This is a genomic window from Photorhabdus cinerea (genome assembly GCF_011189575.1).
In the GTDB taxonomy this organism is placed as follows: Bacteria; Pseudomonadota; Gammaproteobacteria; order Enterobacterales; family Enterobacteriaceae; genus Photorhabdus; species Photorhabdus cinerea.
On the sequence record NZ_PUJW01000009.1, the window covers coordinates 115,343 to 173,013 of the forward strand.

Annotated in this window: 53 protein-coding genes, 1 other RNA gene and 1 pseudogene; 26 read left to right on the forward strand and 29 right to left on the reverse strand. The window is 42.0% G+C overall.

Annotated elements, in window-relative coordinates:
- The first annotated feature begins 9 nt into the window (after positions 1-9).
- The 4 genes from C5469_RS10615 to C5469_RS10625 all read left to right on the forward strand — a co-directional run bounded on the left by C5469_RS10615 (position 10) and on the right by C5469_RS10625 (position 5,615).
- Positions 10-1,203 (forward strand): efflux RND transporter periplasmic adaptor subunit, encoded by a 1,194-nt coding sequence (locus tag C5469_RS10615; protein ID WP_166305908.1) that lies wholly within the window; start codon positions 10-12, stop codon positions 1,201-1,203.
- Between the two features lie 18 nt (positions 1,204-1,221).
- Positions 1,222-4,371, forward strand: a complete 3,150-nt coding sequence (locus C5469_RS10620) for an efflux RND transporter permease subunit (RefSeq protein ID WP_166305911.1) — start codon at positions 1,222-1,224, stop codon at positions 4,369-4,371.
- A gap of 840 nt (positions 4,372-5,211) precedes the next feature.
- Complete coding sequence (locus C5469_RS24230) at positions 5,212-5,376, forward strand: hypothetical protein (protein ID WP_422615857.1); 165 nt, start codon at positions 5,212-5,214, stop codon at positions 5,374-5,376.
- 35 nt (positions 5,377-5,411) lie between these two features.
- Positions 5,412-5,615: an HHA domain-containing protein gene (locus C5469_RS10625; protein WP_011147992.1), complete on the forward strand. Its 204-nt coding sequence runs from the start codon at positions 5,412-5,414 to the stop codon at positions 5,613-5,615.
- Positions 5,616-5,700: 85 nt separating this feature from the next.
- Here the strand turns inward: C5469_RS10625 and ffs are convergent.
- Positions 5,701-5,797: signal recognition particle sRNA small type (gene ffs / locus C5469_RS10630), an RNA gene on the reverse strand.
- A 130-nt stretch (positions 5,798-5,927) separates the two neighbouring features.
- On the reverse strand, positions 5,928-6,374 hold the full coding sequence (locus C5469_RS10635; protein WP_166305914.1) for a YbaY family lipoprotein: 447 nt from the start codon (positions 6,372-6,374) through the stop codon (positions 5,928-5,930).
- 263 nt (positions 6,375-6,637) lie between these two features.
- On the opposite strand from C5469_RS10635, the gene tesB reads away from it, so the two are divergent.
- Positions 6,638-7,501, forward strand: coding sequence for an acyl-CoA thioesterase II (tesB, locus tag C5469_RS10640; protein WP_166305917.1), 864 nt, complete (start codon positions 6,638-6,640; stop codon positions 7,499-7,501).
- Between the two features lie 79 nt (positions 7,502-7,580).
- Here tesB and amtB read toward each other — a convergent pair whose 3' ends face one another.
- From amtB to C5469_RS10665, 5 genes are all read right to left on the reverse strand, one after another.
- On the reverse strand, positions 7,581-8,864 hold the full coding sequence (gene amtB, locus C5469_RS10645; protein WP_166305920.1) for an ammonium transporter AmtB: 1,284 nt from the start codon (positions 8,862-8,864) through the stop codon (positions 7,581-7,583).
- Positions 8,865-8,886: 22 nt separating this feature from the next.
- Positions 8,887-9,225 (reverse strand): P-II family nitrogen regulator, encoded by a 339-nt coding sequence (glnK, locus tag C5469_RS10650; RefSeq protein ID WP_149616008.1) that lies wholly within the window; start codon positions 9,223-9,225, stop codon positions 8,887-8,889.
- A 180-nt stretch (positions 9,226-9,405) separates the two neighbouring features.
- Positions 9,406-11,190, reverse strand: a complete 1,785-nt coding sequence (locus C5469_RS10655; protein ID WP_166305923.1) for a SmdB family multidrug efflux ABC transporter permease/ATP-binding protein — start codon at positions 11,188-11,190, stop codon at positions 9,406-9,408.
- Positions 11,183-12,955 carry a SmdA family multidrug ABC transporter permease/ATP-binding protein gene (locus C5469_RS10660; RefSeq protein WP_166305926.1) on the reverse strand — a complete coding sequence of 591 codons (1,773 nt, stop codon included), beginning with the start codon at positions 12,953-12,955 and terminating at the stop codon, positions 11,183-11,185. Before C5469_RS10660 ends, C5469_RS10655 begins: the two co-directional genes overlap by 8 nt.
- Positions 12,956-13,041: 86 nt before the next feature.
- Positions 13,042-13,503, reverse strand: coding sequence for an Lrp/AsnC family transcriptional regulator (locus tag C5469_RS10665; RefSeq protein WP_054476931.1), 462 nt, complete (start codon positions 13,501-13,503; stop codon positions 13,042-13,044).
- A gap of 126 nt (positions 13,504-13,629) precedes the next feature.
- On the opposite strand from C5469_RS10665, the gene C5469_RS10670 reads away from it, so the two are divergent.
- Both C5469_RS10670 and queC read left to right on the forward strand, forming a co-directional pair.
- Positions 13,630-14,682 (forward strand): PLP-dependent cysteine synthase family protein, encoded by a 1,053-nt coding sequence (locus C5469_RS10670; RefSeq protein ID WP_166305929.1) that lies wholly within the window; start codon positions 13,630-13,632, stop codon positions 14,680-14,682.
- A 32-nt stretch (positions 14,683-14,714) separates the two neighbouring features.
- A complete protein-coding gene (gene queC / locus C5469_RS10675) occupies positions 14,715-15,413 on the forward strand; it encodes a 7-cyano-7-deazaguanine synthase QueC (protein WP_166305932.1) in 699 nt (232 codons plus the stop codon).
- A 28-nt stretch (positions 15,414-15,441) separates the two neighbouring features.
- Here queC and C5469_RS10680 read toward each other — a convergent pair whose 3' ends face one another.
- The 7 genes from C5469_RS10680 to clpP all read right to left on the reverse strand — a co-directional run bounded on the left by C5469_RS10680 (position 15,442) and on the right by clpP (position 23,674).
- Entirely contained in the window at positions 15,442-15,849 is a 408-nt protein-coding gene (locus C5469_RS10680) for an acyl-CoA thioesterase (protein WP_166305935.1), read from the reverse strand.
- A gap of 156 nt (positions 15,850-16,005) precedes the next feature.
- Positions 16,006-16,380: a ComEA family DNA-binding protein gene (locus C5469_RS10685; RefSeq protein ID WP_166305938.1), complete on the reverse strand. Its 375-nt coding sequence runs from the start codon at positions 16,378-16,380 to the stop codon at positions 16,006-16,008.
- A 150-nt stretch (positions 16,381-16,530) separates the two neighbouring features.
- Positions 16,531-18,402: a peptidylprolyl isomerase gene (gene ppiD / locus C5469_RS10690; RefSeq protein WP_166305941.1), complete on the reverse strand. Its 1,872-nt coding sequence runs from the start codon at positions 18,400-18,402 to the stop codon at positions 16,531-16,533.
- 166 nt (positions 18,403-18,568) lie between these two features.
- On the reverse strand, positions 18,569-18,853 hold the full coding sequence (gene hupB, locus C5469_RS10695) for a nucleoid-associated protein HU-beta (protein ID WP_166306093.1): 285 nt from the start codon (positions 18,851-18,853) through the stop codon (positions 18,569-18,571).
- A 219-nt stretch (positions 18,854-19,072) separates the two neighbouring features.
- Complete coding sequence (lon, locus tag C5469_RS10700; protein ID WP_166305944.1) at positions 19,073-21,427, reverse strand: endopeptidase La; 2,355 nt, start codon at positions 21,425-21,427, stop codon at positions 19,073-19,075.
- A 208-nt stretch (positions 21,428-21,635) separates the two neighbouring features.
- Complete coding sequence (clpX, locus tag C5469_RS10705) at positions 21,636-22,907, reverse strand: ATP-dependent protease ATP-binding subunit ClpX (RefSeq protein ID WP_166305947.1); 1,272 nt, start codon at positions 22,905-22,907, stop codon at positions 21,636-21,638.
- 143 nt (positions 22,908-23,050) lie between these two features.
- The gene (clpP, locus tag C5469_RS10710; protein ID WP_166305950.1) at positions 23,051-23,674 is read right to left on the reverse strand and encodes an ATP-dependent Clp endopeptidase proteolytic subunit ClpP; all 624 of its coding nucleotides are present in this window, start codon (positions 23,672-23,674) and stop codon (positions 23,051-23,053) included.
- 309 nt (positions 23,675-23,983) lie between these two features.
- Between clpP and C5469_RS24695 the strand changes: the two genes are divergently transcribed.
- From C5469_RS24695 to C5469_RS24235, 3 genes and pseudogenes are all read left to right on the forward strand, one after another.
- Positions 23,984-24,397 (forward strand): transposase, encoded by a 414-nt coding sequence (locus C5469_RS24695; RefSeq protein WP_479724678.1) that lies wholly within the window; start codon positions 23,984-23,986, stop codon positions 24,395-24,397.
- 329 nt (positions 24,398-24,726) lie between these two features.
- Positions 24,727-25,380: pseudogene (locus tag C5469_RS10720) on the forward strand (integrase core domain-containing protein); the annotation flags it as partial.
- A 107-nt stretch (positions 25,381-25,487) separates the two neighbouring features.
- On the forward strand, positions 25,488-26,438 hold the full coding sequence (locus C5469_RS24235; RefSeq protein ID WP_166305953.1) for a glycosyltransferase family 9 protein: 951 nt from the start codon (positions 25,488-25,490) through the stop codon (positions 26,436-26,438).
- A 133-nt stretch (positions 26,439-26,571) separates the two neighbouring features.
- Here the strand turns inward: C5469_RS24235 and tig are convergent, their stop codons facing one another.
- Positions 26,572-27,876, reverse strand: coding sequence for a trigger factor (gene tig / locus C5469_RS10730; protein ID WP_166305956.1), 1,305 nt, complete (start codon positions 27,874-27,876; stop codon positions 26,572-26,574).
- A gap of 230 nt (positions 27,877-28,106) precedes the next feature.
- Entirely contained in the window at positions 28,107-28,418 is a 312-nt protein-coding gene (gene bolA / locus C5469_RS10735; protein ID WP_166305959.1) for a transcriptional regulator BolA, read from the reverse strand.
- 241 nt (positions 28,419-28,659) lie between these two features.
- Here bolA and C5469_RS10740 point away from each other — a divergent pair, with 241 nt between their 5' ends.
- From C5469_RS10740 to C5469_RS10780, 9 genes are all read left to right on the forward strand, one after another.
- Positions 28,660-29,238 (forward strand): lipoprotein, encoded by a 579-nt coding sequence (locus C5469_RS10740; RefSeq protein WP_166305962.1) that lies wholly within the window; start codon positions 28,660-28,662, stop codon positions 29,236-29,238.
- A gap of 51 nt (positions 29,239-29,289) precedes the next feature.
- Complete coding sequence (gene ampG, locus C5469_RS10745; RefSeq protein WP_166305965.1) at positions 29,290-30,768, forward strand: muropeptide MFS transporter AmpG; 1,479 nt, start codon at positions 29,290-29,292, stop codon at positions 30,766-30,768.
- A gap of 241 nt (positions 30,769-31,009) precedes the next feature.
- Entirely contained in the window at positions 31,010-31,771 is a 762-nt protein-coding gene (locus C5469_RS10750; RefSeq protein ID WP_054476874.1) for a nucleoside-specific channel-forming Tsx family protein, read from the forward strand.
- A 347-nt stretch (positions 31,772-32,118) separates the two neighbouring features.
- Positions 32,119-33,054: a cytochrome o ubiquinol oxidase subunit II gene (gene cyoA / locus C5469_RS10755; protein WP_166305968.1), complete on the forward strand. Its 936-nt coding sequence runs from the start codon at positions 32,119-32,121 to the stop codon at positions 33,052-33,054.
- 4 nt (positions 33,055-33,058) lie between these two features.
- The gene (gene cyoB, locus C5469_RS10760) at positions 33,059-35,050 is read left to right on the forward strand and encodes a cytochrome o ubiquinol oxidase subunit I (RefSeq protein WP_166305971.1); all 1,992 of its coding nucleotides are present in this window, start codon (positions 33,059-33,061) and stop codon (positions 35,048-35,050) included.
- Positions 35,040-35,654 carry a cytochrome o ubiquinol oxidase subunit III gene (locus C5469_RS10765; RefSeq protein ID WP_166305974.1) on the forward strand — a complete coding sequence of 205 codons (615 nt, stop codon included), beginning with the start codon at positions 35,040-35,042 and terminating at the stop codon, positions 35,652-35,654. Before cyoB ends, C5469_RS10765 begins: the two co-directional genes overlap by 11 nt.
- Positions 35,654-35,986: a cytochrome o ubiquinol oxidase subunit IV gene (locus C5469_RS10770; RefSeq protein WP_036772850.1), complete on the forward strand. Its 333-nt coding sequence runs from the start codon at positions 35,654-35,656 to the stop codon at positions 35,984-35,986. Before C5469_RS10765 ends, C5469_RS10770 begins: the two co-directional genes overlap by 1 nt.
- Positions 35,987-35,998: 12 nt before the next feature.
- Positions 35,999-36,883, forward strand: coding sequence for a heme o synthase (gene cyoE / locus C5469_RS10775; RefSeq protein ID WP_036772848.1), 885 nt, complete (start codon positions 35,999-36,001; stop codon positions 36,881-36,883).
- Positions 36,884-37,035: 152 nt separating this feature from the next.
- On the forward strand, positions 37,036-38,412 hold the full coding sequence (locus C5469_RS10780) for an MFS transporter (protein WP_166305977.1): 1,377 nt from the start codon (positions 37,036-37,038) through the stop codon (positions 38,410-38,412).
- Between the two features lie 161 nt (positions 38,413-38,573).
- Here the strand turns inward: C5469_RS10780 and C5469_RS10785 are convergent, their stop codons facing one another.
- A complete protein-coding gene (locus C5469_RS10785) occupies positions 38,574-39,065 on the reverse strand; it encodes a YajQ family cyclic di-GMP-binding protein (protein WP_054476864.1) in 492 nt (163 codons plus the stop codon).
- A 132-nt stretch (positions 39,066-39,197) separates the two neighbouring features.
- Between C5469_RS10785 and panE the strand changes: the two genes are divergently transcribed.
- The gene (panE, locus tag C5469_RS10790; RefSeq protein WP_166305980.1) at positions 39,198-40,109 is read left to right on the forward strand and encodes a 2-dehydropantoate 2-reductase; all 912 of its coding nucleotides are present in this window, start codon (positions 39,198-39,200) and stop codon (positions 40,107-40,109) included.
- Complete coding sequence (yajL, locus tag C5469_RS10795; protein WP_166305983.1) at positions 40,072-40,662, forward strand: protein deglycase YajL; 591 nt, start codon at positions 40,072-40,074, stop codon at positions 40,660-40,662. The genes panE and yajL overlap by 38 nt, the downstream gene beginning before the upstream one ends.
- Positions 40,663-40,741: 79 nt before the next feature.
- On the opposite strand, the gene thiI is transcribed toward yajL, so the two are convergent.
- Positions 40,742-42,190, reverse strand: a complete 1,449-nt coding sequence (gene thiI, locus C5469_RS10800) for a tRNA uracil 4-sulfurtransferase ThiI (RefSeq protein ID WP_166305986.1) — start codon at positions 42,188-42,190, stop codon at positions 40,742-40,744.
- A 201-nt stretch (positions 42,191-42,391) separates the two neighbouring features.
- On the opposite strand from thiI, the gene xseB reads away from it, so the two are divergent.
- From xseB to dxs, 3 genes are all read left to right on the forward strand, one after another.
- The gene (xseB, locus tag C5469_RS10805) at positions 42,392-42,670 is read left to right on the forward strand and encodes an exodeoxyribonuclease VII small subunit (protein WP_166305989.1); all 279 of its coding nucleotides are present in this window, start codon (positions 42,392-42,394) and stop codon (positions 42,668-42,670) included.
- Positions 42,671-42,674: 4 nt separating this feature from the next.
- Positions 42,675-43,592: a (2E,6E)-farnesyl diphosphate synthase gene (ispA, locus tag C5469_RS10810; RefSeq protein WP_166305992.1), complete on the forward strand. Its 918-nt coding sequence runs from the start codon at positions 42,675-42,677 to the stop codon at positions 43,590-43,592.
- A gap of 62 nt (positions 43,593-43,654) precedes the next feature.
- Complete coding sequence (gene dxs, locus C5469_RS10815; protein ID WP_166305995.1) at positions 43,655-45,520, forward strand: 1-deoxy-D-xylulose-5-phosphate synthase; 1,866 nt, start codon at positions 43,655-43,657, stop codon at positions 45,518-45,520.
- Positions 45,521-45,954: 434 nt separating this feature from the next.
- On the opposite strand, the gene pgpA is transcribed toward dxs, so the two are convergent.
- The 11 genes from pgpA to queA form a co-directional block, all read right to left on the reverse strand.
- Positions 45,955-46,446, reverse strand: a complete 492-nt coding sequence (pgpA, locus tag C5469_RS10820) for a phosphatidylglycerophosphatase A (RefSeq protein WP_166305998.1) — start codon at positions 46,444-46,446, stop codon at positions 45,955-45,957.
- Positions 46,439-47,428: a thiamine-phosphate kinase gene (gene thiL, locus C5469_RS10825; protein WP_166306001.1), complete on the reverse strand. Its 990-nt coding sequence runs from the start codon at positions 47,426-47,428 to the stop codon at positions 46,439-46,441. The genes pgpA and thiL overlap by 8 nt, the downstream gene beginning before the upstream one ends.
- Positions 47,429-47,526: 98 nt before the next feature.
- Complete coding sequence (gene nusB / locus C5469_RS10830; RefSeq protein ID WP_036772468.1) at positions 47,527-47,946, reverse strand: transcription antitermination factor NusB; 420 nt, start codon at positions 47,944-47,946, stop codon at positions 47,527-47,529.
- A 26-nt stretch (positions 47,947-47,972) separates the two neighbouring features.
- A complete protein-coding gene (gene ribH, locus C5469_RS10835; RefSeq protein WP_166306004.1) occupies positions 47,973-48,443 on the reverse strand; it encodes a 6,7-dimethyl-8-ribityllumazine synthase in 471 nt (156 codons plus the stop codon).
- A gap of 126 nt (positions 48,444-48,569) precedes the next feature.
- The gene (gene ribD / locus C5469_RS10840; RefSeq protein WP_339414130.1) at positions 48,570-49,679 is read right to left on the reverse strand and encodes a bifunctional diaminohydroxyphosphoribosylaminopyrimidine deaminase/5-amino-6-(5-phosphoribosylamino)uracil reductase RibD; all 1,110 of its coding nucleotides are present in this window, start codon (positions 49,677-49,679) and stop codon (positions 48,570-48,572) included.
- Between the two features lie 7 nt (positions 49,680-49,686).
- Positions 49,687-50,136: a transcriptional regulator NrdR gene (gene nrdR, locus C5469_RS10845; protein WP_041382373.1), complete on the reverse strand. Its 450-nt coding sequence runs from the start codon at positions 50,134-50,136 to the stop codon at positions 49,687-49,689.
- 115 nt (positions 50,137-50,251) lie between these two features.
- On the reverse strand, positions 50,252-51,220 hold the full coding sequence (gene secF, locus C5469_RS10850; RefSeq protein ID WP_166306007.1) for a protein translocase subunit SecF: 969 nt from the start codon (positions 51,218-51,220) through the stop codon (positions 50,252-50,254).
- A 10-nt stretch (positions 51,221-51,230) separates the two neighbouring features.
- A complete protein-coding gene (gene secD / locus C5469_RS10855; RefSeq protein ID WP_166306010.1) occupies positions 51,231-53,078 on the reverse strand; it encodes a protein translocase subunit SecD in 1,848 nt (615 codons plus the stop codon).
- A 27-nt stretch (positions 53,079-53,105) separates the two neighbouring features.
- The gene (gene yajC, locus C5469_RS10860) at positions 53,106-53,438 is read right to left on the reverse strand and encodes a preprotein translocase subunit YajC (protein ID WP_041382377.1); all 333 of its coding nucleotides are present in this window, start codon (positions 53,436-53,438) and stop codon (positions 53,106-53,108) included.
- A gap of 146 nt (positions 53,439-53,584) precedes the next feature.
- Positions 53,585-54,709, reverse strand: coding sequence for a tRNA guanosine(34) transglycosylase Tgt (gene tgt, locus C5469_RS10865; RefSeq protein WP_166306013.1), 1,125 nt, complete (start codon positions 54,707-54,709; stop codon positions 53,585-53,587).
- Between the two features lie 177 nt (positions 54,710-54,886).
- A complete protein-coding gene (gene queA, locus C5469_RS10870; RefSeq protein ID WP_166306016.1) occupies positions 54,887-55,954 on the reverse strand; it encodes a tRNA preQ1(34) S-adenosylmethionine ribosyltransferase-isomerase QueA in 1,068 nt (355 codons plus the stop codon).
- A gap of 104 nt (positions 55,955-56,058) precedes the next feature.
- Between queA and C5469_RS10875 the strand changes: the two genes are divergently transcribed.
- Together C5469_RS10875 and C5469_RS10880 are read left to right on the forward strand one after the other, a co-directional pair.
- Entirely contained in the window at positions 56,059-56,655 is a 597-nt protein-coding gene (locus C5469_RS10875; RefSeq protein ID WP_166306019.1) for an acyl carrier protein phosphodiesterase, read from the forward strand.
- Positions 56,656-56,912: 257 nt separating this feature from the next.
- Positions 56,913-57,515 carry a peroxiredoxin C gene (locus C5469_RS10880; RefSeq protein ID WP_054480435.1) on the forward strand — a complete coding sequence of 201 codons (603 nt, stop codon included), beginning with the start codon at positions 56,913-56,915 and terminating at the stop codon, positions 57,513-57,515.
- Positions 57,516-57,671: the final 156 nt, after the last annotated feature.

The window sequence follows — 57,671 nt, forward strand, 5'->3', positions numbered from 1 at the left end:
GGTTTACTTATGCGAATAAACAGGGGAGTTTTGCCTCTGGCTACAGTACTGGTACTCTCAGGTAGCTTAGCTCTTTCAGGATGTAACGACAAAGACTCTCAGCAAGCTGCTGGGAACCAACAGGCTCCTGAAGTCGGTATCGTGACGCTGAAAACTGAACCTCTGATGGTCACGACCGAACTGCCAGGCCGAACATCAGCTTTCCGTATTGCAGAAGTCCGTCCGCAAGTAGGTGGTATAATTCTGCAACGCAATTATGAAGAAGGAAACGATGTAAAAGCAGGTACATCCTTATACCAAATAGATCCAGCGACTTACCAGGCTGCCTATGACAGTGCAAAAGCTGACTTGGCAAAAGCTCAAGCTAATGCAGAGATTACGCGCCTGACAGTGAACCGCTATAAGCCACTGTTAGGAACAAACTACATTAGTCAACAGGAATTTGATAAAGCCAATGCTGATTATGCACAGGCGAATGCGGCAGTACAGGCAGCAAAAGCTGCTGTAGAAACTGCCCGTATCAATTTGGCATACACCAAAGTGACCGCACCGATTAGTGGCCGCTCCGGCAAATCGACTATTACAGAGGGTGCTCTGGTCTCTGTTGGTCAACCAACAGCACTGACGACTATTCAACAGTTGGACCCAATTTATGTGGATGTCACTCAGTCAAGCGATGATTACCTGCGCCTAAAAAATGAAATCGCTAAAGGTATTGTGCTGAAAGAGAACAGTAAACCTAAAGTTCATCTGATCATGGAAAACGGTAAAGAATACAGTGAAACAGGCTATCTGGAATTCTCCGATATTACTGTAGATGAAACAACGGGTTCTATTAATATCCGTGCAGTATTCCCTAATCCGAAAGAAGAATTACTGCCAGGTATGTTTGTTCGTGCAAAACTGGAAGATGGTGTTCGTCATGACTCAATATTGGTTCCCCAACAAGGAGTTACCCGTACACCTCGTGGCGAAGCTAGCGTCATGGTAGTTGGTAAAGGTGAAAATGTCGAACTACGCATTATCACTGCAAATCAGGCTATTGGTGATAAATGGCTAGTAACTTCCGGCCTGAAAACAGGTGATCGGGTTATCGTCACTGGTTTACAAAAAATTAAGCCTGGTATACCGGTCAAAGCAGAAGAAGTGGATTTAAACGCAAAACCTGCTGCAAACCAAGCTGAGCCTGCGAAAAAGTCTTAATTAAGGAGTCGGTGATTCATGCCTAAGTTTTTTATAGATCGCCCAATATTTGCATGGGTAATCGCAATCATCACCATGCTGGCTGGGCTGCTGGCAATTATAAAATTACCTGTGGCGCAGTACCCTACTATCGCACCACCGGCGATTTCTATCTCTGCAACTTATCCCGGTGCTGATGCGACTACTGTGCAAAACACAGTTACCCAAGTTATCGAACAAAATATGAATGGTATCGATAACTTGGTTTATATGTCTTCCGACAGTGACTCTGCTGGGAACATGAACATTACACTAACCTTTGAAGCAGGCACTAACCCTGATATTGCACAGGTACAGGTACAAAACAAACTGCAACTGGCTATGCCTCTGTTACCTCAGGAAGTGCAGCAGCAAGGGATACGTGTCGATAAGTCCACCAACGCCTTCCTGATGGTCACAGGATTCACCTCTGAAGATGGAACTATGTCTCAGGAGGATATCTCTGACTATGTAGGTGCAAACATTAAAGATCCTCTGAGCCGTGTAACTGGTGTAGGTGATGCAATGCTATTCGGTAACCAGTATGCAATGCGTATCTGGTTGAATCCTGACAAGCTCATTAACTACAAAATGACGACTCTGGATGTAATAAATGCAATTAAAGCACAAAATAATCAAATAGCAGCCGGTCAATTAGGGGGAACTCCCCCAGTTCCAGGTCAACGGTTGAATGCTTCAATTATTGCCCAAACACGCCTGACTTCACCTGAAGAGTTCAGCAATATTCTTCTGCGTATTAATACCGACGGTTCTCAGATCCGTCTGAAAGATGTAGCAAAAGTGGAGCTAGGTGCAGAAAGCTACAACCTCATTGGCCGCTTTAATGGCAAACCTGCTGCTGGTATTGGTATCAAACTAGCAACAGGCGCTAACGCTCTGGATACATCTAAAGCGGTAAAAGAAGCCCTAAAAAATATGGAACCTTTCTTCCCTCACGGGCTGAAAATCGTATATCCATATGACACCACCCCATTCGTTAAAATTTCTATTAACGAAGTAGTAAAAACACTAGTTGAAGCAATTATGCTGGTGTTCGTGGTAATGTATCTGTTCCTGCAAAACTTCCGCGCAACGCTTATTCCTACCATTGCGGTCCCAGTCGTATTGTTGGGAACATTTGCGATACTCGCCGCATTTGGCTATTCAATAAATACATTGACTATGTTCGCTATGGTACTCGCCATCGGCTTACTGGTAGATGATGCCATTGTTGTGGTAGAAAACGTTGAACGTGTTATGCAAGAAGAAGGATTATCGCCGAAAGAAGCAACCAAGAAATCAATGGGGCAAATCCAAAGCGCCTTGGTTGGTATCGCTATGGTACTGTCTGCCGTATTTGTTCCAATGGCCTTCTTCGGTGGCTCAACCGGTGCAATTTATCGTCAGTTCTCAATCACCATCGTATCTTCAATGGTACTGTCTGTATTAGTAGCATTAATCCTGACACCTGCTCTGTGTGCTACCATGCTGAAACCAGTTGCTAAAGGTAGTCACAGTAAACAAACCGGGATCTTTGGCTGGTTTAACCGCATGTTTGATAAAAGTACCCACCACTATACTGACAGTGTCGGCCGCATTCTACGCAATACAGGCCGTTATCTGGTGATTTATGTATTGCTGGTTGCAGGTATGGCTGTCATGTTCACTCGTCTGCCATCCTCTTTCCTTCCTGAAGAAGATCAAGGCGTATTGCTGACAATGGTTCAATTGCCTGCTGGTGCAACACAAGAACAGACACAGAAAGTTCTGGATAAAGTAAGTCACTATTTCCGTACAGAAGAAAAAGATCGTGTGGTTTCTGTATTTACAGTAAGTGGCTTTGGTTTCAATGGTCAGGGGCAAAATACCGGTCTAGCATTTATGAGCCTGAAAGACTGGAGTGAGCGTCCTGGAGCTGAAAATAAAGTACCTGCTATTGTTGCCAGGGCAAGTGCTCACTTCCAGAAAATCAAAGAAGGCATGGTTTTTGCGTTTAACGTCCCTGCAATCGTAGAGTTAGGCTCAGCAACCGGTTTTGATTTCGAATTAATTGACAGAGCAAACCTTGGGCATGACAAACTAACCGAAGCCCGTAACCAATTGCTTGGCATGATACAACAACATCCAGATATGTTAGTAGGTGTTCGCCCTAATGGTCAGGAAGATACTCCTCAATATCGGGTTAGGATTGATCAGGAAAAGGCTGAAGCTTTAGGTGTTTCCATCTCTGATATCAATTCAACGCTAAGCACGATGTTTGGTAGCCACTATGTGAACGACTTTATCGACCGTGGTCGTGTCAAAAAAGTTTACGTTCAGTCAGAAGCACCTTATCGTATGCTGCCAAGTGACATCTACAAACTATATGTCCGTAACAAACAAGGTGAAATGGTTCCATTCTCTGCCTTTGCAGATACGTCTAAAGAACCATGGTCGTATGGCTCACCACGTTTGGAGCGCTATAACGGTCTACCATCAATGGAAATTCTGGGTGAAGCAGCTCCCGGCAAAAGTACTGGTGATGCAATGGCCTTGATGGAAGAACTGGCATCCCAATTACCAAATGGCATCGGTTTTGACTGGACAGGTATGTCTTATCAAGAACGCCTGTCAGGTAATCAGGCGCCTGCTCTATATGCATTGTCATTGATAGTGGTGTTCCTCTGCCTGGCTGCACTGTATGAAAGCTGGTCAATTCCTTTCTCAGTCATGTTGGTAGTGCCATTGGGTATCATTGGAGCTTTGTTAGCAACGACATTCCGAGATCTAGATAACGACGTTTATTTCAAAGTTGGCTTGTTAACCACCATCGGCTTGTCAGCAAAGAATGCAATCCTAATCGTTGAATTTGCTAAGGATTTGATGGAAAAAGAAGGCAAAGGGCTGATAGAAGCTACGTTAGATGCGGTAAGAATGCGTCTTCGTCCCATCCTGATGACATCATTGGCATTTATGCTGGGTGTCCTCCCTCTAGTACTGAGTAACGGAGCAGGTTCCGGCTCTCAAAACGCAGTAGGTACCGGGGTATTAGGTGGGATGATTGCCGCTACCTCGCTAGCTATCTTTTTCGTACCAGTATTCTTTGTGGTTATCAAACGACGTTTCAGTAAGAAAGCAGAGGAGATTGAGCCAGCATCAGAATCTCACTAATGCAACTAACCAATAATGGAAGGCCGTTTAACGGCCTTCTTAATGTAATAGTTGCTTCCATTAAGCAAATTCTGATCATCAACCTGTCCGCTTAACTTTTACATAATTTCGTTCAAATTTAATTAAAATTACTACTTATGAGCAAAAAAATATCCTTATAAATCCGGACATTACTAACTTTGATAAAATTAATGGGAAAGTTGTTGGACAAGAACTGCTTTATCTTTTTTACATTAAATGACAAAAAACAATACCAGCACATAGTGACTTATGTAATAATGATGTTATATTCGTTGATTATTGTAGCCATCAGGCTATAATCTGCTGTTACTAGCATCTGAGGGTAATGCTATTTTATATAAGCCTACATATTAATTCACATATACTGGCCGATATTTATAGTTTATTGCGTTAAAGGTATGAATTTTTGTTAAGAGATGATTTTACTTTACCAAAAGCAAACCAGAATCGTCTGTAAAAAAGATAAATAATCCCAAAGAACGATTATAGACACATAATAATAATCTCTCGAAAAAGAGTTTCTATAATACATGTATATGTTTAGCCTTTGACTCAAATTAAGTAATAGCATAACAGGGAGATCAACATGGCATGGATGAATAATTCACTAGGATGATATGATATTGCTGAATTAAAATGCTTATGTGAGAATCTAAGACAAGAAGTTACTTCCAGTGTTAGAGTACACCGGTACTGGTTGTGTAAATAACATTTACGTCTCAGGACAATTTAAAGCTAAATGAATTGATTGAGTACATATCAACTTTCGTTTAGCACTTTAAAATCAAATATTCTGATGATTTCAGCCTTCTCGCTTGAATTGATGAATATTTTGATGGTACATATACCTATACTTTGTTTGGAAGCAATGAGATTAGTTTTTCTAAACTTACAAAATGCCCAAAAACTAATGAACGTTTAACCAGCATTTTGTTGTATGACTTAAATCGTTCCTTGAGAAAAATTTGGTTGATATTTCCTTAAATAATTTTTTATATATGTTAATAAGAAAGGCGACTATGACTAAAACTGATTATCTGATGCGTTTAAGAAAATGCACCACGATTGATACACTAGAGCGTGTGATTGAAAAGAACAAATATGAACTTTCAGGAGACGAACTTGAACTATTCTACTCTGCAGCGGATCATCGCCTGGCTGAGCTGACCATGAATAAACTGTATGACAGAATTCCACCTTCAGTATGGAAATACGTTCGCTAAAGTAGTCTTCATCAGACAGAAAATGATCCGGGCCGGTAAAGTGCTATCGGCTTATTAGGTCAGCTATCAACAAAATTGGCGAGGGCTCTGCCAGCGACATCCCGGCACACACATCCCTTGCTATGGCTGCTTCCTTCCGGACCTGACCGAGTTAACAAGTTAGCGTTGCGGGAGAACCAACAGAGCCCCCATTGACTTGTTGCTTTGACTTCAAAGCGGCGCCATTATCATTCATACCTGTCTAAATAGCAAGACAAGCAGGTTCGAATGATGATTTCTTATACATTAAGAATAAATACTCAAGAACATGTATTATCTAACCGCTTTTAGTATAATTTCGATATCTTTAGTCTTCCCATTATTAATTACTTCATACGCAGTATCTGTAACAAACATTAAACGATTATGTAGAGAAACAGAAGCACTGACGACAATACGCGCATTTGGCTTAACGTCGCTTGGACGATAAGGCAGAACAAAATGGAAAGGTGATTGTTTTCCGTCTAAGCGTTCTCTCTTCTGGGATAAAGTAATTGAGGGCGCATCAGCCAGAGATACATCAGATAAAGACACCGTCAGAATAGCATCCGCTGGCAATGCAATACGCTGTAAGATATTGATATTGCCTTTAACATAATGCTGTTTTACTGGATTTTCAATCTGCACTGCCCGTGTATCTACTGTCTCGGTACCTTTGCTATTACACCCAACCAAAGCAACTGCCAGTAATACACTCGTAGATATTTGCCATAATTTCATACACACTTCTCCACTCTTAACTGATCTATATAAATAATAAAATGAATTTGAATATCAAACCATTAAATCTAAGCCGCCTAACTAAGCCACCTAAATTATAGATTAGAAAAATGAATATAAGTCCCAGATAAATCTCATATTCTTTATTGCACTACTATCAGGGCCTGAAACATTTACAATTTAGTTATTTATTTATCATTCATTAATGGGACAATAATCACCTGTTGTATTTTTAATAACCCAATAAAAAACAAAGGCATATTATGAGTAAGTCATTACAAAATCTGATCAATTTGATGAATCTAGAAAAAATTGAAGAAGGCATTTACCGGGGTCAAAGTAAAGACTTAGGTTTTCCTCAGGTTTTCGGAGGGCAAGTGATCGGTCAAGCACTCTATGCTGCCACACAAACTGTCGCAGATAGCCGGATAAGTAATTCTTTCCACAGCTATTTCTTACGTCCCGGAGACAGTAGCAAACCTATCGTCTATGACGTTGAAATTTTACGTGATGGAGGAAGTTTCAGCGCCCGACGAGTGAGCGCGATTCAAAATGGCAAACCTATCTTTTATATGACGGCCTCATTCCAAAACTACGAAGAAGGTTTCGAACACCAAAATATGATGCCGGATGTACCATATCCAGAGGAACTCATCCCTCAAGATGAAATTGCGAAGAAAATATCTCACCTATTACCACAAAGAATGCAAAATATTTTTCTCTTTCCATGCCCATTTGAAATGAGGCCCGTAAAATATTACAGCCCATTTAATTGTCCACCAGAAGAACCTACACGCTATGTCTGGTTTCGCAGTAATGGTGATATGCCTGCTAATCCTTTAATTCATCAATACTTGCTTGGCTATGCCTCTGATTTTAACTTTCTACCAACAGCATTGCAGCCTCATGGTGTCGGATTTCTTGAGAAAAATATCCAGATAGCAACTATTGACCATTCTATGTGGTTCCACCGCCCATTTAAACTGGACGACTGGTTACTATATGCTATAGACAGCCCATCAGCCTCTGGTGCCCGTGGCTTTGTTCGTGGACAGATTTACAACCGTGAAGGGATACTTATCGCCTCGACTGTACAGGAAGGACTGATTAGAAAGCGAACCAAATAAAAACATAACAAAGGCAGCAAATAAGAAACCAATATCACACTTTATGGCCTTACCGCTGCCGTTTCGTTTATATTACAGATTAATTATAAGCACTCTCGCCGTGAGCATTAATATCCAATCCTTCTCTTTCAGTTTCAACAGTAACCCGCAGCCCTACCAGTAGATCTGCTATTTTGAAAGCAATAAACGCAACGATTACTGACCAAACTACACAAACTAATATACTGAAAGCTTGGATACTAACTTGCTCCAACATAGCTACCCCTTCAGAATAACCGGTTCCTCCCAACGACTTAGCTGTAAAAACCCCGGTCAAAAGACAACCAACTATCCCACATACGCCGTGTATACCAAATACATCACATACATCATCAGCACATAACCACCTTTTCAGGATCACTACTCCCCAAAGTCCTGCAAAACCAGCTATCAGACCAATGATAAGAGCCCCACCGACACCAACTGTTCCCGCAGCCGGTGTAACACCAACCAGCCCAGCAATACAGCCTGAACAGGCACCCAAAAGTGATGGCTTATTACGGAAGAACCATTCAGCAAAAATCCACGATAGAATAGCGGCGGCTGTCGCCACAACTGTATTCAAAAATGCCAGAGCAGCTATCTCATTAGCTTCACCAGCAGAACCTGCATTAAAACCAAACCAACCGATATAAAGTACAGCTGTACCGATGAAAACCATTGGCAGATTATGTGGCTTGAATGCTTCTTTCCCAAAACCAGTACGTTTTCCCAATAAATAAGCACCAACCAGCCCAGCTACAGCCGCGTTAATATGCACAACCGTGCCACCAGCAAAATCCAGCGCTCCATCTTGTGAAAGTATCCCCCCACCCCAAACCATATGCGCCATAGGTAGATAAGAAAACGTCAGCCATAACACGCTGAAAATCAATAAAGCTGGAAAGCGAATACGTTCCCCTAAGGCACCAATAATCAAGGCGACTGTAATACAAGCAAAAGACCCTTGAAATGCCACATGAATTAATTGATAAAAACTGCCAGTTAAATCAGTCAATACCAAGTTCTTCAACATCATCTGACTAAAACTACCGAAAAAACCATTTCCCGGTTCAAAAGCCAAGCTGTAGCCGTAAATTACCCACAGCACACATACCAGAGCAAAGCTCACCATAACCTGAGCCATCAGAGATAAAACATTTTTGCTCCGCAACAATCCACCGTAAAACAGAGCAATTCCCGGAATTGTCATAAACAGAATAAGTACTGTACAAATCATCATAAAAGTATTATCTGCTTTGTCGGCAACCCTTTCTGCCGCTTGAGATAATGATGGTAAACAACTGGCCGCAATACCGACAGCCACAGAGAATTGTCTTTTCATATATATTATCTCTATCAGTGACTTATAGTGCTGCATCATTGGTTTCGCCTGTTCTGATACGAATAGCTTGCTGTAATTCGATAACAAAAATCTTACCGTCACCAACTTTTCCAGTGAAAGCGGATTGCTGAATAGCATGAATTACCTCCTCAACTAATTCATCTGCTACAGCGATATCTATCTTTACTTTAGGTAAAAAGTTAAGGCTGTATTCAGCTCCACGATAAAGCTCTGCATGCCCCTTCTGACGACCAAATCCTTTTACTTCTGTTATAGTCAGCCCTTGAACACCTAGACCAGAAAGAGCACCCCTTATATCCTCCAGTTTGAATGGCTTTATAATTGTCGTAATGAGCTTCATATACCCTCCTACCACTCGGCTATTGTGTTTGCAATTAAGTAAATAGCAAGGGATGTGCCAGAAATTAAAAACATATAAAAATCAAACAATAATAAAGAAAATACAAATTACGGGGAGAGGAAGAAAGGGAGAGCAACGAATGCACTCCCTCGTTAGCGCACCAGATTAGTGCAAATAAAGTTAAATCAATATCTCTTTCTCAGAAATTGCGCCGCATTCATTTAATGCATTACCTACTTGTTGTAGCTGATACATCTGATAATAACGCCCACATTCAGCCAATAACTGCTGATGGCGTCCTTGTTCAATAATTGCACCACGATGCAGCACTAAAATAGTATCGGCTTCTACAATAGTGGACAGACGGTGAGCAATGACAATCAAAGTCGTTTGCTGACGAATCAATCTCAAAGCCTGTTGTATCGCTTGTTCTGTACCAGAATCGATATTTGCTGTCGCTTCATCAAGGATTAAAATTTGCGGTGTTTGCACTAACACCCTCGCCATAGCAAGCAGTTGTTTTTGCCCTGCTGACAACGTATTACCCTGCTCTCCCAAGATAGTATGAAGACCATTAGGCAATGAACGTACTAATTCAGCTAATTGTACTGTTTCCAATACCTGCCAGATTTTCTCTTCTGAGATATTCCGACCAAGCGTAATATTACCAAAGAAAGAGTCAACAAGAACAACCGGGTCCTGCTGAACTATTGCCACTCCATTACGTAACACCGAATGAGACAAGGATGATACAGATCGGCCGTCAAGGTAAATTTCCCCCTTCTGCCACGGGTAATACCCCATCAGTAAATTTGCCAACGTACTTTTACCACTGCCAGTATGCCCAACCAAAGCAACAAAACCGTGGGTCGGAATCTGCACATTGATATCTTGTAAAACTACTTTGTTATCTCGGTAAGAAAAACTCAAATTTTCTATTTCAATCCGACCGCTGGATAACGGCTGACTATCTATGCCATAACCTTGTTGAGGACTATCCATTAACTCAAATATCCTCTCACCAGAAACTACAGCCTGTTGCAGGATAGATTGCTGAGAAGCCAGTTCGATTAGTGGTTCATTCAGTCGCCCTAAGTAATTAATAAAAGCATACAATACCCCAACACCAATCACCCCTGATCCACTGAATCCAAACAGCACTATAAGACCACACAACACCATAGCCGATAACAAACTCAGTAATGGCCTCAATAAAAGCCCATCCAACCGTAGTGCCTGCATTCTCACTTTATAATGAGCACGGTTAGTCAATAATATACGCTCACCAAAACGAGCCTGTTGCCTGAATTGCTGAACAACATGCATTCCATTGATGATCTCGTTAAAGTCATCATTAATATCAGCCAGATAACTACGTACCCGCCGAATAATAGGTGTACTCAGGTGCTGATATATTGCCATGACAATTAACACGACAGGGAAAATAAGAATGGCAACCAATGCCATACGCCATTCCAGCATAAACATAGCAATCAGCATCGCGCCAATTAGTGCTATACTACGGAATACTGCCGGAACCACATTGACATAAAGATCTTTAATAACTTCAGTATCGTTCGTTACACGGGAAATTAATTGCCCGACAGGTTGATTATCAAAAGCACTTAAAGGCTGACGCAATGCTGCATTCATCACATCAGTACGAAGTTGCTGAACTACATCAACTGACACTTGATTGAACAATAAAGCTTGAAAATAATGCAATGCAGCTGTAATCAGTTGCAAAACAACAAAGGTTATAGCTAGCCCTGCAACCACTTCAACAGGCATATTACCCGTTGCAACCATATTATCGATAAAGTAACTAATTAAAACCGGGCCGCTTACTTCCGCAATTGCAGCCCCCCACAGCATCAGTACCGCCAGCCCTAATGGTTTACGATAATTTTTTCCATAAACTAACAGACGTTTCAGAGATGGCCACAATTGACGAGCCTTAGTCATCTTTATTTCCTTCTACTACCCCTTCCTCGTCATCTAGTGCTGCTTCAAGTTGCTGATAATGATACATATCACGATACCATCCTGGCTGTTCTACCAATTGTTGATGCCGCCCTTGATGTATAACAGAACCTTGCTGCATCACCAGAATATTATCTGCATCAGTTAATGCAGATAGGCGGTGAGCACTGATAATAACGGTGCGTTGTTGCCTCCATTGGCTAAGGTTTTGCAAAATATTGTACTCAGTTTGCCCATCAACTGCCGATAAAGAATCATCCAGAATTAAAATCTCTGCATCTAAAAGTAAAGCCCTGGCAATAGAAATGCGTTGTTTCTGTCCACCAGATAGCATCACACCACGCTCACCCACTTCCGTTTGATACCCCTCAGGTAGACTAAGAATATCTTCATGGACATTGGCAAGGCGGGCAACTTCTTCGATTTGTTCCTGTGTTGCATCTGGACATCCCAAAGCAATATTCCTGGCAACTGTATCTGAAAATAGAAAAGGTGTTTGATTTACAACAGCAAACCTCGCTCGCCACTCATCTAACCGGATATCAGCAATTTTTATCGACTGGAAAAGAATTTCTCCATCAGTCACATCAAACTGTCTTTGTATCAGCGCAAGTAGCGTGCTCTTACCTGAACCTGTCGGACCACAAATCCCCAGCAACTGCCCGGGAGCTAAACAGAAATTAATCTGATTCAGAACAGTTTTGTTACTCTGTGGATAGTTAAACGCTTTGATATTTACATTCAAAGTACTACGTTCAGGCGATAAATAGCGGGTACCATCCTCAATGACCGGCGGCTCTTGCAACAAACTACGGATACGGCTGTATGCAGCACTCCCCCGTTCAACAATATTAAACATCCACGCCAACGCTAACATTGGCCAAATCATCAAGCCGAGATACATCACGAAACTAGTGAGTTCACCAAGTGTCAAAACACCATTCAACACCATCCAGCTACCACCACCTATAGCCAAAAAATTTGACATACCGATCGCAATAAAAATTGTCGGATCAAATCTGGCATCCACTTTAGCAACATACATATTCTTACGACCTGCTTCCACGGCAACCTGTTCAAACTGATTTGATTGCAGATCTTCAAGGCCAAATGCCTTGATCATTCGGATACTGCTCAAACTCTCTTGGACTTGGTTATTCAGAGCAGAAAATGCACCTTGCGCGGATTTGAAACGGCCATGAAGCTGATCACCATATCGTTTAATGATAATTGCCATAATAGGCATAGGTAACAAAGATAGCAGAGTTAACTGCCAGCTGATTTGTATACTCATCATAATCAGCACTGCGCAACCCATAACCAACGAGTCAACTAAAGTAAGAACACCTTCACCCGCAGCAAATACTACACGATCCACATCGTTAGTAGCATGGGCCATCAAATCCCCCGTACGGTGACGCAGATAAAATTCGGGATTTTGACGGCTAAGTTGCCGGTAAAAATTATTGCGTAATTTAATCGCTAATTGATATGACGCCCCAAACAACCATAATCGCCATATATAACGCAGAATATAAACCATCAATGCAACGACCAGCATAACACCAACCCACACCATCAATTGGTTAGATGACATAGACCCGGTACTAATGCCGTCAACAATTGCACCCACTAGATATGGGGGAATCAGTAGCAAAATAGAGATAATAATAAGCAGAGTCACTGCTCCAAGATAGCGACGCCACTCGCTGCGGAAGTACCAACTTAATTGAGAAAACAATCTCACACGTGTATATCCCGAAGTAGAAATAAATAATGTAAATATCGATCAAAATTCAGAGTGATTGAACTAATTTTCTAAATAATAATCAGTTATTCTGGTATCGGCAATGCAGTAGTATATTTTATTTTTTCCATCGCAAAGCTAGATGTAACATCAATCAATCCTGGAATACCGTTAACCATACGCTTATAGAACAGATCATAACTTTTCATATCCACAACTTCTACATGCATTAGATAATCACATTCACCAGCCATCCGGTAAAAAGCTAAAACTTCTGGCATTTGCTTTATAAATGCCACAAATTGCTCATACCAACCACTGTTATGCTGCTGCGTTCTTATCATCACAATCACTGTCAATCCTAATCCTAACTTTTCACTGTCAAGCAGAGCAACTTTGCCAACGATATATCCTTCATCTTCAAGCCGTTTTAGCCGTTTCCAGCAAGGTGTAGAGGTAAGATTAACTGCTTCCGCCAATGCATTCAGTGACAAGCTGCAATCTTTCTGTAATAACTTAAGCAATTTGCGGTCTGTTTTGTCTAACATATCCACCTCTTATAGAAAATTTTTCCATAAAAAAACCACATATTAAGAAAAATAATAATCCATTTCTCCCAGTATAAAGTTAATCTACTCATCATCAATTATATTCTAATCAAGAGTTAGTAATTTATGTCACACAACTGGACTACCAAAGCAATCAAAGAGATTCAGGCAGACTATCAACGCAGTTCTGATACTCACCTTATCCGCCTTAATTTACTGGTTTTTCCTGGTATCCATTTATACCTAAAAGATGAAAGTACTCACCCAACCGGTAGCCTGAAACACAGGCTTGCCCGTTCCTTATTCCTTTATGCACTCAGCAATGGTTGGATCAAGGAAGGTACTCCAGTTATCGAGTCCTCATCTGGTAGTACTGCTGTATCAGAAGCCTATTTTGCCCGTCTGCTTGGATTACCTTTTATTGCTGTTATGCCGTCATATACTGCGAAACGTAAAATTCAGGAAATTGAGTTTTATGGAGGTAAATGCCATTTTGTCGACCATTCAGCACAAATCTATGCTGAATCAGAACGACTAGCAAAAGAGCTTAATGGTCATTATATGGATCAATTTACTTATGCCGAGCGTGCAACAGACTGGAGAGGTAATAACAATATTGCTGAAAGTATTTTCCGCCAGATGCAAATGGAACCATTTCCTGAACCAGATTACATCGTTATGAGTGCTGGCACTGGCGGTACTTCTGCTACTTTAGGACGCTATATCCGTTACCAAGGGCACAACACCAAGCTGATCGTTGTCGATCCGGAAAATTCTGTATTTTATGACTGTTACCGTCAAAATTGTTGTGACACTCTTAGCAATTGTAGCAGCAAGATTGAGGGTATTGGTCGTCCTCGGGCAGAACCTTCTTTTATTCCCTCAGTTATTGATGACATGATACAAGTACCCGATTGTGCCAGCGTTGCAACAATCTATTGGCTAGAAAAACTACTAGGCAGAAAAGTAGGTGCATCTACAGGGACCAATATCTGGGGAGCCCTCTTTCTCGCTAAACAAATGCATGAACGTGGAGAACAGGGATCGATAGTAACTTTGCTGTGTGACAGTGGTGAACGCTATCTTGACACTTATTACAACCCAGACTGGGTAAAAAGCAATATTGGTGATATTTCACTTTACCTCAAGCAACTACCCAATCTCTGTAGTTATAAGTAACATAACCGTTTTATTTCAATGAGGATGTTACAATGAGACGAGCTGTTGTTGTATTCAGTGGTGGACAAGATTCCACCACATGCCTTATTCAAGCGATTAATCAATATGACGAAGTACACTGTGTCACTTTTGATTATGGTCAGCGCCACCGTGCTGAAATCGATGTTGCACGTAATATCAGCCATTCTCTTAATGTTGTTGCGCATAAAATTCTGGATGTCACATTGCTTAACGAACTCGCTCTTAGCAGCCTGACTCGTGATAACATCCCTGTTCCTGACTATAATGAAAGTGAAAAAAGTGCCATACCCAACACATTCGTTCCTGGTCGCAATATCTTATTCCTGACTCTAGCTGCTATATATGCTTATCAAGTTGAAGCTGAAGCAGTCATTACTGGCGTATGCGAGACTGATTTCTCCGGCTATCCTGATTGCCGTGATGAATTTGTCAAAGCCCTGAATAAAGCTGTAAGCCTTGGTATTGCCCGTGATATCCGTTTTGAAACCCCATTGATGTGGCTCAACAAAGCTGAAACTTGGGCGCTGTCTGACTACTATCAGCATTTAGACTTTGTTCGTAGCCAGACACTAACTTGTTACAATGGCATTCAAGGTAATGGTTGTGGTACATGTGCTGCTTGCCATCTCAGAGCTAACGGGCTAGAACAATATCTGGATGCGCCTGAAAAAATAATGACTGAAATGAAAGCAAAAACACATTTAGCCTAATGCAAATGGCAATGGGAGTCTTTTGCTCTCATTGTCCTGTTTTCACCAACGCTTTCATTATTTCACGTAGTTCACCTTCAATAGACAACGCTTTCTGCGTTTGTCTATCAATCCAAACAAACGTAGTTTTCGCATCTGCAATGAGTTGATTATCCTTTCTACGTATTATCTGCTGAGAAAATACACCACTTCTATTCCTCAACTCCGTTAATCGGCAATCCACCTCTAATTCATCGCCAAGAACTGCTGAACTACGATAATTAATATTAATGTTAACCACCGCAAACCCAACATCATTTTTCTGTATCCATTCCACTACAGAATATTTATGCAACCATTCCCAGCGGGCACTTTCCATAAACTCCAAATAGCGAGCATTGTTCACATGTTGAAATAAATCTATATGATAGCCATGAACTTTTATAATTGAACTCATAATATTGCCTTTAATGTTAACGTCACTCATCTGACCAGATTGATTTAACAATAGCAAAACAAAAAATTGACATTAATTAAAGTAATTTATATGTGATCTACTTCACAACATCCTCAATCACAAAACAAATTATGAATGAGGATGCTGGATGATACACTAGTAACTTAACTTACTTCTGTTCCGCTCAATGAAAACCGGCCCTATTCCCTGAACCTCCTGTAATTGTTCCACTGTAGTAAACGCACCATGTTTTTCACGATATTCAACAATTCCCTGCGCTTTTTTTACCCCAATACCATTCAGTGCTTTTGCTAACTCTTCTGCACTTGCAGTATTAATATTTACCATTCCCTTTTCTTCTACTTTCAAAGTGTCTTGACGCTGTAACTGCTTTTCTGATGAAGAATTATTGGTAGTATTGGCTGTTTTTGCTACTTTGTCTTTTACTTGCTCGGCAGCAATTGCAAATTGTCCCCCACACACATAAAGCAAGCTAGCAAGTAAAATAGATAAAACTCCCGATTTTTTCATATCAATCCCTCCATGTTTTATTTGACGCAGAGAAGATTGCCACAGATAAATTTAAGCACAATGAGCAAGTATCAGATATGCGAAAGGCCGCGAAAGCGGCCTTGATTAGCAAGATAATTACAAAGATATTTGCGATATTCCCCGCAAACTTTATTCGATATGACCTAACTTAATTTTAGCCCTTTCACGCAGGTTAATCAGTAAAGACTCCAGCATAGCGTTACCTATCTCATTCTGGTAACTATCAGTCATGCCTTTAATTTGCTCTTCCGATATAACACCTGAAGTAACTTTATCCAGTTGGATCAGAACAATGTCATCCAGACTATTTTTCACTAAACCATACTCTGCTTTACCTTCTTTTGGCTGTGGTAAAGCAAATACTGCATCAACCAATGCATTATTCTGAGGTGTACGTTGAATAACCTGAGACTCACCAAACTTAATACCAGCATCTTTCAAGACTTGTTCACCTTTGCCTTCTTTTAAAGCGGCTAACAATCTCTCACTTTCAACTTGAAGCTGTTTTTCAGCTTTCTGACGCTTAACTAGTTCGGTAACCTGTTCTTTAACTTTTTCAAATGGTTGCACTGTTTCCGGTTTGTAGTTATCTACACGTAGAACAAAGGCACGATCACCTTCAACGGAGATCACATCAGAGTTAACACCTGTTGGTCCTTGTCCATCAACAAGATTACCTTCAAAAATTTCATGAATAACAGAACCAAAGTTAATCTCTGCTGGCACATTGTTACGATCAAACCATCCCGTTGTCACAACCTTAGTACCTGAAGCTTCCTCAGCAGCAGCTAAGGATTCATTATCGCTAGTAGCCGCATCACTAACTTTCTGTTGTAGAGCATAGAAAGCATCTACCGCTTTTTCCTGCTTAACCGTTTTCTCAATTTCAGAGCGAACTTCAGACAAAGGTTTGGTTATTTGAGGCTTAACATCATCCAAATGGAAAATGGCGAAGCCATTAGGAACCTTAATAACGGAAGAAATTTGGCCCTTCTCTTTCAAATTAGCTTTTTTCATCTCTTCAGGAAGAGAATCCTCTTCCATCCAGCCAATCTCACCATTATTTTTTGCTGAAAATTTATCTGTGGATTTTTTAGCCGCCAATTTACCAAAATCAGCACCTTTATTCAGCTCATCAAGCACCACTTTGGCTTCAGCTTCAGTTGAAAGCTGAATCAGGCTATACTTTTTCTGTTCTGGCTGAGTATAGCGCTTCAGGTTATGCTCATAGTAAGTATCAATATCAACTGATGTGACAGAAACTTTATCTATTTCATCTGCAGCATCCATTTTGATATAGCTAACTTTCACTTCTTCAGGAGCAATAAAGCCGTCCTTTTTCAGATTGTAGTAATCTTGTAATTCTTTATCTGTTACTTCTTGCTGAGCCTGAATTTTTTTCAGCTCCAATGTCACCAAACGAACGGTTCGTTGTTGCAGAAGCAGTTCAGCATTGAGTTTTACTTCACCAGGCAGTGCAACTTCACTATCAGAAAAAGCCATAATTAATTGCTGATTAATTAAATTCTGGCGTGTTTGTTCAGCAAAAACATCTGGACTAAAATTCAAACGATTGAGCAGTTCCAAATATTTGTTGTTATCAAATTTACCGTTTGTCTGAAAATAAGGGGTATTTCGGATCGAATCCTTAACCTGCTCATCGCTAGCAGACAAACCTAACTCACGGGAATATTGATCAATCAACGCATTATTAACCAGACGTTCTAAAGCCTGACTACGAATCTGCTTCATGCTTTGTTCATTACTTGCCAACACAGAGAATTTATCTCCTAGTTGTTCTTGCAACATGTTTCTCTCTTGCTGAAACGCCTGCTCTAATTGAGCACGACTGATAGTCTGGCCATTCACTTCGGCAGCATAACTACCAGTTCCACTTGTCAGATAACCCCCAACACCAGTCAGTACAAAAGACAAAATAATGAGAGCCAGCACGATTTTAAGCACAGGACTGTTTGCCGCCGTGCGTAGGTTGTCCATCATAAAGAGGCAAAACTCCGCTTTAGTGAAATTGAAACTACCATATTACGCTAATTCAAGCGCTAAGAGAAAAAAAGCGCACCAATCAATTGATGCGCTTCTATTCTAACTTACCAAATCTGTCTCGTCAGTTTAGTTTGCCGATATAACAAGCACTGACAAACAATATTTAGTTTGTGTTACCGTTAACAGCATCTTTCAAACTCTTACCTGGACGGAAAGCAGGTACTTTAGCCGCAGCAATTTTGAGCTCTTTACCTGTCTGAGGGTTACGACCAGTACGTGCAGAACGTTCACGAACGGCAAAAGTACCGAACCCTACCAGAGCAACATCATCGCCATCCTTCAATGCACCCGTTACAGAAGAAATGAATGCATCTACTACACGCCCTGCAGCTGCTTTAGAAATGTTAGAGTCAGCAGCAATTTTGTCGATCAGTTGTGATTTATTCACTCTTATCATCCCCATATAGTATTTTACTATCGCATAAGAATCCTAGCGGATAACCCGATAGCAGTGCCGTTATATCAATCCTTTCCAATATTGGCAAGAAATCATAAGACAGCAAAATATTTATCAGACAGTTCATCGATACAAAAAAGCTGGCAAGTCTGAGTTAACTTACCAGCTTATATTTCATCCATAACTCTCGAAATCGTTCACTATTTTATATTACTTCACTGACACCAATTCAGCACCAAACACTGGGTTCTGCAATGTAATAGTTAAAACATCTTCAATACTCTTAACCGGATGGATCTGTAGATCTGCAATAATATTCTGGGGAATCTCCTCCAGATCGCGTTTATTCTCTTCTGGAATTAAGACCGTTTTAATTCCACCTCGATGAGCAGCCAATAGTTTCTCTTTCAAACCACCGATCGGCAGAACCAAACCACGAAGTGTAATTTCACCTGTCATAGCAACATCAGCACGAACTGGATTGCCTGTCAGACAGGAAACTAATGCTGTACACATAGCGATACCTGCACTTGGACCATCTTTGGGTGTCGCACCTTCCGGAACATGGACATGGATATCCCGTTTCTCATAGAAATCAGAGTTGATACCCAATTTATCAGCACGGGCTCGAACAACGGTTAATGCAGCCTGAATTGATTCCTGCATGACCTCGCCCAGTGAACCGGTATAGGTCAGTTTACCTTTTCCTGGAACACACGCGGTTTCAATTGTCAGTAAATCACCACCGACCTCAGTCCATGCAAGTCCTGTAACCTGACCAATACGGTTTTCTGTATCTGCACGGCCATAGTCTACACGTTGAACACCCAGATAATCTTTTAGGTTATCTGCACTGATCTCAATGTGTTTCAAACTTTTATCCATTAGCAATGTCTTCACCGTCTTACGGCACAGCTTAGAAATTTCTCGCTCTAAGCTACGCACCCCAGCTTCACGGGTGTAATAACGGATAATACCAATGATGGCACTGTCATCAATAGTTAATTCATGTTTTTTCAGAGCATTACGCTCAATCTGCTTAGGCAGCAAATGACGTTTAGCAATATTCAGTTTTTCATCTTCGGTATAACCGGACAGACGAATAATCTCCATACGATCCAATAATGGTGCAGGAATATTCATGGAGTTGGATGTTGCAACAAACATGACATCTGACAGATCGTAATCAACTTCCAAATAATGGTCATTAAATGCCACATTCTGTTCCGGGTCCAAAACTTCCAGTAAAGCTGAAGCTGGATCACCACGCATATCAGATGACATTTTGTCAATTTCATCTAGCAAGAACAGTGGATTTTTCACCCCAACTTTGGACATTTTTTGAATCAATTTGCCCGGCATAGATCCAATATAGGTACGGCGGTGACCACGGATTTCAGCTTCATCACGGACCCCACCCAGTGCCATACGCACATATTTCCGCCCAGTCGCTCGCGCAATAGACTGACCTAAAGAGGTTTTACCTACCCCAGGAGGGCCAACTAAACATAAAATCGGCCCTTTAATTTTGCTGATTCGGCTTTGTACTGCCAGATACTCAAGAATGCGCTCTTTAACACGCTCCAGGCCATAATGGTCGGTATCCAGAGTTTCCTGGGCGTTAATTAGATCTTTTTTAACCTTACTGCGAGTAACCCACGGAACCTGTACCATCCAATCGATGTAACTACGGACAACAGTTGCTTCTGCTGACATAGGCGACATCATTTTCAGCTTTTGCAATTCAGCTTCAGCTTTTTCACGGGCTTCCTTTGGCATTTTTGCCGCTTCAATTTTGCGCTTGAGAGTTTCATACTCATCAGGCGCATCATCCATTTCACCCAATTCTTTCTGAATTGCTTTCATTTGCTCATTCAGGTAGTACTCGCGCTGGCTTTTTTCCATTTGTTTCTTCACGCGGTTACGGATTCGTTTTTCTACCTGTAATAGATCAATTTCTGATTCCATCATTGCCATCAGATATTCAAGGCGCTCAACGACATCAGACATTTCCAGAACAGTCTGTTTATCATTGAGTTTCAGTGGCATATGCGCAGCAATTGTATCAGCTAGTTTAGCTGAATCTTCAATACTGTGTAACGAGGTCAGAACCTCTGGTGGAATTTTCTTATTTAGCTTAATGTAACCTTCAAACTGATTAATAGCTGTCCTTATCAAAACTTCCTGCTCACGCTCATCAACGATCGGTGAGTCAAGATACTCAGCCTGAGCAGAAAAATGTTCACCATTATCAGCCAGAGTCGTGATACGAGCACGTTTCAACCCTTCAACGAGTACTTTTACAGTACCATCAGGCAGTTTTAACATCTGTAAAATAGACGCTACTGTACCAACGGAGAAAAGGTCATTAACCCCTGGCTCATCAGTTGAAGCTTCTTTTTGCGCAACCAACATGATCTGTTTGTCATGATCCATTGCTGCTTCCAGGCAGTGAATAGATTTTTCACGCCCTACAAACAGTGGGATCACCATATGCGGGTAAACCACCACATCGCGCAAAGGCAATACAGGGATTTCTATGCGTTCGGAACGCTCAGGATTCATAGAGCTCTCTCTTCGTTTAGCTTTCGCCAGTTTTTAGGGAATCTCGTGAAACACGGTTCTCACGAGTTTCACATCATAGAATATAAAATATATGGGGACAGGAATTTGACATTCAATGGTACAATACGCCAATAAAAACAAAATGAGGGTAACCCCCTCATTTTATTCAACAATACCCAGTTTAATGAATTCCCTGTCCTGATCTCAATCACTCACCAGAAACCTGAGCATCCGGTTTGCTGTAAATCAGTAATGGTGCAGATTGGCCATTGACAACAGATTCGTCTACAACAACTTTTCCAACATTTTCCATCGATGGCAGATCATACATAGTGTCCAACAATGCACCTTCAACAATAGAACGCAGGCCACGAGCACCTGTCTTACGAGCCATTGCTTTCTTAGCAATAGCGGTCAGGGCTTCAGTTCTGAATTCCAGATCGACACCTTCGAGGTTAAATAACGCCTGATACTGCTTAGTCAACGCATTTTTAGGTTCTTTCAGAATCTGAATCAACGCTTCTTCACTCAATTCACTGAGTGTAGCAACAACAGGTAACCGTCCAATAAATTCAGGAATTAGCCCAAATTTGATCAGATCTTCTGGTTCAGCCTGTGCAAGAAGTTCACCTTCAGTCGCTTTTTCTGACTCACCTTGCACCTTCGCACCAAAACCAATACCGGTACTGGTATTTAGACGCTGACCAATTACTTTATCCAGGCCAGCAAACGCCCCACCACAAATGAATAAGATTTTAGAGGTATCTACCTGTAAAAATTCCTGCTGAGGATGTTTACGTCCTCCCTGAGGCGGAACTGCTGCAATTGTACCTTCAATCAGTTTTAATAGTGCTTGTTGTACACCTTCACCGGAAACATCCCGGGTAATCGACGGGTTATCAGATTTACGTGAAATTTTGTCAATTTCATCGATGTAAACAATACCGCGCTGGGCTTTTTGCACATCGTAGTCACATTTTTGCAGTAATTTCTGAATAATGTTTTCTACGTCTTCACCCACATATCCCGCTTCGGTCAGAGTAGTCGCATCCGCCATAGTAAAAGGGACATCGAGATAACGGGCCAGCGTTTCAGCCAACAGCGTCTTACCACTCCCTGTCGGTCCAATGAGCAGAATATTACTTTTACCTAATTCAACACCGTTACTCATATCACCATTACGCAACCGCTTGTAATGGTTATAAACAGCAACTGCCAGCACCTTTTTCGCCGTTTCCTGGCCGATCACATAATCATCCAGATGTTGACGGATTTCATGAGGAGTTGGTAATGCACTACGCTCACGATGTGGTACAAGCTCTTTAATTTCTTCGCGAATGATGTCGTTACATAAATCCACACATTCATCGCAGATATACACTGACGGGCCAGCAATCAATTTTCGCACTTCATGTTGGCTTTTCCCGCAGAAAGAGCAATACAGCAGCTTTCCTGAACCGTCTTTGCGCTTATCTGTCATCAGTCACAACCTCACTTTATCAACTGCTACCCCAGATTCGTCTGGCAAAGCAGGAAACTTCTGCTATTACCCCGAACAACATTGCCTTACCAAATGATAATGGTAAGGCGAATATTTATATTATAGCTTCCGGGAATAATAAATTAATCGCGATGGGTAAAAATCTTATCAACCAACCCATATTCTACGGCTTCACTTGCTGATAAGAAACGATCACGTTCTGTATCTTTCTCGATTTCTTCGAGAGGTTTGCCCGTATGCTTTGCCATCAAACTATTCATACGCGCTTTAACCTTAAGTATTTCCTGAGCATGAATTTCAATATCTGTAGCCTGCCCTTGGAAACCACCTAATGGTTGATGGATCATGACCCGGGAATTTGGCAAACAGAAGCGTTTTCCTTCTGCACCAGCGGTCAGTAAAAATGCCCCCATTGAACACGCCTGTCCCATACAGATGGTACTGACATCCGGTTTAATAAACTGCATGGTGTCATAAATAGACATTCCCGCAGTAATCACACCACCTGGTGAATTTATATATAAGAAAATATCTTTTTCCGGATTTTCTGCCTCAAGGAACAACATCTGAGCCACAACCAGGTTTGCCATATGATCTTCAACCTGACCCGTCAGAAAAATAATACGCTCTTTTAACAGACGTGAATAAATATCGAACGAACGTTCCCCACGTGCAGTCTGTTCAATTACCATCGGCACCAAAGCCATATGAGGCACATATTGATCCCGCTTGTCGCTATATGACATTTCCGTCTCCTAATAGAATTCATGTTGGTGCCATTCATAACCAATTCTACTTGAGATAAGCGATGATGACCATGATTCAAAGTTAGCCAATCAAGGGAAGACCTCCCCTGAAAAATTTTGCAATCATATACATAATATGAAAAAGGATCTGGGGTTAATCCCACTTTTTTCAAGAAAAATCTCGCCTTCCACGAATAAAAAAACCTGCAAATAAATCTGCGGGTCAGATTATTAACAAAATGTTGACTTTTTAGTCGATACTTTGATCTAGTAAAATCTCGTGCAAAAAAGCTGACTACTATGGTGAGAATGTCACTTCTTCCACAATTTCTCTCTGAAAAAGTCTCCTTTGAGGAGCAGATGCCTGGACGTAAAATTGATGCCACTATCAATTCAATTCCGAATTTATCCTTAATAAAGCTGCTCATCTCTACTTCGAATAACAAGCGGCCTGCCATTGACACGGTCATGCTGATAAAAATGATGTTGTTAGGTTATCTGTTTGGCATTTCAGTGAACAACATGTTAGTTCAAGAAATTTATGTTTATGTCAATGTCGTGAAGCTGACAAAATGGGTAATCAAGTGGAAAGTGGATGCGCGACGAAAAGAAACGGTAGAAAAGAGTTTGGTAGACGCGAAACAATATGATAGTTTCCCACTTTTAACTGAAACCAAAAGCAGAATTCAGGCAATCCTTAGCACACATTGTTTTGATGTATAGCCACTTAATGCCCATATTGAGTCGCTCATAATTAAGACCATTGCCATTTTGTCGCATACTCCTGTAATTTATCCAACGATGGAAATAAATATTTCCCCAACCAGTCATCACGGATTTTCGGTTATAACACTTAGTATAGGTATTCTGCTATAACTTATTCGTTTGGATAAAATTAAGTCTTATTTTATACTCTTCAGCCCAGTCCATAAATTCATGGTTAATATATTTCAGGTCGTTATCACAATTTATTGAGACAAGTACCAATCATTGAAGAAAAAATTTTATACCTTCGTAAAAATTACCATTTTGGTAGCGCCCAAATAGGCTGGTATCTGGCTAGATATCACAATTTGAAAGTTTCCATGTCTGTAGTCTACCGTGTTCTATGCCATCATGGTCTTAACAGACCTCCTAAGAATCTCAGAAAGCGCCAAATCAAATCGATTAAACCGTATGAAAAGAAAATACCGAGACATCACGTTCAAGTGGACGTTAAGTTCCTAAACTTCAAAGATGAGAACGGGAATAAAGTCCATAGATTCCAATACACAATAATTGATGACGCAACGCGTATAAGAGTGCTAAAAGTTTATGAAAAACATAACCAGCCATGTTCCATTGACTTTATTAATTATGTCGTCGAAGAATTCCCTTTTCGGATCAAAATGATTCGCACAGATAATAGTCACAAATTTCAGTCGAAATTTCATTGGCGCTGCGAGGATTTGGGGCTTGAACATGCGTATATCAGACCCACTAATCCTGATCTGAACGGGAAAGTTGAGCACTTTCACCTCACAGATAAGCAAGAATTTTACCAATTACTGAACTTACTAAAGGAGATGTAGATTTAGAAGCCAAATTAGCTGAATGGGAGGCGTCTTACAACTATCACATATCACAGACCCCATAGTGGCTTGAAAGGCAAAACGCCTTATGAGACTCTAAAGCTATTTGTGATAAACTTAAAAATGATATATTGAACATGTGTAAGATGTTGTGTGCTCTGTACAGATTTTTTGAGCAGAACTAGCAATAAAAACTTGCAATGGTGCAAAGGGAATTATTCAGATAAAGATAGGAGAAATCGGTGAAAATTGCTATTTTGAGAAGGAATGATCTGGGAGACTTAATATGTACGCAACCTTTAATAAATTACCTAAAACTAAAACACCCATCATCTGAAATACATTTATTCATTGATTTTAATAATGAAGAATTGACTAAATATCTTTGTCCTGATGTCAAAATACACACTATACCAAAAGGAAATAAATATATCTCTCTTTTAACTACAGCATTAAAACAGAGAAAAGAAAGATTTGATATAGCGATTTCTGCAAAATCCTCTCCTATGAAGCTAAATAATTTATTCTTATGGGTTGTAAATGCGAGAAAACGTTATGCTGTAACTGGCCATAAAAAATGGCATGAGAAATTAATTAATATTTCAACGGATTTCAGAAGAATTGATGAATTTCATCAGTCACTAAAATTATTAAAGATTTTTGATCCCAAAATAGAATCAATACCATTTAATTTATTTCCAAAGATCGTTATGAAAGATTTTAGTGGTTTATCAAACGGTAAGTTTCCTAAAATTTTATTTTCTGTATATAATAATAGAACAAGAAGTCAAGTTACAAATGAAAGAATGGTATCAATTGCGAACGAAATTATAAAAGATTTTCCTGATGCAGTTTTTTTGATCTCAACACTCCACAAGGATAGAGAGAAAGCTAATGAACTATTAGCCATGATCGAGGGAAAATCACAGATTATAGAAAGTGAAAATCTTAAATCTTTTCTATCACTAATAAATAGTGTTGATCTTGTTATCGTTGGTGATGGTGGCATTTGTCATTTGGCAGCAGCTCTTAATAAAAAAATAGTTGCTCTTTACGGTGTAACAAAACCTCAAAATTGGGGGCCTCTTATTTCAGATGAATTATGCATAACACTATACGATAAAGAGAATGTGAATAATATTTCATTGCAAGAAATATATTTATCAGCTCTTAAACTTCTTTCGTTGAAATAATTTATTGGGAATAAAAGTCATACAAAACTTTCATAGCTTTAACAGGGCTTGCCTGCCATCTGACCCGCAGATAAATCCGCGGGCCCATTTTTATAAAAATGATAAATTCATTATCTCACGGCAAAGCCAAAACTTATGCCATTTGATTCTGATTCATTAACTCGTTGAAAGTAGTTTCTTTTTCAGAAATTTTTGCTTTACCCAGAAGAACTTCAACAGCTTGTTCTTCCAGAGCGATATTGCGAACATTGTTCATTAATTCTTGGTTTTTACCATAGAATTCGATCACTTCCAGAGGATCTTCATAAGCAGAAGCCATCTCCTCAATCAGCCCCTTAACGCGCTCTTCATCAGCTTTCAGTTCATTGCTACTGATAACTTCGCCTAATAACAAGCCAACAACAACGCGACGTTTAGCTTGTTCTTCAAACAGCTCACGAGGCAATTCCAGAGCTTGTTTTTCATTGCCACCGAAGCGTTGAGCAGATTGACGACGCAGAACATCGATTTCACCATCAACAACTGCAGCAGGAACTTCAATTTCGTTAGCCTTAACCAAACCATCGATAACCTGAGATTTAATACGGTTACGAACTGCATTTTTCAGTTCACGTTCCATATTTTTACGTACTTCTGCACGCAGGCCGTCAACTGTGCCATCAGCGATACCAAAACGTTTGATGAATTCTTCAGTCAACTCTGGCAATTCACGCTGTTCCACTTTTTTCAAAGTGATAGCAAACTTAGCTGCTTTACCTTTCAGATTTTCAGCATGGTAATCTTCAGGAAAGTTCACCTCAATAGTGAATTCTTCGCTTGCTTTATGACCAAAAATACCTTCTTCAAAACCTGGGATCATACGGCCCTGGCCCATAGCCAGAACAAAGTCAGAAGCTTTGCCGCCTTCAAACTCTTCACCATCAATAGAACCGTTGAAGTCAACGGTAACCCGATCTTCTGCACTAGCAGCTTCTTCGGTTTCTTTCCATTCAGCCTGCTGCTTGCGCAAAGTTTCCAGCATTGTGTCAACATCTTCGTCTTTTACTTCAACAACAGGTTTTTCAACTTCAATGTTTTCCAAATCTTTCAGTTCAACTTCTGGATAGATTTCGAACTCAACAGAAAAAGTGAAGTCTTCACCGTCTTTGAACTGCTCCGGCGCATAGCTTGGAGCACCAGCTGGATTGATCTTTTGTTCGATGATTGCATTAATAAAGTTACGTTGCATCAGATCACTCAGAACGTCCTGGAGAACAGAAGCACCATAACGTTGTTTAATGATGTTCATAGGCACTTTGCCTTTACGGAAACCATCAATACGAACTTTTTTTGCTACATTGACCAACTCACTACTAACTGCTTTTTCGATATCGGCAGCAGGAACGGTGATTGTCACACGACGCCCAAGGCCTTGAGTGGTTTCAACAGAAACTTGCATCTTTTTACCTCAAAAAAATCATAGTGCTCGGTCAACTCCAGAGACCATGCAACTGGCTCACGTTCTGTGTACCAATCACAACACTCTCTAAGAACCGGGGCGGTCGCATTTAAAAACCGAGAATCCCTGATGTCAGAAGCGTCCCGAAACCATTCTAAAAATTAGACGCGACATTATAGCGATGCAGACGGTGTGAGTCGAGAATTGCTGACAAAAGCCGAACTATAATATTATTGATTCTTGCCACCCCGACATGCTGGTGAAGCTAAAACGGTATCCTGTAATTCATTCCACTCTTTTTCTGTATAAGTATGCAACGCCAAAGCATGAACACCTGCGGCCAGTTCTGCCGATAATATTCCGTAAACGGAACGATGGCGGTTTAACATGCGTTCACCAACAAATTTATCACTAATAATCACAACCTTAAAATGGCTTTCAGAACCTACGGGTACATTGTGACGATAACTTTCATCAATAACCTCTAGATATGAAGGGTTAAATGCCGTCTGTAATTTCTCTTCTATATCCTGATACACCATATTACTCTCCTTAATCACACCGCAGTCATGCTATCAACTATATTAATGATTCTAGTCTATTCTTCATGAGTTATAGCATCAGCACATTAAAATACCTTTAATCGAATCCCATATTATCAGGTTTTTATATATGTTTACCCCATCGGGGATATGCCACGATCAAAGGCGGTGTTATTATTGCAACAGTTTATACTATTGATAAGTATTACTGGACATCCTTATCACTGATGAGAAAATCAACATGTTGAAAAGAATCTTTTTCCCGCTTATTACTCTTTTTCTCCTTACAGGTTGCGCTGCTCCCAGCAATACTCTGACCATTGATCCTAAAATTACCCTGCCAATAGCAGACCCAACTATGAGTGCTATTACCATCAGTATCAGCGGTGCCGACAATCGCCAGTCTCAAACACTTGCTCAAATTAACCGCAATGCCAGGCTGGAAGTACTGAAACCATCCCGCGATCTACGTTTTCTACTCCAGGAAATCCTGGAAAAACAGATGGCCGCCCGTGGTTATATGATTGGCTCTCCAGCCAATGCCAATCTGCAAATTATTGTGAACAATCTGTATGCAGATGTTAAGGAAGGTAGCCTGCGCCATAATATTTCAACAAAAGCCGATATTTCTATCATCAGTGCTGCACAAAATGGAAGCAAACAAGTTAAGAACTATCGCACCAGTTACAATGTCCAAGGCCCTTTAGGGGCAACAAATGAGAAAATTGCTGATGCGGTAAATACTGTACTATCTGAAGTTATAGCAGATATGGCCCAAGACTCATCCGTCAGCAACTTCATCAAACAAAATGCCCACTAATTAAGGATTAATTGCTTACTCTGCTCACCAGGGGCAGAGTTTGGGAGGCCCATGTCTTATCGTTATCTCACCGTTTTTACTCAACATAACTCACGAATCTTACTTTTACTCGGTTTTGCTTCTGGTTTACCTCTCGCACTAACTGCTAGCACCTTGCAAGCATGGATGACCGTTGAAGACGTCAACCTTAAAACAATAGGTTTCTTTTCCCTTGTCGGCCAGGCATATGTGTTCAAATTTCTCTGGTCCCCTTTTATGGATCGGTTTACTCCCTCTCTTCTTGGACGTCGCCGTGGCTGGTTGCTTGTGACACAGTTATTACTCATAGCCAGTATCGCTGCAATGGGCTTTCTCCAGCCGTCTCAACATTTATGGTGGCTGGCCGTACTAGCAGTAACTGTTGCTTTCTGTTCCGCATCACAAGATATCGTCTTTGATGCTTATAAAACCGATTTATTGAGTAGCGAAGAGCGGGGTGTAGGCGCGGCAGTTTCAGTACTTGGTTATCGATTAGCAATGTTAGTTTCAGGTGGATTAGCATTATGGATCGCAGACCGCTATATTGGCTGGCAACATATATACTGGTTGATGGCAGGATTGATGCTGATTGGCGTCTATGCGACTTTAAGGGCTAAAGAACCTGAAGTTGACATTCTCCCCCCTAAAACACTCCAACAAGCTGCAATAGAACCATTAGCCGATTTTTTCAGTCGTAATAATGCATGGCTGATACTGTTGTTGATTATCATGTATAAACTAGGAGATGCCTTTGCTGCCAGCCTAAGTACCACGTTTCTTATCCGTAGTATTGGTTTTGATGCTGGTGAAGTCGGCATGGCCAACAAAACACTGGGATTAGCCGCAACCATCATTGGGGCATTATATGGCGGTTATTTAATGCAACGATGGAGTTTATTCCGCTCACTAATGACATTTGGCATTCTTCAGGCGATCTCCAATATTGGATACTGGCTGTTATCTGTTACTGACAAAAATATCTACACCATGAGCAGCACCATTTTTCTGGAAAATATCTGTGGTGGAATGGGAACCGCTGCATTTGTTGCTCTGCTTATGGCTTTATGCAACAAATCGTTCTCCGCAACACAGTTTGCTCTATTATCTGCCTTATCAGCTGTTGGGCGGGTATACGTCGGCCCAATTGCTGGTTGGCTCGTTGAATTATATGGCTGGTCAAACTTCTACTTATTTTCCATAGCCGTTTCTGTCCCAGGGTTATTACTGCTACTGATCTGCCGTCAGACTCTAAATTATACCCAGCAAGCTAATGATTTTATACCACGCACTAAGTTCAAAAATTTCTATCGATTGGCTTTTGGATTATTGTCATTAGCAAGCATCCTTCTTACATTTTGGTTACTTACCATAATCACCAACGCTCTTGCCTGGACTAGCGCACTTGATCTAGCCGAATACTTACTATTATGGGGAGTCCAGATCGGTATCGCAGGCATTATCTTAGGTTGTTCTCTGGATTATCTCGCATTAATAAAGAACAAATCGGCTTAAAGATACAAATATTAAATTAATTTATTAAAAGGTTGACCATTGTCAACCTTTTATATTCCCTTAAACATTTAAGTGACAATGATCACATTTCAGCTAGTAATTTATCAAAAAGTGCTATTTTTGAGCAATTATCTAATTATTGAAGATTTATATCCGCATAGAATCAGACTATCATTTTAAGGCTTATATAAATTAGCTTTAAAAACAAAAAATTCTTTTCATGGATGCGTTAGAGAAATTTATGAGAAATACTATTCTAGCTACTGCTTTGTTTACGACTGTCTCAGTCCCAGCTTATGCTGAATATCAATGGGGCTTTGCTAATGTCAGCATGAACTATCTTGACTGGACCAGCCATACTACACATAAGTCAGGGCAAACTACTCATAAAGACGACTTTGCCTACCTGGAATTGGAAGGTGGAACTGGGTTTGACTGGGGTGAATTATACGGTTTTTTTGATCTGGAAAATGCTTTTAACAGTAAGCATGCTCAACCAGGAGATAACCAAAGATACACCTTTAAAACAACCGGGCGCTTCTATCTGGCTGATACTGGTTTTAATCTCTACGGCCATGTTTACGGTACTTACTCCCTACCCGGTAAAGCACATGGCGGAAATTTCCATGAGGTAAATACCCTTTATGGTGTTGGCTACAATACTGAGCTTGCCGGCGTCTGGTTAAAGCCATTCGTTGCGTTGCATTATGTTGATCAAACTTTCTACTCCGGTAATAACGGCTATGTTGTCGGCTGGGTGGCCGGTTATGATTTTCAGCTCTGGCAAGAAAAATTCAGTGTAACTAACTGGAATGAAATGGAGTTCAACCGGAATGAACGCTATGGCAATGGTGGTCGGGACGGCATTAATGGTGCAGTAGCATTGTGGTGGACACCTCACCAATCCTTCACAACTGGTATTCAATACCGGTATGCCGATAATAAATTAGGTGAAGGATTCTGGCAGGATGGTGTTGTCTACACTATCAAATATAATTTCTAATTATTGATTTTAACTGTGAGTTACTTCTTGCTGTAGCTCGCAGTTAATTTAATTCTTAAATAAAATCCCGCAACAAAAATCTTTAAAGTAATTTTATATTTTCCTTTCCTCCGAAAAATATAAAATTATTTTCGTGTAAATTAGTATTTCGGCACCATTTCGTTACATTTAAATAACCTTTTCAAGCTAACTTCTGATTAATCCTACATTTGCATGTGATCCCATTAACATAAAGGGCCAACAACCCCACAACTAACTATTACAAATGTTTACACTCCAATGGCCTTACCGTAGAATGCCCCCACTGATGAAACGACAATAGAGCTTTTGTTATTTGGAGTCGTTAGATGAGACTTATGAAATACAATAAAAGTATTGGGATATTGTCAATACTCGCAGCCGCTTTTATGCTAAGTGGTTGTGATATGGTATTGATGAATCCTAAGGGCGCTATCGGCGCTGAACAAAAAACACTAATACTCACGGCTATTGGCCTGATGCTTATCATTGTTATTCCGGTAATCATCATGGCATTTACATTTGCCCTGCGTTATCGTGAAACCAACAAAAACGCTACCTACCGCCCTAACTGGGCACACTCAAATAAAATTGAGCTGGTAGTGTGGACTGTTCCTATCATTATCATTATCATTTTAGCAACCATTACTTGGAAAACAACCCACGAGCTTGACCCATATAAGCCACTGGTCAGTGATGAAAAACCAGTGACTATTGAAGTGATTTCTCTTGATTGGAAATGGCTGTTCGTTTACCCGGAGCAAGGCATCGCTACAGTTAACGAAATTGCTTTCCCTACCGGGGTTCCTGTTAACTTCAAAATCACCTCTGATTCTGTGATGAACTCATTCTTCATTCCACAATTAGGTGGTCAAATCTATGCAATGGCTGGTATGCAGACTAAACTTCACTTAATTGCCGATGAACCTGGCACTTATAAAGGTTTGTCCAGCAGCTACAGCGGTCACGGTTTCTCTGGCATGAAATTTACTGCCACTGCGACCGCAGATCGTGAAGGTTTTGAACAATGGGTTCAAAAAGTGAAAGCTTCTCCCAAAACCCTGGATACCATGCAAGCGTTTGATGAGTTAGCCAAACAAAGCCAAAATCATCCGGTTGAATACTTCTCAAGCGTTAAGCCTAACCTGTATCAAGATATTATTGCCAAATTTATGGGCGACATGAATATGCATGGCGGCCATAGTGCAACTGCAGGTCATAACATGAATATGAGCGAAACTGCTCATGCCGGAGTTGAGGAATAAAGTAATGTTGGGAAAATTAACACTTGATGCAATCCCATTGCATGAGCCCATTATCATGGTTACTCTTGCAGGGATTCTCTTCGGAGGGCTCGCAATTGCCGGAGCCCTGACCTATTTCCGTAAATGGAAATGGCTGTGGAGCGAGTGGTTAACCAGCGTTGACCACAAGAAAATCGGTATTATGTATATCATCGTGGCAATGGTCATGATGCTTCGTGGCTTTGCTGATGCCATCATGATGCGTGGTCAGCAAGCTGTTGCCTCTGCCGGTGAAGCCGGTTTCCTGCCACCGCACCACTATGACCAGATCTTCACCGCCCACGGTGTCATCATGATTTTCTTCATGGCAACACCTTTTGTTGTCGGCCTGATGAATATCGTGGTTCCACTACAGATCGGTGCCCGTGACGTAGCATTCCCATTCCTGAACTCACTGAGTTTCTGGTTCTTTGTCGTCGGGGTTGCACTGATTAATATCTCTCTGGGTGTTGGTGAATTCGCTCAAACCGGTTGGTTAGCTTATCCTCCGCTCTCAGGCATAGAGTATAACCCAGGCGTTGGGGTCGATTACTGGATATGGAGTCTCCAGATATCCGGTATCGGTACATTGCTGACAGGCGTTAACTTCTTTGCCACGATTCTGCGTATGCGTGCTCCTGGCATGTCTATGATGAAAATGCCTGTATTCTCATGGGCAGCACTGTGTACTAACGTACTGATCATCGCAGCATTCCCGATTCTAACTGTTACCATTGCTCTGCTGACTTTAGACCGTTACATGGGCACCCATTTCTTTACCAATGATATGGGCGGCAACATGATGATGTATATCAACCTGATATGGGCTTGGGGCCACCCTGAGGTTTATATTCTGGTACTGCCGGTCTTTGGTGTTTTCTCTGAAGTTACAGCGACGTTCTCGAAAAAACGACTGTTCGGCTATACCTCTCTGGTATGGGCAACTATTGCCATCACCGTATTGTCATTCATCGTATGGCTGCACCACTTCTTTACTATGGGTTCCGGTGCGAACGTTAATGCCTTCTTCGGCATAGCTACCATGATTATCTCGATTCCTACGGGAGTTAAGATCTTCAACTGGCTGTTCACTATGTACCGGGGCCGTATTGAATATAAAACACCAATGTTGTGGACTGTCGGCTTTATCGTCACCTTCTCTATTGGTGGTATGACTGGGGTTCTGTTGGCCGTTCCGGGTGCAAACTTCGTTCTGCATAACAGCCTGTTCCTGATCGCACACTTCCATAACGTTATTATTGGTGGTGTTGTCTTTGGTTGTTTCGCTGGTACCGCTTACTGGTTCCCGAAATCCTTTGGTTTTACACTAAACGAAAAATGGGGCGTCCGCGCATTCTGGTTCTGGATCACTGGCTTCTTCATCGCCTTTATGCCTGTTTACGCGCTTGGCTTTATGGGTATGACTCGTCGTATCAGCCAAGATATCAACCCTGAATTCCATACTCTTCTTGTTGTTTCCGCAATTGGTGTTGCACTGATCGCAGTAGGTATCCTGTGTCAGGTCATTCAATTCTACGTCAGTATCCGTGACCGTGACCAAAACCGCGACCTAACTGGTGACCCTTGGGGTGGCCGTACTTTAGAATGGGCAACATCTTCTCCACCACCGTTTTATAACTTTGCTGAAGTTCCACATGTTCAAACCCGTGATGCATGGTGGGATATGAAAGAAAAAGGCACAGCTTATAAACGTCCTGCTAAATATGAAGAAATTCATATGCCTAGAAATGCAGGTGCCGGTGTGATTATTGCTGGCTTCAGCCTGATTTTCGGTTTCGCTATGATTTGGCATATCTGGTGGATGGCTATCGTAGGCTTCGCTGGCATGATCATCACTTGGATCGCGAAAAGCTTTGATGAAGATGTTGATTACTACGTACCCGTTGCTGAAGTTGAGCAAATTGAGAATCAGCACCATGAACAAATTAGCAAGGCAGGTCTGAACCATGTCAACTGAAACTATGACTAACCACAATCATGCCCATGAAGATCATGGGCACCACGATGCGGGAGCCACCAAAGTATTCGGTTTCTGGATCTACCTGATGAGTGACTGTATTTTATTCGCATGTCTGTTTGCGACTTATGCAGTGCTGGTTAACGGAACCGCAGGTGGCCCATCTGGTAAAGAAATTTTCGGCCTCTCTTTTGTATTGGTTGAAACTTTCCTGCTGCTATTCAGTAGTATAACTTATGGCTTTGCCATGCTAGGCATGAATAAAGGCAGCATCAGCCAAGTTAACACTTGGCTCGGTATGACTTTCCTGTTCGGCCTTGGCTTCGTAGCGATGGAATTGTATGAATTCCATCATCTGATTGCAGAAGGCTACGGCCCTGACCGCAGTGCGTTCCTGTCTGGATTCTTTGCACTGGTTGCTACTCACGGTATCCACGTTACCTGTGGTCTGGTCTGGATTATCATCATGATAATTCAGGTAACACGCCGCGGCTTAACGGATGTTAACAAAACCCGTCTGAATTGCCTGAGCTTGTTCTGGCACTTCCTGGATGTAGTGTGGATCTGCGTATTTACCGTTGTTTATCTGTTAGGAGCTATGTAATGAGTCATTCGAATACAGCTCATACTGGAGCTAGCCACGGTAGCCTGAAGTCTTATCTGATCGGCTTTGTTCTTTCAGTCATCCTGACAGTGATTCCATTCTGGATGGTAATGGATGGTTCTGCCTCCCATACGACTATCTTGACAACGGTAGTCGCACTGGCTGTTGTGCAGATCCTTGTTCATTTTATCTACTTCCTGCACATGAACACTTCGTCAGAAGAGCGCTGGAACTTAGTAGCATTGCTGTTCACTATTTTGATTATCGGTATTGTTGTTGTTGGCTCACTATGGATTATGTACAACCTCAACATTAATATGATGGTTGATTAAAGAGCTGCATATATGATTAAGCAATACCTGCAAGTAACTAAACCAGGAATTATTTTCGGCAATTTAATTTCTGTGATCGGTGGTTTTCTACTCGCCTCGAAAGGGGTGATTGATTATCCTTTGTTCTTATCGACTCTGCTCGGCGTTTCATTAGTCGTGGCTTCTGGTTGTGTATTTAACAACTACATTGACCGCGACATTGATCGGATCATGGAAAGAACAAAAAACCGTGTCCTTGTGAAAGGGCTTATTGATCCGAAAATCAGCCTGATTTATGCATCAATACTGGGTATTGCTGGCATTGTGCTGCTCTATGTAGCAGCCAATGCCTTAGCAATGCAATTAGCGATTATCGGTTTTGTCGTATATGTAGGGGTTTACAGTCTTTACATGAAAAGGAAATCTGTCTATGGCACGTTGATCGGCAGTTTATCCGGTGCTGCACCTCCGGTTATCGGTTATTGTGCAGTGACTGGTCAGTTTGATACGGGCGCGTTGATCCTATTACTGATTTTCAGCCTGTGGCAAATGCCGCATTCCTATGCCATTGCTATTTTTCGTTTCAAAGATTATCAAGCAGCAAACATCCCAGTGCTACCGGTAATTAAAGGTATATCTGTGGCGAAAAACCACATTATCCTTTATATCCTGGCATTTATGATTGCAACCTTAATGCTAGCAATCAGCGGTTACGCGGGTTACAAGTATCTGGTTGTTGCAGCAGCAGTGAGCGTCTGGTGGCTGGGAATGGCGTTATCCGGTTACAAAACCGCTAACGACCGTGTTTGGGCCCGTAAGTTGTTTGTATTTTCCATTGTGGCAATCACTTCCTTAAGTGTCATGATGTCTGTTGACCCGACGGTGTCCTCAGAAACCTTTTTAACTTACGTTCGGTAATTCTCCCTGATGGCAGCGGTATACGCCGCTGCCATTATTTTCCTTTCATAGCATCCCCTCCCCTTATACTTCAATATTATTAATTCAATTAACTATTTACCGTTTGTCAGAAACCTATCTACAATGACGTATTAAAATACTTCGAGGTAATCATGAACGATAATAAAATGACTCCACTTGAGCTTCGAGCAACATGGGGCTTAGGCTCAGTTTTTTCTCTGCGTATGCTGGGCATGTTCATGGTTCTTCCCGTTTTAACAACCTATGGCCTTAACCTAAAAGGTTCTACCGAAGCACTTATCGGCATTGCTATTGGTATTTATGGTTTAACTCAGGCAATTTTCCAAATCCCTTTTGGTCTACTTTCAGATAAAATCGGTCGTAAACCCCTAATTGTTGGTGGACTAATACTCTTCGTGCTTGGCAGTATCATTGCAGCTCTCGGCGATTCCATCTGGGACATAATAATTGGAAGAGCACTACAGGGAGCTGGAGCCATATCTGCCGCAATTATGGCTCTGCTTTCTGATTTAACCCGAGAACAAAATCGAACTAAAGCAATGGCTTTTATTGGCATTAGCTTCGGAATTACTTTCGCTATAGCGATTGTGCTCGGCCCCATCCTTACTCATGCCATTGGATTAAATGGATTATTCTGGGGAATTACTATTCTGGCCGGTTGTGGAATTCTGATAACATTATTTGCTGTTCCCTCCACAGATAAACACTTTCTTAACCGTGAATCAGGCATTGTTCGTCACAGTTTCCATAAAGTTCTCACTAATAGCCAGTTGCTGAAACTTAACTTTGGCATTCTCAGTTTGCACACTTTACTAATGGCAAGTTTTGTCGCTCTACCTTTAGCTATGCAGAAAGCCGGATTCCCAGCACAACAGCATTGGAAGGTTTACCTGATCACCATGCTGATTTCATTCTTATCTGTTTTGCCTTTCATTATTTATGCAGAAAAAAAGCGACGCATGAAACAAGTGTTTCTGTTATGTATCGCTATACTATTTATTGCTGAAATTATTTTATGGTCAGCGAATCACCATTTATGGGTGATTTTTATTGGAATACAAGTTTTCTTTATTGCTTTCAATATAATGGAAGCTATCCTGCCATCACTTATCAGTAAAGAAGCGCCAGCGGGTTATAAAGGTACGGCAATGGGTATTTACTCCACTAGCCAATTTTTAGGTGTCGCTTTAGGTGGTAGCCTTGGTGGTTGGTTATATGAACTAAAGGGAGCATCGCTGGTATTTATGGCAGGTATCGCCCTGACAATAATTTGGTTTATCGTCAGCATGACAATGAAACAACCACCTTATGTCAGCAGTATCAGAATTTCGCTGCCAAAAAATATAGTCAATAAGGCATTATTGGAGCAAAAAATTCTTATTCAGCCGGGTGTTTGCGAAGTCGTTATTGTGCCAGAAGAGTACAGCGCGTATATAAAAGTAGATACCAAACAGACGAACAGAGCACAACTTGAGCAATTAATAGCCAATAATGACACGATAGATTAAGTATCAAACCAGAACATATAAAAAGCGAATAAAAACCCACTCATTCTGGTTCAGTATTAAATCAAATTGGGAATGGGGTTTCCGGTCAGGAATACCCCACTCCACATTAGGCTAAATATATCAATCCATTAAGCGGCGATAGTCAGCCAATATGAGAAAAATCAATCCCGGAAATTAGTAAACTGAAATGGCTGTCCTAACTCTGCTCCGCGAACCAATGCAATAACACTTTGCAAATCATCGCGAGCTTTGCCGGTTACCCGCACCTGCTCACCCTGAATCTGTGCCTGCACTTTTAATTTACTATCCTTAATCAGCTTTATAATCTTTTTGGCCGTAGGGGTATCAATCCCCTGCTTCAAAGTTGCTTCAACGCTGTAAGTCTTACCACTGTGCAACATATCATCAGGGATATTCAATGCAGCTCCATCAATACCACGCTTAGCCAACTTTTCACGTATAATATCAACCAATTGATTTACCTGAAAATCTGACTCACTGGCAATCTTGATAGATTCACTTTTTTCATTTAATTCAAAACTAGCGCTGACATTACGGAAATCCCAACGGGTAGCAAGTTCGCGCTGTGCGTTTTCTACTGCATTGCGAACTTCATGTATATCAATTTCTGAGACAATATCGAAAGATGGCATTATCCGTGACCTCCTGATAATCAATAAGTTGGCATGATAACCGCTTTCCATTATCAGCAAAAGCTCTATACTCGGATTAGCGGGATCTTGTTATTTCCATTCATTATGGACAGCGTCTTTCAAAAGGTATATATGAAGATAACCGTTCTTGGCTGTGGCGCTATAGGAAAACTGTGGCTGGCAGCATTATCACAACAAAAACATCAAGTACAAGGTTGGCTAAAGACTTCCCAGTCTTATTTATCTGTTCATATTGACGAAATCAATGGGGAAATATTCAACCAACAGCTCCCAACTAATGACAATAACCACCTTGCCAACAGCGAATTACTGATTGTCTGCCTGAAAGCATGGCAAGTCGCTGATGCAGTAAATAGCTTACTTCCCAAACTTTCACCTGATTGTCCAATCTTATTACTACACAATGGCATGGGTACCCAGGAAGAATTGCTATCAGCGCCTAATCCAATACTTCTTGGTGTCACGACTCATGGTGCATATCAGAATGACCAACAGGTTTATCATACCGCTTCCGGGCTGACATATATTGGCTCAGCAACACAAAATGCAACCAGACTCAGCTCTTTAGCTAATGTATTACATCGATCTTTGCCGAATGTTGCATGGCATGATGAAATTCTCTCTATTAGCTGGCTGAAACTTGCCGCTAACTGTGTCATAAACCCACTAACTGCACTTTATGAATGCCGGAATGGAGATTTACTTCACTACCCAGAACAATTAAATGTTTTGTGCGAAGAAATTATTCAGGTTATGCAACGAGAAAACATGCATACCTCTATCGATAACCTGACTACCTATGTTTACGATGTAATTAATCTCACAGCAAAAAACTACTCTTCCATGTTGCAGGATATCCGCGCAAAACGTCGTACTGAAATTGACTATATCACCGGTTATTTATTGTGCCGCTCCCATGCACACGGCTTGGCGACTCCTGAAAATACCCGTATCTATAACCAAATAAAACACAAGGAGGATAACTATGAATACTTCAGCACTCATCTGCCTGGCTCACGGTAGTGAAGAAACAGAAGCGGTTACAACGATCGATTTACTGGTACGTGCTGGTATCAGTGTTACAATCGCTAGCACCGCCAGAGATGGAGAACTCGTCTTAACCTGTTCCAGAGGCGTGAAACTGGTCGCAGATATCACTCTGGAAAAAGTTATTGATGAACCCTTCGATGCCATCGTCTTACCCGGCGGTATGCAAGGCGCAGAATATTTCCGTGACAACCCACTCGTTATCGAAAAAATCCGCAAAGCGCATTATCAAGGGAAAATTATCGCTGCAATTTGTGCAGTACCAGCCATCGTGCTTGAATACCACAATTTATTCCCTGCTAGTAAGATGACTGGTTACCCCAGTTTGCAAGACAAAATTTCATCAGATAAATGGATTGATTGCAGAGTCTATTTTGATGATCGCGCCAATCTATTGACCAGTCAGGGACCAGCAACGGCTTTCGATTTCGCTTTAAAACTGATTGAATTATTAAAAGGACGAGAAACAGCAGCAGAAGTCGCGGCTCAACTCCTATTACCACAAGGTGTATATTCTTATCAGGACTGAAAAAATAGACAAAAATATCTTTCTTTATATGATTAGTTGGGGTTCACGTATGGAACCCCTAAATGTTTAATGAAAGCAATTAAGGCCGATAAACCTTCACATTATCAAAACCCTGCTCAGTTAAATAAAGGGCCTGCAAACGACTCATTACTCCACGTTCACAATAGAGCAGATAAGTTTTCTCCTTTGGCAAATCACCAAACTGGCTACTCAACTTATAGAATGGCAGCGATTTGATCTCTATACCATTCATCTGTAATGGCCGATCATCTTGTTCATCAGGTGAGCGAATATCCAGCAATACATCCGTTGGAGCGAATTCAGTTACTGTCTCAACTTCAACCACTTGCTCACAACTTTGTTCTGCGATCTGGCGGATATCAACATTCTGAGCTTCACTGACAACTTTTTCCAGAATGTCAAAATCGAAGTTAGCCTCTTCCGCTTCAATTTTGGCTTTAACCGCTTTTACTGTCGGACTTTTTGAAATAACGCCACAGAACTCAGGCATCGTACGAGCAAAATCCTCAGTACCAATTTCACGTGCTATTTTAATAATGTGCTCTTTATCATGTGAAATCAGTGGCCGCAGAATCAACGTATCCGATGCATTATCAATCAAACGCAGATTAGTCAATGTTTGGCTGGAAACCTGCCCTAAAGCCTCACCGGTAACAATAGCCTGCACCCCATAACGCTCTGCAACTTTAGAGGCCGCTCTTACCATCATCCGTTTAAGCACTACCCCCATTTGGCCATCATCAACTTTTTCCAGAATTTCAGCGACCACAGGCTCAAAATCCACAGCAACGAAACGGACTTTATGGGAACCACCAAAACGGTTCCAAAGATAATGAGCAACCTGCTTCACACCAATTTCATGAGCAGAACCGCCAAGATTGAAGAAGCAATAGTGAACACGACAACCACGGCGCATTAGCATATAACTAGAAACACCAGAATCAAAACCTCCAGAAATCAGGGACAACACATCTTCCTGCGTTCCGATAGGAAAACCACCAATTCCCTCATAACGGGCTTTTACCAAAATCAGCACATCCTGATCAATTTCCAAATTGACAGTAACATCAGGATGATTAAGTTTTACTTTCGCCGATTCAATATGCTGGTTTAAACCACCGCCGACATAGCGTTCCACTTCATTGGAAGTAAATTCATGTTTACCACGGCGTTTAACCCGAACACAAAATGTCTTATTATGGAGCGATTCGCCATAAGCCTCATAAGCTTGTTCAAAGATATGATGCATGTCACGAAACTCACGCTCTTCTACTTGCAGAATATGGTGGATACCAGGGATACGTGTCAGCACATCACAAATTTGAGGGCCAAGGTTTTCATCTTTAGTGCGAACTTCGATATTATCCCAATGGCGGACCACTGCAATATTATCTCCCAACGTTTTAAGTACATTGCGAATATTACTGGCAAGAATTTTAATAAAGCGCAAACGAACAGTTTGGCTCTTAATCGTGATTTCTGGGAATAATTTAATAATAAACTTCATAGTGAGTTATAGTAGTAGTTAGGAGTTTTGGTAAATAAAACTGACAATCATGTTCTGGTAGTCAAATCAAGCTGCGAAGTATAACACCATCTCGCTACATGGCGCGTAAAAAATGCAAAACCAGCTAAGGATTTGTTTGCACCAGCATAATAGGATAGTCTGCATCCCTAGGCGAACTCTGTATAAGATAGTAAAAAGATTATGCCAAAGAAAAATGCAACATCAGAAAGTACAAACAGTACGCCAGAAACGGCACCGACAATGACGTTTGAACGCTCATTAAAAGAGCTAGAACAAATCGTCGTCCGACTAGAATCAGGTGAACTGGCACTGGAAGACGCCCTGAACGAGTTTGAGCGTGGTATTCAATTAGCCCGTCAGGGACAACAGACTTTGCAACAAGCAGAACAGCGGGTAAAAATTCTTCTTAACGATGACGCCCAATCTCCGCTGAGTGATTTCTCCCCGGATACTGAATAAACCTATGTCTGAACAAAATTCCATTCAATTTGAAGAACAGCTTAAAACCTATCAGCAACGGGTCAATAAGGTTCTGATAAACACATTATCTTCACTGGCGTTTTCAAATAGCCCACTGGTTCAAGCAATGCGGCATGGCACTTTACTTGGTGGCAAGCGCCTGCGCCCATTTTTAGTTTATGCAGTCGGTGAAATGTTTGGATTATCCGCCAACAATCTGGATGCTCCAGCCGCAGCTGTTGAATGTATTCACGCTTATTCCTTAATTCATGATGACTTACCCGCCATGGATAACGATGATTTACGCCGAGGGCAACCAACCTGCCATATTAAATTTGGAGAAGCTCACGCTATCCTGGCGGGAGATGCACTACAGGCTTTGGCATTTGAAATCTTATCTAAAAGAGAAATGCCAGATGTTACAACGGCTGATCGTCTTGAAATGCTGGCTGAATTAGCAACAGCCAGTGGCATAGCCGGCATGTGTGGCGGCCAATCCCTGGACTTAGAAGCTGAAGGTAAACACATTGATCTTCATGCGCTAGAACAAATTCATCGTCATAAAACTGGAGCTCTTATCCGTTGTGCTGTCAGAATGGGAGCCTATGGTGCAGGCCAGAGTGGGTGTGACGCTTTACCTGAATTGGATCAGTACGCTCAGGCTATTGGCCTCGCTTTCCAGGTTCAGGATGATATTCTTGATGTTATTGGCAGTACTGAAATGATCGGGAAACGTCAAGGCAGTGACCAACAGTTAGGAAAAAGCACCTATCCCGCATTATTAGGGTTAGAACAAGCACAGCAAAAAGCACACGAACTGTATCAAGAAGCACTAAAAGCGCTGAGTAAACTGGAAGAAAAATCTTATAACACAACAACGCTGCGCACACTTGCCAGCTTTATCATTGAACGTAATAGCTAATGTTTGCTGGTAAATTTATCCACTGGCAACTCTATTAATAAACACTTCTTAACGAGCATCAAATGAGCATTGATATAGCCAAATACCCAACATTGGCATTAGCGGAAAATCCTGAAGAACTTCGTATGTTGCCAAGAGAGAGCCTGCCGAAGTTATGTGATGAACTTCGGCAATTCCTGCTAAACAGTGTCAGTCGCTCTAGTGGTCATTTTGCCTCCGGTCTTGGTACCGTTGAGCTGACTGTGGCGTTACATTATATTTATAAAACGCCTTTCGATAAGCTGGTATGGGATGTCGGTCATCAGGCTTATCCTCATAAGATCCTGACAGGACGTCGAGATCGTATTGATACAATTCGTCAAAAGAATGGGCTTCATCCTTTCCCATGGCGAGATGAAAGTGAATACGACACCTTATGCGTCGGGCACTCATCTACCTCTATCAGCGCTGGATTAGGTATGGCAATTGCCGCTCAGCGCGAAGGCAAAGACCGTCGTACAGTCTGCGTTATTGGTGACGGCGCGATAACTGCCGGTATGGCTTTCGAAGCGATGAACCATGCAGGGGATATTGACCCAGATATACTGGTCATTCTCAATGACAACGAAATGTCTATCTCAGAGAACGTCGGGGCGCTAAATAACCATCTGGCTCAGCTTCTTTCCGGTAAACTCTACACCACATTACGGGAAGGTGGAAAAAAAGTCTTTTCCAACCTACCTCCGATTAAAGAACTACTGAAAAAAACAGAAGAACACATCAAAGGAATGGTCATTCCTGGCACTCTGTTTGAAGAGTTGGGTTTTAACTACATTGGGCCAATTGACGGGCATGATGTACTGACATTGACCCAGACCCTGAAAAACATGCGAGAGTTGAAAGGGCCGCAACTACTGCACATCATGACCAAAAAAGGCCGTGGCTATGCCCCCGCCGAAAAAGATCCTATCAGCTGGCATGCGGTGCCTAAATTTGATCCAGCGACGGGTACATTACCTAAAAGTTCAGACAACCGCCCTACTTTCTCCAAAATCTTTGGGGAGTGGTTATGTGAAGAAGCGGCTAATGATAAAAAGCTAATGGCAATCACACCGGCGATGCGTGAAGGTTCTGGTATGGTGCGTTTCTCCCGCGAATACCCCGATCAATACTTTGATGTCGCTATCGCAGAGCAACATGCCGTCACTTTTGCCGCAGGTCTGGCAATTGGTGGTTACAAGCCTATTGTCGCTATCTATTCAACATTCCTACAACGTGCTTATGACCAAGTTATTCACGATGTTGCAATCCAGAATCTGCCAGTCCTGTTTGCAATAGATCGCGGTGGTATCGTTGGCGCTGATGGTCAAACACACCAAGGAGCCTTCGATCTCTCATTCCTGCGTTGTATTCCTAACATAGTGATTATGGCGCCAAGTGACGAGAACGAATGTCGCCAGATGCTACACACAGGCTATCATTATCAGCAAGGTCCGGTAGCCGTGCGCTATCCACGAGGAACAGGAACTGGCGCAGAACTTCAACCATTTAAACAATTACCAATTGGTAAAGGTGTTATTCGTCGTCAGGGTAAGAAAGTTGCTATTCTAAACTTTGGTACCCTGTTACCCGATGCAATGACCGCAGCTGAATCACTGGATGCAACTGTTATTGATATGCGCTTTGTTAAGCCACTAGATAAAGAATTGATTCTGGAAATGGCTGGCCGCCATGATTTACTGGTCACTCTGGAAGAAAACGCCATCATGGGCGGTGCTGGAAGCGGTGTTAACGAACTACTGATGCAAGAAGGTCATCTTGTGCAGATTCTAAATATCGGCCTACCTGACCAATTTGTACCACAAGGTAGCCAGGAAGAAATCAGAGCTGATTTAGGACTGGATGCTACCGGTATTAAAAATAGCATTAACAAAAGGCTGTTGTCCTAACTGAAAACTACAGCCGTAAAAACCAAAAATCTGCGTTTTTTCTGATGAATACAACTCTGAAAAACCGTGGGACTTAAGCTTTCAATGAATGTATTGCCTAAAGTGGCCCCTTTGGCAATACATCTTAAAGAGAAATGGCTTAAACAGGCGGTGTTTAATACCGGCGGCAACAGAGCCAGCTCAGGGAGATGATTAAGTTGCAGATGAAATAGCTGATTGGGGATTATAAGGTAAGATGATCATAAAAAGGCCGGAAGATCTTCCAGCCTTATTAAATATGTTTCAGGATAAATTAGAGAACCCCAAATTTATATACCCAAGAAACTTCAAGATGCAGTTTCTAGCACCTGAAAATGGTCGTTAATTCTAGACATCAGCGAATCCGCTACATCAATGCAGCGCGCCAAACTTAGTACCAATCTCATTAGCGCATATCAGAAAGCAAAAACCTGATAGAACACTAATAACCAGACAATCACGAACGAGAATATAGCCGCGATAATATCATCCAACATGATACCTAATCCACCGTGAACATAGCGATCAAACCAGCGAATTGGCCACGGCTTCCACATATCAAAAATACGGAACACAATAAAACCAGTCAAAACCCACTGCCAGTTAATAACTGGAATTGCCATCAGTGTGATCCACATACCAATAAATTCGTCCCAAACAATACTGCCGTGGTCATGTACTTTCATATCATCAGAAGTACGCTGGCAAATCATTATCCCAAACAACATCCCGATAATAATAACCAACCAGCAAATCCATTCTGGAAATTGCATCAGTAATAACCAAAATGGAATAGAAGCCACAGATCCCATTGTCCCCGGTATTATCGGTGATAAACCACTACCAAAACCTGTCGCTAATAAATGCCAGGGATTACTCATCCGTAAACGACGTTTGGCTTCATCCATGAGTTTCCTCCTTAATAAAATGATCAAACCCTTTCAGATCCAATTTAATCTCTTTATTATTGCTGTAGTAACGGATTCCTTCCGATTCCGGCATAATCTGTCCGATACAACTAAAACTAGCCCCAGTATGAGCCAACGCGATTTCTAAAGCACCCCGATTCCTTTCCGGGACGGTAAAACATAATTCATAGTCTTCCCCGCCACTCAAAGCCCACATCAGAGCCTGCTGTGGTTCAATATATTGGCTCATCGCATCGGAGTAAGGAATTGCATCCAGATTTATTCTGGCCCCACATCGACTGGCTTTCAGGATGTGCCCCAAATCGGAAATCAATCCATCAGACAAATCAATTGCTGATGTTGCCAGCCCACGCAGCGCCTGTCCTTGCAAAATACGAGGCTGCGGCCTGAGATGACGTTGGATCAACCAATTACAGGCTTCAGGATCAGCGATCTGCAAACGGTTTTGTAACAGAGCCAAACCCGCCGCACTATCACCCAGCGATCCACTCACATAAATCCAATCGCCATTTTTTGCGCTAGCACGTCTCAATGCTCTGCCTACGGGAACCAAACCATGAATCGTCAACGTGAGACTCATTGGTCCGAGGGTGGTATCACCACCAATAAGTTGCATACCATAGTAGTTCAATTGTTCAAACAAGCTATCGCTGAACCCTCTCAGCCAACTTTCATCTACTTCCGGTAATGTTAACGCCAATGAAAGCCAAGCAGGATCGGCACCAACAGCCGCCAAATCACTAAGATTCACAGCAAGAGATTTATAAGCTAAATCTTCAGGAGAGATATCAGGTAAGAAATGAACGCCTGAAACCAAGGTATCAGTACTAACAGCCAATTGCTGTTTATCGGCTATCGTCATCAATGCACAGTCGTCACCAATACCAAGATTGACATCACGCCGATTAGTTGCCTGCCGATCAAAATAACGTGCAATGAGGTCAAATTCGCCACATGCCATAATAAAATCCCAAAAAGTTACTGATGATTATGAATATAAGGCCGGGGATAACCGGCCTTACAAATCATCGTCTACAGTGGGAAAAACCCGGCGAGCAGTTACTTTCTTTTCTTACGTACTGCTGGACCAGATTTATCCAGTACCCCGTTCACGAATTTGTGACTATCTTCAGCACCGAAGACTTTTGCCAATTCGATAGCTTCGTTAATAGCCACTTTATAAGGGACATCATCACGATAACTTAGTTCAAACATAGCAACACGTAAAATGGCTTTTTCTACCTGACCTAACTCTTCGAGCTGACGGGAAAGATAAGGAGCCATCAAAGCATCCAGTTTAACCGCGTTCACAGCTACCCCTGACAGCAATTCACGAAAATAGGTTACGTCAACACCAGTGACGTCCTGCTCCGACAGAAACTGTAATTCAACATCAGCAATGTCATTGCCAGATAACTGCCATGAGTATATAGCCTGAACAGCACACTCACGAGCACGACGACGAGCAGCAGGTTTCACAAGATTCCCCTTAATTAAAACTAAAATCAGCCTTTAATGGCATTAATTACATTGACCATTTCCAAAGCGGTTAATGCAGCTTCTGCACCTTTATTACCCGCCTTAGTTCCAGCGCGCTCAATCGCCTGTTCAATGCTTTCTGTAGTAAGAACACCAAATGCTACTGGAATTTCACTGGTCATTGCCACATTAGACAGACCGGAACTACATTCACCAGCAACGTATTCAAAGTGAGCTGTACCACCGCGGATAACTGTACCCAGCGCGATAACTGCGTCATATTTTTGGGTTTCAACCAGTGTTTTCACCGTCAATGGTAATTCATATGCACCAGGAACCCAGACAACAGTAATATTTTCTGAGGCAACCTGACCGATACGCTCAAGCGCATCTACCGCGCCGTCTAACAGACTGTCATTAATGAAGTTGTTAAAACGTGCAATAGCAATCGCCACACGAACTTGTGGAGCTGCAACAACACCTTTGATTACGTTCATAGCCTTCCTTTATCTGTTCATATCCGCAGGGGGGCGGATTCTATCATATTCTTTCGTTAGCTGCGCCTGCCGATTTAGCAACAAAGTATAGAAACAAGCAAACTAACCCATATTTCATACATTCAATCAGTATACAGGCCGCAGGCGCAGGCGAAGATCAGGCCCAACTTGCTGTACATCAAAAATGTTAAATTCTGGCGCCTCGGCTAGATTTTTAAGTTCAGGAATAGTAAACAAACCACAAGCGGTATCACCCAGCACCTTTGGTGCGACATAAAGAACCAGCTCATCCACCAGCCCCAAGTTCAACAATGCGCCAGCCAATAACGGACCGCATTCTGCCCAAACAGTATTAATCTGACGTTTGCCCAGTTGCATCATCAGTAATACTAAATCCACTCCAACATCATGAGCAGGCAGCAGTATCTGCTCTACATTTTCAGGCCAATTATCTTCATCCGCTTTGGTTCGTACCAACCAACAATGACCAGGTTGTTGTATGACCTGATGATGCGGAGCAACACGATTCTGACTGTCAACAATGACACGCACTGGCTGACGAAGATTTTCCTCCGGATAAACCGCCTGAGTTTCTGCATCCAGTTCGTTCCAACGAACCGTCAAGTAAGGATTATCAGCCAGAACCGTGCTGCTGGAACTCAGAATTGCGCTACACTGAGCACGGAGTTTCTGCACATCATAACGAGACTGTAATGATGTAATCCATTTACTTTCTCCGGAAGCTAGCGCAGTTCGCCCATCAAGAGAAGAAGCCATCTTCAGTTGAACATACGGGAACCCTGTACGCATCCGCTTCAGAAATCCCCGGTTAAGGGATTCCGCTTCCGCCATCATCAATCCATGTTCTACTTCAATACCCGCCTGTTGCAGCTTATAAAGCCCTCTTCCCGCTACTTGAGGATTAGGATCTTGCATAGCGGTAACCACACGGTTGACACCAGCCGTAACCAAGGCATCAGCACAAGGAGGCGTTTTACCGTGATGACTGCATGGTTCAAGAGTGACATAAGCGGTTGAACCTTTGGCTTTATCTCCGGCCATCCGTAAAGCATGAACTTCAGCATGCGGGCCACCAGAACGTAAATGAAAACCTTCCCCGACAATCTGTCCATCACGCACAATTACACAACCAACGTTGGGATTAGGTGATGTGGTAAAACGTCCCTGACGCGCCAATTCAAGCGCGCGCGCCATATATTTTTCATCTCTATTCACTAGCTTATTAATCCTGTAATTTAGCAATCTCTTCGCCAAATTCACGAATATCTTCAAAGCTGCGGTAGACGGATGCAAAACGGATATAGGCGACTTTATCCAATTTCTTCAACTCATCCATTACCAAATTACCAATCATCTTAGATGGAATTTCCCGTTCACCGGTAGCTCGTAACTGAGATTTAATATAGCTAATCGCCATTTCTACATCATCAGAACTGACCGGGCGTTTCTCCAGTGCTTTTTGCATACCGCGCCGTAATTTTTCTTCATCAAATGGCTCCCGGATATCATCACTTTTTATCACTCTCGGCATAACCAACTCAGCCATTTCAAAAGTGGTGAATCGTTCATGACACTCAAGACACTGGCGCCGTCGGCGCACCTGCGAACCATCCCCGACCAAACGGGAGTCAATCACTTTGGTATCAACAGCAGCACAAAATGGGCAATGCATATCGTTTCCTGATGGTTAATACGAACTAAATTTACAGTTTATCCTTAATCTGAATAAAAAACACCCTGTCAGCCGGATACTCACAGGGTGTTTAAACAGCATCAAGGCAGAATGATTAAGGCAATAAAGATGGCTGATCAGCCCCTTCCTTATCAACCTTTTGCTGGATCATGTGTTCACGCTTCATACCCAGTTTCAACGCTAATGCGGAAGCAACATAGATAGAAGATATCGTACCGATAGAAACACCGATTAACATCGCCAGTGAGAACCCCTTCAGCATCGCGCCACCAAAAATATACAACATCAGTACCACCAATAAGGTTGTCGCAGAAGTCATAATGGTACGACTCAGTGTTTGGGTCAGAGACACATTCATAATTTCATACGACGTACCGCGGCGGATCTTACGGAAGTTTTCACGGATACGGTCAGAAACCACGATACTGTCATTCAGTGAGTAACCAATAACAGACATCAGCGACGCCACAATTGTCAGGTCAATCTCAATATGGAACAACGACAGTACCCCTAGCGTGATGACGACGTCATGCGCAAGCGCGAGAACCGCACCCAATGCCAGCCGCCATTCAAACCGGAATCCAACATAAATCAAGATACAGATAAGCGCCGCCAGCAACGCCATGGCACCATTTTGAGCGAGTTCAGCACCGACACTCGGCCCAACAATTTCAACGCGATTTACATTCGCATCTTTATCAACGGTGTCATTGATAACCTTGATCACCTTTTTGCTCAGCTCTTCATTAGCAGCACCTGTAACCGGTGGCATACGCACCATCACGTCACGACTACTTCCGAAATTTTGCAACAGGGGATCTGCAAAACCCGCTTTTGCCAGGTTATCACGCATTTTATCCAGATCAGCCGGTTTACTGAGCTTAATTTCGATTACCGTACCACCGGTAAAATCCAATCCCCAGTTAAAACCGCGAGTTGCCATCACAAAAATAGAAGCCACCAACAGCAGCAACGAAATTCCGAAAGCAACGTTGTCCCAGCGCATAAAGTCGTAGACTTTACGACCATAGTTCAATTGTTCAACAGTATAATCCTGTGCCACAACGAGCTCCTTAAATTGACAGCTTCTTAATACGCTTACCGCCATATAGCAGGTTCACGATAGCCCGAGTACCGACAATAGCAGTGAACATAGAAGTGGCGACACCAATTGACGTTGTTATCGCAAAGCCTTTAATTGACCCGGTACCAACAGCGTAAAGAATGACAGCCGTAATCAGCGTGGTCAGGTTAGCATCGACAATACTGGAGAAAGCACCTTTATAACCTTCGTGTATCGCTTGCTGTATAGTACGGCCATTACGCAATTCTTCTTTGATACGCTCGTTTATCAACACGTTAGCATCAACTGCCACCGCCAACGTCAGAACAATCCCTGCAATCCCCGGCATGGTTAGCGTAGCCCCCGGTAATAGGGACATTACACCAACAATCAGCACCAGGTTAGCCAACAGTGCACTACTCGCAATCAAACCAAATTTGCGATAGTAAATCACCATAAACAGGATTGATGCGATCAATCCCCACAAACAAGCTTCCAAACCTTGCTCAATGTTTTGCAGGCCGAGAGTTGGTCCTATAGTGCGCTCTTCCACAATCTGAATCGGTGCAATCAAAGCACCTGCGCGCAGCAGTAAAGATAACTGACGGGCTTCAGTTGCATTGGAAATACCAGTAATACGGAAATTATTCCCCAAACGAGTCTGGATATTAGCAATGTTAATCACTTCTTCATTTTTGACTAACACAGCCCGGCCATTAGCATCTTTCTTACCGCTGTCTTTATATTCCACAAACAGCGTCGCCATTGGTTTACCAACATTGTCTTTGGTGAAATTAGACATCGCGGTACCACCGGCACTGTCTAGTGAAATATTCACCTCTGGCTGACCGTATTCATCCGTACCAGAGGTCGAATCTGTAATGTGATCACCAGTCAGAATAACGCGCTTATACAACACAACCGGATTACCATCACGGGTATTTTTCACCTCAGAATCACCCGGTACACGGCCTGACGCAGCCGCTGTAGCATCAACGCTGGAATTAACTAAACGGAATTCCAATGTCGCTGTCGCACCAAGAATTTCTTTAGCGCGGGCAGTATCCTGAATACCCGGTAATTCAACCACGATACGGTCAGAGCCTTGACGCTGAACTAATGGTTCTGCAACACCCAGCTGGTTAACACGGTTACGCAGAATGGTAATGTTCTGTTGCACTGCATAAGAACGGGCTTCGCGCTGACGCTCATCACTCATTACCGCTTTCAGGGTATTGTTTGTTCCAACACTGAACACTAAATCACGGTGACGGCCAGTGAGATAGCTCTCCGCATCAGAGCGAGCTTTTTCATCACGGAAACGGATTTCTACACCGTAATTCTCAATTTTGCGGATAGTGGAGTAAGGAATACCTTTTTCACGTAAATCAGTGCGCAGGCCATCAATATTCTGCTCTTGCAGTTTGCCTAACGCGGTTTCCATATCCACCTCCATCAGGAAGTGCACGCCACCACGCAAATCAAGACCCAGTTTCATTGGCTCTGCGCCAAGCTTACTCAGCCAGGTTGGTGTTGCTGGCGCCAGGTTCAATGCCACCACATACTGATCGCCCAATGCGGACATCAATATTTCACGGGCACGAAGCTGAATATCAGAATTATTGAAACGAGCAAGAATCGCACCATTTTCCAGCGCAATAGATTTACTCGTGATTTGATCTTTTTCTAAAACATTACGGACTTGGTCCAGCGTTTGCTCACTGGCGGCAATGCCTCGCGCGCCAGTGATTTGTACAGCCGGATCCTCACCATAAAGGTTGGGAAGTGCATAAAGCAAACCGATGAGGATCGCAGCGATCAGCATCAGATACTTCCACAAAGGATAACGGTTTAGCACGGCAGTTCCCTTCGGGAAAATCAGAAATTACAGAGCTTTCATTGTACCTTTCGGTAAAACGGCAGCGACGAAATCACGTTTAATGGTCACTTCAGTAGTGTCATTCAGCGCTACAACAACATAACCCGTGTCAGAAACTTTCGTGACACGACCAATCAAACCACCATTGGTCAGAACTTCATCACCTTTGGAAATGGAATCCATCAGCTTTTTATGTTCTTTGGTACGTTTCTGTTGTGGACGCAGAATCATGAAGTAGAAGATCAGACCGAAAACAACCAGCATGATGATCAAAGAATATGGGCTTCCCTGAGCCGGTGCACCAGCAGATGCCGCTGCTTCAGAAATAAAAAAACTCATTAAACTTCCCTCATTGTTATCAAAATCGATAGTAATCAAAAACCAGCTGCAATATGCTATACACACCGAAACCAGTCAATCACTACTAACTGCCTATCCCATTAACTACTTATGCAACACTTCCACCGATTGGGATAGGTTATAAGTCAAACATTCAATAGCGGAACCGGTTTACCAATCCGCTGATAAAAATCTTCAACAAACTGCTCAAGATTACCTTCTTCGATGGCTTTACGGAGCCCAGCCATCAAGCGCTGATAATACCGCAAATTATGGATAGTATTCAGCCTTGCACCCAAAATTTCGTTACAACGATCAAGATGATGCAGATATGCTCGGCTATAATTTCGGCAAGTATAACAATCACACTGTTCATCTAGCGGTGAAGTATCTTCTTTATGCTTGGCATTACGAATTTTAATGACACCTTCTGTAACAAAAAGATGACCATTGCGGGCATTACGGGTTGGCATCACGCAATCGAACATATCAATGCCACGGCGAACTCCTTCTACCAAATCTTCAGGTTTCCCTACCCCCATCAGATAACGCGGTTTATCCTGCGGGATTTGCGGACAGATATGCTCAAGAATGCGGTGCATATCTTCTTTAGGTTCCCCTACCGCTAAACCGCCTACAGCGTACCCATCAAAGCCAATCGCTACCAGACCTTTTATTGAGATGTCACGTAAATCTTCGTAAACACTACCTTGAATAATACCAAATAATGCGTTTTTATTCTGCAATTCATCGAAACGCTTACGACTACGAGCCGCCCAACGTAAGGACATTTCCATCGAACGTTTCGCATAATCCCAATCAGCAGGATATGGCGTACATTCATCAAAAATCATGACAATATCGGAACCCAAGTCATACTGGATTTCCATTGATTTTTCCGGGCTAAGGAAAACCGGTGTACCATTAATTGGGTTACGGAAATGAACACCTTCCTCTTTGATTTTACGCATCGCCCCAAGGCTAAATACCTGAAACCCTCCTGAATCTGTCAAAATTGGGCCATGCCATTGCATAAATCCATGCAAGTCACCATGAAGCTTCATTATTTCCTGCCCGGGACGCAGCCACAGGTGAAATGTATTGCCCAGCAGGATCTGCGCGCCAGTTTCTTTCACTTCTTCCGGCGTCATTCCTTTTACTGTGCCATAAGTACCAACAGGCATAAATGCCGGAGTTTCTACAACTCCACGCTCAAAAACCAAGCGACCTCGACGGGCTTGACCATCGGTAGTTTGTAATTCAAATTTCACTTAACCTCCAGGCACCAGATAAACAGTCTGATGCTGTTACTCAAAAAACATTTGAAACCAGAGCAGAGTGGGTATTTACGGACAAACAGCAATCCCGACAAAAAAATATTCAGACATATCCTTCTCAGAAATCCCCAACAACACACTCCCACTGATTACATACATTATGACAATGAATTAAGAAATTTTTTCCTCGAAAGCTAATGGATTACGACGAATAAACATGGCATCGCCGTAACTAAAAAAACGATATTTTTCTGCCACTGCTTCTTTATAAGCATTCATCGTATTTTTATAACCGGCAAATGCAGAAACCAACATAATAAGTGTCGATTCCGGCAAATGGAAATTAGTGATCAGAGCATCAACAATCTGATATTCAAAACCCGGATAAATAAAAATCCGTGTATCATCAAAAAATGGCGCAATTAATCCATCTTGACAAGCTCTTGCTGCACTTTCTAAAGAGCGGACTGACGTTGTGCCGACAGCAACAACTTTATTACCTCGCGCTTTACATGCCAGAACAGCATCAACCACATTCTCAGGTACCTCAGCATATTCAGCATGCATAACATGGTCTTCGATAGTTTCTACACGCACTGGTTGGAAAGTACCTGCGCCTACATGCAAGGTAACAAAAACCATCTCCACGCATTTTTCACGCAGAGCTTCCAATAACGGCTCATCAAAATGAAGCCCCGCCGTTGGCGCCGCTACTGCACCAGGGCGTTCACTGTATACCGTCTGATATAGCTCGCGATCCGCCTCTTCATCAGGGCGATCAATATAAGGAGGCAAAGGCATATGACCAACATTATCCAGAATGGACAGCACATCACGCTCATCATCAAAACGTATTTCGAACAGGGTATCATGGCGTGCCAGCATGGTTGCTTTAATACTCTCATTATCCCCCAGCAGCAACTCAGTTCCCTCTTTCGGCGCTTTGGAAGCACGCACATGTGCAAGTACTCGCTTGTCATCCAGAATTCGTTCAACCAGAACTTCCAGCTTACCGCCAGTGGCCTTTTGGCCAAAAATACGCGCAGGTATTACCCGGGTATTATTGAAAACCAGCAAATCTCCAGTATTCAGTTTATTGAGAACATCCGTAAAAACACCATGCGTTAACGCCCCTGTTTCACCGTCAAGAGAAAGCAGACGGCAGCCACTGCGTTGTGGTTGAGGATAACGAGCAATCATTTCGTCAGGAAGTTCAAAAGTAAAATCGGAGACACGCATTATATTTAATCATTCAGAAAAACAAGCGGACTAGTCTAGTGCCACAATTCTTAGGGTGCAACAAATAAGCACATAACTTCGCTGATTTATATTATAATTACTGGATGAATTTTCTCGCTCACCTTCATTTAGCTACGCTGGCTGAAAGTTCCTTACTAGGGAACTTAATGGCGGATTTTGTTCGTGGTAATCCAGAGGGGCAATACGACGCTGGTGTAGTTGCAGGTATTCGTATGCATCGACGGGTTGACGTATTAACAGATACCCATCCATTGGTTATTCAAGCCCGTCACTTGTTCAGTGCGCCATATCGACGGGTTGCGCCGATTACATTGGATATTATCTGGGATCACTTCCTTTCCCTGCATTGGAATAAATTGGTACCTACTTACACGTTACCCGCATTTATTCACCATGCCCGCAATCAGATAGAACCCCATCTTTACAAAACACCTGAAAAATTTCAGGAGCTGAATGAATTTTTATGGCCACAAAACTGGCTGATCCGCTATGCAGATCTTACGTTTATCGCAAATGTATTAAAGGGAATGGCTCAAAGACATCCCAAGTTATCGGCTTTATCTGGGTCATTTCAGGATATAGAACAACATTACTCTGATTTAGAAGCGCTATTCTGGCAATTTTATCCCTATATGATGAATAAAGCGGAAAATAAGGGTTTCTACTGTCCAGCTCAATAAGCCGATTTTACCTAGACATTGCTCAGGTTTACCCTATACCAAACAAAATAGCCTAATGAGATGACCTTTCAATGTGAATCCAGCTAAACCTTTGCAAAAATATCCCTATTTTCTTAAGGTAAAGAAAATAAAAATAAGGTATTGATAGGTAAAATCTATTGCAAAAATTAGTATTTTTCCCTTTATTGGTGTACGCTAATTCCTTATTCTATATCCAATTTTCACACAAACCCCGATCAAAATTACAGGAGTAAATTATGGTTCTGGTAACCCGTCCAGCCCCCGACTTTACAGCAGCAGCTGTTCTCGGTAATGGCGAAATCGTTGAAAATTTCAACCTAAAAAATCATCTGAACGGTAAGCCTGCCGTTATCTTCTTCTGGCCGATGGACTTTACTTTCGTATGTCCTTCTGAACTGATCGCATTTGACCACCGCTACGAAGAATTTAAAAAACGTGGTGTTGAAGTCGTTGGTGTTTCTTTTGATTCTGAATTCGTTCACAACGCTTGGCGTAAAACCTCTATCGAGAAAGGCGGTATTGGCGAAGTTAAATATGCGATGGTTGCTGATACTAAACGAGAAATTCAAAAATCCTACGGCATTGAGCATCCAGATGCAGGCGTAGCTCTGCGTGGTTCTTTCCTGATCGACAAAAATGGCATTGTCCGTCACCAAGTCGTTAACGATCTGCCACTGGGTCGTAACATTGACGAAATGCTGCGTATGGTTGACGCACTGCAATTCCACGAAGAGCACGGCGATGTATGCCCTGCACAGTGGGAAAAAGGTAAAGAAGGTATGAGTGCTTCTCCAGACGGAGTAGCTAAGTACTTGTCCCAAAACGCTGCTAAACTGTAAGCTCAAACGTTACCAATATTCAACCAGTTGGTTTATTCCAACTGGTTTTTTATTCTGAAATTCCTCATTTTGCCACCTAGCGCACAAAAAAACAGCCTTCCGGATAACTATCACCTCTTATAATTAAATTTACAATTGGTTAACATTAAAATTTGT

Excerpts from the sequence above, each read along its gene's own strand:
- queC (WP_166305932.1), top strand. The coding sequence starts at position 14,715 with ATGAGACGAGCTGTTGTTGTATTCAGTGGTGGACAAGATTCCACCACA.
- C5469_RS24695 (WP_479724678.1), top strand. The coding sequence starts at position 23,984 with ATGTCACTTCTTCCACAATTTCTCTCTGAAAAAGTCTCCTTTGAGGAG.
- C5469_RS10765 (WP_166305974.1), top strand. The coding sequence starts at position 35,040 with ATGTCAACTGAAACTATGACTAACCACAATCATGCCCATGAAGATCAT.
- pgpA (WP_166305998.1), bottom strand. The coding sequence starts at position 46,446 with ATGGATGAAGCCAAACGTCGTTTACGGATGAGTAATCCCTGGCATTTA.
- C5469_RS10625 (WP_011147992.1), top strand. The coding sequence starts at position 5,412 with ATGACTAAAACTGATTATCTGATGCGTTTAAGAAAATGCACCACGATT.
- bolA (WP_166305959.1), bottom strand. The coding sequence starts at position 28,418 with ATGGTGTATCAGGATATAGAAGAGAAATTACAGACGGCATTTAACCCT.
- C5469_RS10750 (WP_054476874.1), top strand. The coding sequence starts at position 31,010 with ATGAGAAATACTATTCTAGCTACTGCTTTGTTTACGACTGTCTCAGTC.
- C5469_RS10785 (WP_054476864.1), bottom strand. The coding sequence starts at position 39,065 with ATGCCATCTTTCGATATTGTCTCAGAAATTGATATACATGAAGTTCGC.
- queA (WP_166306016.1), bottom strand. The coding sequence starts at position 55,954 with ATGCGTGTCTCCGATTTTACTTTTGAACTTCCTGACGAAATGATTGCT.
- yajC (WP_041382377.1), bottom strand. The coding sequence starts at position 53,438 with ATGAGTTTTTTTATTTCTGAAGCAGCGGCATCTGCTGGTGCACCGGCT.
- clpP (WP_166305950.1), bottom strand. The coding sequence starts at position 23,674 with ATGTCATATAGCGACAAGCGGGATCAATATGTGCCTCATATGGCTTTG.
- thiI (WP_166305986.1), bottom strand. The coding sequence starts at position 42,190 with ATGAAGTTTATTATTAAATTATTCCCAGAAATCACGATTAAGAGCCAA.
- clpX (WP_166305947.1), bottom strand. The coding sequence starts at position 22,907 with ATGACAGATAAGCGCAAAGACGGTTCAGGAAAGCTGCTGTATTGCTCT.
- C5469_RS10770 (WP_036772850.1), top strand. The coding sequence starts at position 35,654 with ATGAGTCATTCGAATACAGCTCATACTGGAGCTAGCCACGGTAGCCTG.
- dxs (WP_166305995.1), top strand. The coding sequence starts at position 43,655 with ATGAGCATTGATATAGCCAAATACCCAACATTGGCATTAGCGGAAAAT.
- C5469_RS10680 (WP_166305935.1), bottom strand. The coding sequence starts at position 15,849 with ATGAGTTCAATTATAAAAGTTCATGGCTATCATATAGATTTATTTCAA.
- C5469_RS10665 (WP_054476931.1), bottom strand. The coding sequence starts at position 13,503 with ATGTTAGACAAAACAGACCGCAAATTGCTTAAGTTATTACAGAAAGAT.
- C5469_RS10685 (WP_166305938.1), bottom strand. The coding sequence starts at position 16,380 with ATGAAAAAATCGGGAGTTTTATCTATTTTACTTGCTAGCTTGCTTTAT.
- thiL (WP_166306001.1), bottom strand. The coding sequence starts at position 47,428 with ATGGCATGTGGCGAATTTGACCTCATTGCACGTTATTTTGATCGGCAG.
- ribH (WP_166306004.1), bottom strand. The coding sequence starts at position 48,443 with ATGAACGTAATCAAAGGTGTTGTTGCAGCTCCACAAGTTCGTGTGGCG.
- xseB (WP_166305989.1), top strand. The coding sequence starts at position 42,392 with ATGCCAAAGAAAAATGCAACATCAGAAAGTACAAACAGTACGCCAGAA.
- amtB (WP_166305920.1), bottom strand. The coding sequence starts at position 8,864 with ATGAAAAGACAATTCTCTGTGGCTGTCGGTATTGCGGCCAGTTGTTTA.
- nrdR (WP_041382373.1), bottom strand. The coding sequence starts at position 50,136 with ATGCATTGCCCATTTTGTGCTGCTGTTGATACCAAAGTGATTGACTCC.
- C5469_RS10780 (WP_166305977.1), top strand. The coding sequence starts at position 37,036 with ATGAACGATAATAAAATGACTCCACTTGAGCTTCGAGCAACATGGGGC.
- C5469_RS10740 (WP_166305962.1), top strand. The coding sequence starts at position 28,660 with ATGTTGAAAAGAATCTTTTTCCCGCTTATTACTCTTTTTCTCCTTACA.
- tig (WP_166305956.1), bottom strand. The coding sequence starts at position 27,876 with ATGCAAGTTTCTGTTGAAACCACTCAAGGCCTTGGGCGTCGTGTGACA.
- C5469_RS10670 (WP_166305929.1), top strand. The coding sequence starts at position 13,630 with ATGTCACACAACTGGACTACCAAAGCAATCAAAGAGATTCAGGCAGAC.
- tesB (WP_166305917.1), top strand. The coding sequence starts at position 6,638 with ATGAGTAAGTCATTACAAAATCTGATCAATTTGATGAATCTAGAAAAA.
- glnK (WP_149616008.1), bottom strand. The coding sequence starts at position 9,225 with ATGAAGCTCATTACGACAATTATAAAGCCATTCAAACTGGAGGATATA.
- yajL (WP_166305983.1), top strand. The coding sequence starts at position 40,072 with ATGAATACTTCAGCACTCATCTGCCTGGCTCACGGTAGTGAAGAAACA.
- C5469_RS10880 (WP_054480435.1), top strand. The coding sequence starts at position 56,913 with ATGGTTCTGGTAACCCGTCCAGCCCCCGACTTTACAGCAGCAGCTGTT.
- lon (WP_166305944.1), bottom strand. The coding sequence starts at position 21,427 with ATGAATCCTGAGCGTTCCGAACGCATAGAAATCCCTGTATTGCCTTTG.
- C5469_RS10615 (WP_166305908.1), top strand. The coding sequence starts at position 10 with ATGCGAATAAACAGGGGAGTTTTGCCTCTGGCTACAGTACTGGTACTC.
- ispA (WP_166305992.1), top strand. The coding sequence starts at position 42,675 with ATGTCTGAACAAAATTCCATTCAATTTGAAGAACAGCTTAAAACCTAT.
- C5469_RS10875 (WP_166306019.1), top strand. The coding sequence starts at position 56,059 with ATGAATTTTCTCGCTCACCTTCATTTAGCTACGCTGGCTGAAAGTTCC.
- C5469_RS10655 (WP_166305923.1), bottom strand. The coding sequence starts at position 11,190 with ATGACTAAGGCTCGTCAATTGTGGCCATCTCTGAAACGTCTGTTAGTT.
- panE (WP_166305980.1), top strand. The coding sequence starts at position 39,198 with ATGAAGATAACCGTTCTTGGCTGTGGCGCTATAGGAAAACTGTGGCTG.
- C5469_RS10620 (WP_166305911.1), top strand. The coding sequence starts at position 1,222 with ATGCCTAAGTTTTTTATAGATCGCCCAATATTTGCATGGGTAATCGCA.
- ppiD (WP_166305941.1), bottom strand. The coding sequence starts at position 18,402 with ATGATGGACAACCTACGCACGGCGGCAAACAGTCCTGTGCTTAAAATC.
- cyoA (WP_166305968.1), top strand. The coding sequence starts at position 32,119 with ATGAGACTTATGAAATACAATAAAAGTATTGGGATATTGTCAATACTC.
- cyoB (WP_166305971.1), top strand. The coding sequence starts at position 33,059 with ATGTTGGGAAAATTAACACTTGATGCAATCCCATTGCATGAGCCCATT.
- cyoE (WP_036772848.1), top strand. The coding sequence starts at position 35,999 with ATGATTAAGCAATACCTGCAAGTAACTAAACCAGGAATTATTTTCGGC.
- C5469_RS10635 (WP_166305914.1), bottom strand. The coding sequence starts at position 6,374 with ATGAAATTATGGCAAATATCTACGAGTGTATTACTGGCAGTTGCTTTG.
- ampG (WP_166305965.1), top strand. The coding sequence starts at position 29,290 with ATGTCTTATCGTTATCTCACCGTTTTTACTCAACATAACTCACGAATC.